Consider the following 57,671-nt stretch of genomic DNA (forward strand, 5'->3'; position numbering starts at 1 on the left):
CCGATATAAAAGCATTATAGGTGCGAAACTAAGATCTAGAAAATGGGACAATCAAGATGCAGAAACATTACTTGGTTGCCATATGCTTAACAAAATGACTAACCTGGGTATGCCTCAATCGGTTAAACTCACTTAAATAACAGGGGTATAGGGAAAATATACTTCAACTTTGATTTGAGCAACATGATCGAAAAAAGCTGCAAATATTTTAGCAAATACAATAGGTTAGGGCGAAGATAAGAAGGTAGATAAAGTAATTACGAGAAAAACAGATAAAAAACAATATTTTACACGCTAAGCTATTGAAATATATGGTGCGCCCGAGAGGAGTCGAACCCCTAGCCTTTAGATCCGTAGTCTAACGGTTTAAGGATTTAAGTGCTTCCATGATATTTTACATTAACTCTGTAACTCTTATTTTATAGGGGTTGCATTATATAATTAACTATAATATTCTTTTAAAGAAATTGACATTATTTTCTACAGGGTGTAGAAAATATGTAGAAAGTAACTTAGATAAAAGATTAAGGCACATGACAAGTAAGATTAATTTCACTAAAACAGAAGTTATGAATTTACCCTTACCTGAAAAAGGAAAGATAAATTATTATTATGATAAACAGGTGAATGGCCTTGGTCTTATGTTATTTGCTAGTGGTACAAGAACATTTTTTTTATATAAACGCATAAATGGCAGGCCTGACAAAGTGAAATTAGGTAGATTTCCTGAAATCTCTGTTGAGCAGGCAAGAAAAGCTGCTTATTCCGCTATTACAGATATTGCCAAGGGTATTAACCCAAAAGATGAGAAAATATTTGCCAAGAAAGTTCTTTTATTTTCTGAGCTTTTTAATGAATATATGGATAAGCATGCTCGTTTGCATAAAAAATGTTGGAGAGAAGATAATAACGCTTATAGGGTACATCTCACACGCTTTTATAACAAAAAAATTAATAATATTTTTAAAGGTGATATTATAGAACTTCAAGCTAATTTGCTTAAAAATAGTGGGCTTTACTCTGCTAATAGAGTTTTAGCATTGCTTACAACAATATTTAATAAGGCTATTGAATGGGGATTCTTGGATAATAACCCATGTATAGGAATAAAAAAATTTAGAGAGAAAAGCCGGGATAGATTTATTCAAGATGATGAAATACCAAGATTTTTTGAAGCATTGAATAATGAGCCGAATGAAACGTTTAAAGATTTTTTTTATATATGTTTACTAACTGGTGCTAGGCGGAGTAACGTGCAGGCAATGAATTGGCAGGATATAAATCTAGAAAGAGCTGAATGGTATATCAGAGAAACTAAAAATGGAGAATCGCAAATTATACCTTTAATCCCACAAGCGGTGGAACTGTTATACTCCAGATTGAAAAATAAAATTAATGATTGGGTATTTTTAAGTGAAACTAGTAAGAGCGGGCATATTGAAGAGCCAAAAAATGTATGGAAAAGAATATTAAAGAATGCAGGTATTGAAAACTTACGTATTCATGACTTACGCAGAACCTTAGGCAGCTGGCAAGCTGCCACAGGAGCTAATAGCTATATTATAGGAAAGTCTCTTGGTCATAAAACCCAATCAGCCACAGCTGTATATGCCAGGTTAAACCTTGATCCAGTCAGAACTTCTGTAGGCCGTGCAGTTGATGCTATGTTCAATACCACTTTGAAAAAAGGTTAAACTAACTAGCTATATTCTGCTTAGTTGTAATTTAACCCAATTATTCTAAATTAACCAAAAATAAAATTTGCTTCACTAATATGATCAATGCTAATTCCACATAAGGCTGCTATTTCTGTATTTTCACCATTTAGATTTATTGAAAGCAAAACTGAAGGCCTATCAAGAATAGTGGTATTTACTAAATTCACCTCACTGTAAGACTTAATTAGTTTAAACTCAGATAAATCGATTTTCTCTGCTGGATTACATCTTGAAAAATCCATTATTATTAAATGGTGCTTTCTCAACTCTTCTATTGGTGTTTTTTTACTCTCCAATTGTTCAAAAGCCGCAAGGATATTATTGTAAGTATAATGAATCTTAAATATATCATTTCCACCTAATCCCCAGTAATAACCTGGCTTCACTAAACTAATAACATCATTTCCATTAGTTGCCGGTGGCACTATTAGGTCAATCTTCCTAGCCTTATTCAAAAAAATATTTTCTTCATCTATATAACCATATAACGTAGTTAAACTAATTATTGAATCTTTAAGTTTTTCCCTATATGAAAAACAAGGGTCATCACCCTTATAACATCTGACCCGAAATTCCATTTCCTCAATAATATGATTAGGGTTACCACCAAACTGGAATAAAACTTCTAAAAAACTTACAATATCAGCAATTGGTATTTCTTTTAGATCATAGCTCCCTATATGAGGTAAATCCTTAATATTAGGATAAGCTCCATAACTAATAAGTTTAGTTATTATATCTTTGTCTAGACTCTTAATTGCTGAATAAAGTATGGAATATCTAGGAGCATCAGGTGAATTTGGATCAGCGCCTACTTCAAGAAAAAACTCCACCATTTTATGATCTTTATGTTTTATTGCTAATTGTAGTGCTGAGTTCCCATAAGTATTAGTCAGCCCATTATACTTTCCATGTTTATTAACATCGAATCCTTTATTAATTAATAACTTAATTAAGCTTAGGTTTTCTTCAATAAATGCATTGTATTCTACTATCACCTTATCAATAGGGTTTTTATTAAAATATTCAGCATATATTGCTGGAATTTCACCCGTTTTAAATATTGGCTCCCAAAAAGCAAATGCATCTTTTACTTCTTTTATACCCTGTAAAATTAATTGAGGTAGAGTAACTCCATAATATTCAGAGTTAGGGTCTGCCCTATATTGTATTAACAATTTTGCAATATTATAATTGGGTTTTCTTTGTTGATCACACCAAGTTCTAAAAATAGATTCTATTATTGGCAACCATCCATATGCACTTTTTTGATTTACATCCGCACCATAACTTAATAAAAGCTTTGCCATTTCATAATTATCATTATATACTGCTATTTGTAATAATCCATATTGATCATCTTTTCTAAAACACTTACGAATTTCTCCAGATGGAGTTCTCCCATCTTGAGGATTAATTATAATATAATTTGGGTCAGCATCATTTTTTAATAACAATTCTGCTGTATTATAAAAAGAATTTTTGACTGCTATACTTAATGGAGTATCGCCAAAATAATCTATAATATTAACTTTAGCCCCCTTTAAAATTAATAGCTCAACTATTTCAATATTATCTTGCTTTACAGCCTCTTGGAGAGCGAATCTCTTCTCATTGTTATTTCTATTATTTTCTGCATCTATAATTTTAACAATGTTTTCCGGATTTAAAAGATCTCTACGCCATAATATATCATAATTGCAACCAATATTAATATTTACTTTGTTGTCAATTAAACAATTTATTATCTCAAGGTTACTTTTATTCCAAGCCGCCTCAACTAGCAAACAACTACCAACTTCATTATCCAAATAGATATTATAATATGAGGAAAAAATTAATTTTATAATATTGATCGAATTATAGTCTATTGCATGAGCAATAGCATTTAGTAAATTTTTCTTTGTAAGTGCAAGATTTCTTTCTTTTTGAAATTTGGAACTATAGCTTATTATTAGCTTAGCTATTTCAATATTATTTTTAAAGGCATATCTTATTGGATTAGGGTGGCGTGAGTTACCATTAGGATCACCCCCATGCTCTAATAATAATCTAACTAGCTCAATATTTTTTGAATATATTGCTTCATATAAAAGGTTAAAACTATCTTCTTTATATTGCGGGTAAGCCGACGAGATATTTGGGTCAGCTTTATAAGCTAGTAAAGTTTTAGTTAAAGTGATATTATTATTTTTTATTGCACGTTGTAAGGGATATAGGTTATATTCCTCAAAACAATATTTTCCCCAATCGCTTGATCCTGCAGAGGGAATATTTGGATTAGCCCTGTATTTTAGTAATAATTCAACAATCCTATAATCTCCTGCATCAATTGCTTTATCTAATACGGTATCAAAGCAAGAAACCTTTTTTCTAAAGAAATCAATTTCTCTATCAGGTTTTAAATTAAGTTGAATATTCGGGTCAGCTCCTGCTTCAAGTAATAAATTTATAATATCATAGCTTCCCATTGATACGGCTATGTATAAAGGGTTATCTTCTTTTTTTAAATTTAAGAAAATATTTTTATCTCCTAGTAGTACTCTTATTATTTCTATCCTTTCATATCTTACTGCCCTACTAATTATTGGCTCATATTTAATAGCATTAACATTTGCTCCATTTTCAAGAAGCAATTTAATAATTTCTATTTTATAATCCTTTTGCTCTACTGCTACAGCTAATGAATTATAGAATCTATCTTCTGAGTTGTTTATTGCTACCTTATATTTTGTTAGTAAAAGCTTAACAGTATAAATACACCCTGTTTTTATTGCGGATTCTAGTTCACTCTCAAGCATTCTATTAGCTTCAGAAATAAAATATTCTTCTTCTGGTTGCTTATTGAGTATTATAGTAAGCGGGTCATTTAAGAGCTTATCTAAACCAACATATTTGCTTAACTCTGATTTCAATAACTCAATTATCTTTACTTCATTTTTACATCTATCTTCCTGCTTATCGAAGAAGCTAGTATCTAACGCTAACTCTGTATCTCTGGTTACATTAATAGAATTTATACTAGAAATGTTATGATCATTTATACCCATATTATCCAATTCAATTATAGAGGAGTTTTGAGGCCTATGTACTTCAATAACTTTTGGCACTACCTTATCTCTTAATAAATCAGCTATTACTTCTTTAGCCGATTTATTATCTTCATGCTCACCAAAAAATTTCGCTTCTTCAAATATTGTTATAGCTACTGAACCCACAACTATTACACCTGCAAAACAAGCAGCAGGAGCAGCACCTAAAAGCCCTAAAGCAGTACCAGTTACTCCTCCAGCAATACCACTAGTTAGCCATGAAGCAATTGTTTGAGCAGCTGCAATTTGTTCAGCTTTCCATCCTTGGTTGCCACTTATTTCTCTTTCATCTTTAAGATAATCTAGATAGCTATAAGCGATTCCAACTGTAGCTATCTGACCATGAGTAATCCATTTTTTCCATCCCTTAACGCCTTGCACTTTAAAGACCTCATTAACACTCTCGGAAATCATATCAAATAAATGATCAACGTAGTCCTTAGCCTTTTTTCTTTTAAAAACATCCTTAATTTCATCAAATATTTTTCTATTTTTAGTTTCTAGTTGGCCAGTCTGGTTAAATTCACCTGCTATTATCAGGAAATCCTTATTACTCATTTTTCTTCTCAAATAATTCAATTTAGTGCAACCATGTTGGTTGTATACTAATATTACACTTATTTAAAAGAGATTTTTGAGCTTTAGACAATTGATGTGTCAACAGTTAAGCGGACATAATGCTAAGCAGATTTTTGTATATATTCAAACTTTGTAGGTGATAAATAATCATTAGCAGAATGAATTCTAATACGGTAGTAAAATACCTCAATATATTCAAATATCGTTTGTTTTGCTTTCTTCTTGATTTTAAATTTACATTGGTGATAATTCAGTTTTCAAGGTATGGAAAAAGCTCTCTGCAACGGCGTTATCAAAGCAATTATCTTTACGGCTCATACTTTGAATAATATGACAGGATAAGCTTTGGGAGATAAATTAATAATAACACAATTTTTTGGAAACTCCCAGAAAATATGATAAAGCAATCTATAAGTTACGTCACCTTGTTGAAAATGCATTCCTGCATCTTAAACGATGGAGAGGCATTGCCACCAGGTATGCTAAAAACTCCGCCTCTTTCCTTGCTGCCGTTCAAATCAGGTGTTTAATACTATGGGCTAATATCTCATGACGACACTATCTAGATAATTTATCTTCTAATGCTCAATATTATCTACAAAATACCTAATCAACTTCTCAGTCCTATGATGAAGTAATCCGAATTTAGCTTTATGCAAATTAAGATATTGGTTGAATTGGAATGAGTCTTTTGATTTTGCTCCGACAATACCTAACCTATAGTATAAGTAGCTAATATCATCAGTTCTCGAATCTTCAAAAAGTTGTTTAAAAGTTAGTTCGGCCATTACGTAATATTCATTCGCTTCAGTATATCTATGCTGTTTTTCATTTACCTCACCCAGAATAACTAAAGTGTTCGCCATATCAATATCTATGGCATCATCACCCAGTATTTTTCTTAGTATATACAAAGCTTTCTCAATATAGTTTTTAGCTAACTCTAATTTACTTAGTTTTATTGCTGAAGCGGAAAGAACTATTAATATTCTAGCTATTAATTCGTGATCCATATCTTTGTAATACTTATTAGCCAGTTCATATAATTTATTACTTAGGTCAAAAGCTTCACTATATCTGCCTGCTTTAAGAAAAACTTCAGCTTGCAATAAAAATAACGGCCATTCTCCCGGCACTTCTCTAATATCTTTTACTTCTTCATAATCAATTGCTTTAGTAACTAAGTTTAATGCATCCAGGTAATTACCTTTATCCATCTCTACCTTAGCTTTTACGGCATTAAACAATCCTGCTTTTATATCACGATTGCTCCTAATTATTACTTCTGCTAAGTTTACGTATTTATCTGCATTATCTATATCACCTTGATAAATATAAAACTGAGCAAGCTGGTTATATAGATTCAAGTGATCAGAAACCCTTTCAGGGTATTGCTTAAGCAGCATTAAAGCTTTATTAGCTTCTTGAATAGATAATTCTGAATTTGCAAACCTCCAGTTGTGATATATAGCTTTGATATGATGGAATTGTGCTAATAATAATCCGTTTATCTTTATATCGTAATTAATTAAATTATTTATCTCGTCTATCAATCTGCTACAAGAATCATAATCTAAGGTAACCAGTAAATCGTATTCAAGCTGCCTAATATACATGGCAGCAAGGTCTTCAGTATATACTAACAATTCCTTTGATTTAGTTGCAATAGTTCCTAAGTGATCAAAAATATATGGCCTACTTAAGATCAGCGGAGCTAGCTCCTCAATTTGATCAGGTAGTTTGTTACTGATAATTTGCTGAGCTAGCTTGATATTATTTATCTTAACATCTTTGCTTAGCATTTCTTGTACTACGTGCTGTACAATTGCATGCATTGAGTATGTTGTAATCGACTCTTCTGCATTCGCTAATTTATTTTTCTCAATCAGCATATAATTATTTAGCCTGGCTAGTGCATCAGTAAATTCCAGCCGGCTTTCTTTCATTTTATCTTCTACTAAACTTTGTAAAAAATCTTCAGGTATCTTTTCATTATTAAGAGTGGAACAAAATGCCAGAATATCAAATGCTAAAGGGCACTTCTTTTTAAGGTCGTTTATGGAAATGGAGAGTGAAGTAAACACATTGCCTGAGTAACTGTCCAAATCAGGTAATCCGCTATTTTCTTCATGTAATTTTTGCTCTTTATCCCATAAGGAGGTTTTAGCGGATTTAAATATTTCAATGTAGTCATTTAAACCAATCGAATGATTAGCTTTAAGATATGCAACCGACTGAGATAAGGCGAGCGGATAATCATCTAAAATTTCAGCTAACTTATCCAAGCTCTTCAAATCATCCGAAGGAAGTAACTTAATTAAATACTCTTTTGATTCTTCTCTACTAAATTTTCCAAGTTTCATAGCTCCTTTCCATGAAATTAAGTTTTTTGATGTGATGACTATGTCGCCGCCGATATTGTTGTATCTTTGAGGAATTAAATTTTTTATTTTAGCTTCATTCGGGCTATCATCAAATATTAATAACCATTTTAAAGTAGTAAGCCTTAAGTAGTTCTTAACGCCTTCAACTATGCTTTCAGGTGTGGTGTTGACAGGTATTTTTTCTTCCTGCTTAATATAAGTGTTATTAATCATTTCAGCAAGTATCCTGAACTGGTCAAATAAATCTTTATCCGCGTCAAACCACCAAATAATATCATATTTTTCATTATTTATAACGGCATACTTCTTTGCAACTTGAGTTTTACCTATGCCTGAAATGCCCGCAATAATTGCAACATTCCCTTTTTTTAATGTTTGGGTAACTTGTTTCAATATTTCTTTTCTACCCGTAAAGTATTCATTATGGATAGGTACGTTCCATACTTTAGGTGGGTTTTTTCCTATAAGCTGCTTTGAAAAGCATTTATTAACAGGTATAAATAAAAATGTTACAGCAATTATGCACTTAATTAGGTAATACAAGCGTTTCATAACGGTTGTCTACTACGATTAGAATGTAAAAATACAATTTTTGAATTAGAGTATATGTTCTCTTCTTCTTGAGTACTTGGCATGGTTAAAGTAACCTTGTTCCCTTGGCGGTGTGAGTGTGTTGTAGATAATTTACCCTGCAAAGATTCCTGCGCTACATAAGGAAGATGAGTATAATCGATCATTAAATTTCCAACTAACTGCTCTATTTCGTCTTGACCCTTAAACTGTAAGCTATTTAAAAAGTTATCTGTAAGACCAAAGCCGTTATCTTCGAAGCAAAATATAATATTTTGCTTTTCTTTCCTTGAACTTATTTCAATTTTACTCCCTTCAGGCAATGATCTTATAGCACGAGCTAATAAACTAACCAGGACTTGTTTTAAAATCAATTCATTAGCTTTGATTTTTACCGAACCTTTAATAATATTATTAATTGTAATTTTCTGCTTGATTGCGATCGGTGAAAACAAGCTTATTATTTCATCTGTTAAAGCTTTTAGGCTTATCGTGTTATAATTCTCGTTATCAACTATATTATTTAAAAGTTGAGTAGTAATACTTTCAATTTTCTGCATAACATTTTTAAGCTTTTCATAATTTACTTCAATATCAAGTTCATTATTAAGAAGCTTAGCAAGTGTATTATTAGATTCTCTAATTATTTCAATCGATAAGCTTTTTTGCTTACTAAGCTCTAAATTAAAACAACCAGTAGAATTTAGGGAGCTCTTATAAGCCTCAATTAAGGCATTATTCTTCTCTAATTTATTTACAGAGACCTTAAGTGAATCTATTTCCTGCTTAAATATATCTTTGTAATCTTTAATGATCTGCTTCTTTTGCTGTAAGGTATATATAACTAATAACGTAATACCGACTACAAATGTTAACATGCATCTGACTAGACATAATCTGAATATGGATAATAAGAAATATTTTTTATTATATCCTATAGAAACTCTATAAGGTAAGTTTTCTATTTTAGGTATATGCCTTATGAGTATATTTGTTCGACTATTTTGAGGTGTATTGGTTGTGTCAATATCAAATGTAAAAGGTAAGTTTATATGTGATGTCGATTCGGTAATAATATTTGATAAATTTATAGGAAGATCAAGATAACCTATTAAGTTGTTTTTTATATCACTTAGTCCAATAGATAGATTCATTACTTTTAGATTGCTATCTTGCTTAGATAATTTTGTAACTATAGGCTTATCAGAATTATATTTAAATTTTTCTTCAAACTCATTTGTTGCCGAAGAAGTAGTAATTGCACCATATATACCTATGTTATCAGCTAAGTCTTTACTATGCCAAGTTATGCTCTCAATATCTAATTTCGGGTTTAATGAATTTACTCTTCTAAATATTTGTTTAACTTTACTTTCATCTTTATAGTTTTGGTTATTAATTAGTAGTTTACCTGCTAATAACAAAGATTCATTGTAGCGAAGCATAGTGGAGGCTAAAGATTCATGTATTTGTTCAGCTCTAAGCTTAACGGATTTTCGGATTGTATAATACTCTACATAGAATGTACCTAGTATAATTACTATACATATTAAGCATAAAGCTAATATAGATGATTTGTAGATCGGCTTTAATTGCAGTTGATATACTTTGTTAAATAGAGAGTTTTCATAGTTAAGTCTATAATTCCATCTTAATATATTTATAAAATTTTTATAATTCATGTTGATATATATTAATGCTTGCTATATAAGTATATATACCAACTATATTGACATAAGTACACTTAACTACCTTGATATTAAAAAATAGTTAAATTAATTTATAAAGTCAAATAAAAAGGTTAATTAATATACTAAATATTATTGTATTAAACTAAAATATTACTGTATTAGTGCAAAAGGAGTGAAATGTGAATAAAAATATAAAGAAGATTACTTGGTATGAACTTATAGAAGCTATGGATTATAACCAAGAGCTTCCTATTTCACAACAGGTAGAAGAGCACCTTAATAGTTTGGGATATAAGACAATAGAAATAGATAATATTATTTTTAATGTGGATAACCTTATCAACAAATTATCTAAAGTAGAGCTTACTTATATAAAGAGAGGAGAGGCTGAAGCTTTGAAAAGGTGGTATGAGCTTGGCCTTCCTAAGCTCGAGGGTTAAATATAAAATAATTATTCGGAGTATTATTATGAAAGAAACCAGACAAATAAATTATGAAAATAAATTACTTTCCAGAAAAGAAGCAGCTGAATTCTTAGGACTTAAAGAAAACACGCTAGCTGTTTGGGCATGCAATAAAACTTATTATATACCGATGTTTAAGATAGGTAAGTATGTTAAGTATAAGTTAACCGATTTAATTAAGTTTATTGAAGATCAGGAAATGGGCAAAATGCACCTTTAGTTTATACTTATAAAAAGTATAATATTATTAAAACTTTATATTAAGCTCCTTTATATTCTAATAAAAGAGCTTAATATTTCATTATTAAAAAAGTTATTCTTTATTAATACATTCCAAGCTATGCAAAACCATACCTAATGCAAGTATTTTTCTATCATGATAGGAAAGCACAAGGTTGTGATAAGAATACAATAAATTTGCTATTTTCTCAAATTGGTGCAAGCTTATTATTATATTAAATTCCCTTATAACCTCCTTTAAGCAATTAACCACTTTTATATATTCTTCAGGATTAACCTCTTCGTCTTTTTTTATAATAGCTATAGTAGCTTTTGTGGATTTATTAAGCTCTTCAATCGCTGTAAGGCTGTCTTGTAATAAATCTTCCAGCGTTATTCCAAGTATATTTGTAATTTTATATAGCACATCCAGATTTTGAGAACGGCCGTTAATTATATTATACATTTGATGCTTAGGTATATTAGCTCTTTGTGCAAGTTCAGAAATATTAATCTTTCTGCCACCTATAAGCGACCTTAAGTTTTTAGATATATTTTTCACTTTTGTTTTGCAGCATTGTATGCCTTGACAGGCTAAACACAAAGGTTAGCTATATATTAAATTATTGTAAATTACATTTTGTCGCTTATGTAAAATTAGTAATATATAGTAGATAATACAAATAAATATTGTAAAACTTGCATACTAAGTATACTTTAACAATAAAGAAAAATTAGTATATATTGAGGGCTATTATGCAAAACGGTGCTTATGTTGATTTATACGGAAGATTATACCGGGACATTCAAATTAGGTATTCTTTAACACAAAAACTTTATGGGATTGTTATAATTGCTGTAAAACAGAAAATAGGTTATCATCCTTACTCCAGGGATCCTATCCATGTTACAAAGCTTTTCCAGGCAGTAATTTGGAATGATGATTTAATTAATAAATTGAAAGATTTATTAACAAAAGGAAAGAGAATTTACTTAAAAGGAGAGCTGGATATAATACAAGCTAAAAACTTAGACCCTGATGCTCAGCTTGTAATCACTGTAAGAAGTGAAGCAGGAATCACCATCCTTTCCAATAGTACGTTTGCTGAAACGGAGGATGAAATTTCTCCGGATTGCTTCGATATAATTCCTAAAGATATATATCATTAACCTATAAGTTTTGTGGTGTTCTATATAAGAAATATAAACATTATTTTTTAACTACCTTCTTTTTCTTCTTCTTCTTAAGTGCTGGAAAGGTTAAGATAAATTCGGTATATTTGCCTATTCTTGATTTACATTCAATATATCCGCCCATATCATGCATTATCATTTTACAGAAGGCGAGACCGATACCGGTACCGCTTTTGCTTTTGGTATAAAACTTATCAAATATATATGGTATATCATCTTCTGATATGCCTTTACCGTTATCTCTAAAATATAGCTTATTACTCTCTGCTCTAATCTCTATTTTTACGTTTCTGCCGCCATATTTATATGCATTATTAAGCAAATTAGACAGCAAGCGTTTAATATAATGCATTGAGCCGTAAAATAAAAAGTTTTCTACAATATTAATATTGACCCCGTCTTTCTCGGGGTTTAGAAGTTTGTATTCCAATATGCTTGCGGTAACGCATTCTTCAATGGTAATATTCTTCTTATCATCGGCAATTACGGTGCTTTTAAGCGAGGCAAGAAGACCGTCTACGGTACTTATACCCTGAGAACTAACTTTAGTAAGCATTTGAGTAAATTCTAATAAAGTATCCCCTTCTTCCTTATCCAATGTAAAAGTATAAGTATTATCTTTTACTTTTTTATTATCAAAAGCTCCCTGAAATAAATTATTTATGGTCACTGCACACATGTTAAGTGTAGCAAGAGGGCTTTTCACCTCATGTGCCATAGCACCGCCAAACACGTGCATGGTTTCTACTCTCTCTTCCTGCTCTTTCTCACGCTTGCGGAAAAAGAAAAGGGTCGCGAATAAGAAAAAAAGATAAATGTAAGCTATACTGCTTGCAGTAGTAATTTCTTTAAATGAATTTATATTATGCCCAGTTTTGCTAAATAAAAAAATTCCACAGATAAGCCCTACTGTATACATTAGTAAAAACCTTCTCGCATCAACAAATAGATAGAGCGCAAAAGCAGATAATATACCATTCATTATCCAAAAATCATCCCCATTACTAACAAACAGCATATAGTTTGAGACAAATGGTAAACAAAATGTTAGCAAGAAATACCAATAATAATGTAAATAGTTATTTAAAAACTTTTTACTAAATATAAATTCTCTAGATAACATTATCATACAAAAAAAGTAGCCTGATATCAGGAGCCAAGCGACCACCTGATGGTCAGGATTTGAGGTTACATCTAAACTATATAAGAAATAATAAGAAAGTGTAAATGTACAAAACTTTTTAATTTCAAAATTACGATGACCTGGGTTTTCTTTAATCAATCTAATAGTAGAATTAATAAATTTAGCTACTTCTTTAAAGAGATCTAAAGTTTTGTTAATAACTAAAATAGCTACCTTTTCTGTAGGAGGTTGTATTTTTAGCGGAAGTTTACCAATATAAATTTGATAATAATGCATGCTAAATAAACCAGTGGTACTTCCAAGGATACCAAAACTCCAGCTGATAATTGCAAATTCTCCGGCAATAAATCTACCAATTATGGTAAATATCATTGCAGTAATAACACTTGCAACGAAAGAACTACTATTAGTTTTAAAGCCTAAAAATCCACATAAAGCAGGAATTGATATTATAGGCCCCCAGAAATTAGCTATTGACCATACGAGGTTTAAGATATTTGTAGCAGAATGAATAAGAACTATAGATGAAATAGAAAGAATTATGGTAACTGATCTAATAGCAACAAGCTCTAAAGTATTATTAATATTACGGTATAGTACTTTAATTATATCATTTACTAAAATAATGCTTGTAGCATTAATCTCGGATTCAGCCATTGACATAATAATTGCTATTAAACCAGTAACCATCAAGCCTCTTAACCCTTCTGGTAAAATAGCTATAAAATACAATAATGCTTCATTAGGAACTATATCTGGATAATTAGCTTTCATCTTATATGCAATTACACAAAATGCTGCTGACACAGGTAAAGAAATTAAAGCTGTCATCTTTAAAGCACGCTTAAGCTTTCCTGGGTGCTGGGCAATTAAACACCGTTGGACGAATCCAGGGTAAAATCCTGGTAATAAGGTATAAAGTGCAAAACTGGTTAATAAACTTAAAGTATGGTCTGACATTTTTATATTCAAATGTGATTCTGGAAGGCTTTGAAAAAAGCTTTCAATACCACCAGTGTTAGTAAATACAACTATATAAGAAATTGGAATGATAAAAAGAAATATATTAGACTTAAAGATTTCTGTATAAATAACTGCTCTAATACCTCCAAGTGCAGCATATACAGTTATAATACTATATCCGATTAAAATTCCATAATTAGGGTCAATTCCCAAAAAAAAATAAAAAACAGATCCCATAGCTACAGCTTGTGCAGCTATAATACCTAAGCTTCTAATTATAGATACAAAGGCTGTTATACATCTTCCAGGAGCACCATAAAGCTTATACATTATTTCACCTAATGAAACACACCCTTTAAACCGAGTTATATTAGGAGCAATGACAAATGCAGCGACCAACCAAAACAGTGGTTCAAGGAGCTGTCTAATAACAAATATAGTTCCAAACTCATATATTTTACCTGTCACTCCTATTGTACTTCCGGCACCTGTCGATGCAGCAAACATAGAGCAAACTAATGCAGTTAAAGAAATATTTTTATAACCTAATGCAAATTCTTTTAAAGTTTTTATCTGCACGGATTTAACAATACCTATTACTAGGCATGTTGCTAAAAAAGCAATCAATATTGTGATATCAAGAAAATTTAATCTTAACATTTAAACCTTTATTATAGTAATATTAAATATAATAATTTATTTGTTAAGATTTAGCAAAAGATATATAAAACTATGATATTAAAATTTATTAATAGCCTTATAATTAAGAAAATCTGAAAATTAAATTGTTACGTATAATGGTGTGCTAATTTAAATTTATAACATAAATTTAAATCGAATACTTAATACTAATGGGCTAACTACTTATAATAAATTGGTTTTAATTAAAGAAATTAAATTTATCCATCTCCGCCTGTACCACAATGTAAAGGAGTTAATGTATTATTGATTTCAAGGTGGATTTGTGATTGCAATTTGTTGATAGAGGTATCTTTCTTAATATTTTCAAAACGCGAAGATGCAACCATAGCAACTGCTATAATACTTAATATTAAAACTTTTTTAAAAATAGCCATTTAAACCCTCTTTATTCATTTAACAAATTTCAGCTTAAACTAATAAAAGCCTAGTATTATTACAATATCTTTTTTATTAATATATTGCTAACGAATAATTATGATTTGCTAAAAATTATAGTAAAGTATAAATACTTTTTATATTTTAGACTTCCTAACTTAATTTTTTAATATTTAAACTTAATTATATTGAGCTTTTTTAATAAAGTTCAAGTTTTATGTTATATAATTGCTTTGTTTTGAATTTAAGAAATCAGGGGGAATACACACTGTATACAAGATGCTTTAAGACTGTAGTACTTATTTTTTATATAACACACCTGAATTCTTAAAAATTATATTTTATACTGTTTTCTATATTACATCATAATGCAACAGCCTTTTTCATTTGTATTTTTATATTGTAATTCTTTTACTTTTCCAGTTTCTTTCCAATTATTGTATGCTTCTTTCATAGTTTTTTCATCAATCTTTATATCTTTAGGTATAACTTGCATTATAAGCTCTAAAGCAGTGGTATTATCATGGTTATGAATATTAATATCAGCACCATTTACTATCATCCAACCTAAGAAAGGCATACTACTTTTTACTGCCGACCATTTTATTTCTGCAACAATTTTAATAGGGACATCTTCACTACCTCGAGTTGCTTTATCATAATTATAAGCCCATGTATGTAATGGGGTGTTCCCTTCTTTATCTTGTGCATTTAAATCTGCGCCTTGCTTGTATAAATATTCACCATTAACAATATTTTTGGGATTATGAGCATTAAATCCTGAAAAAACATGCATAGGTGTGAAGCCATGCTCATCTTCCCTATTAAAAAATTCATGCTTATTATCAATTTCATTTTTTATTGAATCGTATATGCGTTCTACGTACTCACTTCCTTGCTGGCGCAACCAATAATGTAATGGATAAGCTAGTTGCCTTTCTTCAGATGAATAATCAAATGTCTTCATATAATATCTCAAATTAAATTAATTCACTTTTTAACAAAAGTTTAATAATTATATTATAATTAAGTACGTTTTATCAATAAAGATTAAACTATAATTAATATTTAATTAATATAACTGTTATATTAAATTATTTAATAATAAAGTTATAAATATATTTAGTATTAACTTTTACAATGATCCTTGCCTTTGCCTCTACCATTATCTTCTTCTACAATCTTTTTAGTAAAGTCTCCTAATACATGTGCACTTTAAAAATTTAATACTTTCTTTTAATTCTAAGTTTTTAAATTTTATATAAGTTCTTGGGTATGTATATTCTCCACCATCCAGTTAGCGAATCTGGTGTCTACTTTCGGGTTTTCTTCATTTAAGGAATAAATATAAACTTCCTGTATAAGGTGCAACATCTGCTCCAAGGTAAGAGTTAAGTGTTTTTGGGCTATTATTTTCTCTACTGCCTGCAAGGTGCCATTATATAGTTTAAAGTTCCAAATGTGCTTTTCGGAAGATCTCGTAATCTGATTTTTAGTGCTTGCATATACAGAGCTTGCCGATTGATTACCCAATAAAGCATCTACCGAGCACTCCAGGGTTTTTGCTATAGCAACTAAGGTCTCCATCCCGGGATTAGTGGATTTATTATTTAAGATATTTCTTACCGCACTAATCTTAAGTCCTGATTTCTTTTCAACCGAGCTTGCAGTTAAGTTCCTTTCGCTCATCCTTTGTTTTATCTGCTCTTTTAAATTCTCTAAAACATATTTCGTATTTATCATATCCGTCTCATTTATTTTTCTGCTTGTGAGTACAATCTCTATATGTTATTTGTATCTATGCTATAGTAACTATTATATATACTCAACATAAGTAGTTATATAATCATATTATATCAAATAAAACAAAAAGAGAAGCTATGAATATATATAGTAAAATTAATACTTATAATACCAGAGATGAGTTCAGCAAAATTATAAGGTTTTATATCGGCTCATGCGGAATGATTCCTTATAAAAAAGCAGCAAGAGAACTTAGGGTAGATGAACGAACTCTAGCAAGTTGGGTAAGAGGAGAAAAGCAGTTAACATTATCTTCTTTACTTAAATTAGCGCTATACCTACCACCAACCTTCATCAGAGATGTAATAAATATTCCACATAAAATTAGCTAAATAAAACCAATAGGTAAAATTGACATGCTTAAAATAAATGAAATAGACAACCTGTTTGCCGATGAACCGTTAACTGAAAGAGAAGCTTGGAGATGGTTAATCAATAATATAGCTATTGAACCTTGTTATAAAGTGCTGAATAAAAATCTGTACATAGTAAACAAGGGACAGATATTAACCTCCAACCGATCATTAGCTAAAGTATGGCAGTGGAATGAAGTGAGGGTAAGAAGGTTCTTATCCCGCCTAAAATGTCTTGGATTAATTGACTCAGAGGTAAGCGCTAAAGGAACCGTGCTAACCATAGATAGCTCCTATATCTCAGGTGAGATAAATAAAGTTGCCAACTCAACAACTGACTCGGAAGTGACTAATACTCAACGCAAGGATAGCTCTCCTGTACTTCAGGAAAAACCTGTGTTTACTAACCATATCCTTGTAGCAATGACGCAGAGTAAGGGTTGGGTAAAAAAGAAAGACGAAAAAGAAAAGAACCAAAAGAAAAAGAAGAAAGAAAAAAAACCTTTAAAAGAAAAAAATATTCCCTTAGGGAATACAAAAAAAGAAAAAGTTTCCTATGAATTTGAGGTAATTGAGGAAGGAAACGTACCGCTAGCTGAAGTGGAAAATGCAAAGCCGACTAAAGGCAAAGATGCGAAACCTCGAAAGAAGCCAAAACAACTGAATGACTGGCTGGAAGAGTTGAGAGTAGATCAGGTAGAGGACTGGGCAAGGGAGAACATGCTTGATGAGCTGGATCTGACTTGGGAATTGGAAAAGTTTAAGGATTACTTCAGAGCATATCGCAGTAAACCGCCTAGAGACGGAGTAGCTGCGCTTAGGAACTGGCTACGCAACAGCATTGAATTCAATAGGAACATGAGGAAAGGATATGGAAAAAATACAATCACAAAACCAAACGCCCGCGATTTATTTACTACCGCAAGTGCTAACATCCTTGCTAAGCTCAACGGAGTACAACTGGATAGGGATAAAGAACCAATGGGGCATACACTACAGCAAGCCGATACCTGTCATCTCAAAGACCTCCGTCATTTACGAACAGTTAGTTGAAGCTAAAATTGTATTTGAAAAGTTAATGCAACCTGCAACCTCACAAGAAATTTTGGAAGAATTGGATAAGTTGAATCGTCATTACCCGATAATCGGCTTGAATGAATATCAGTTACAGGAACTAATGACAGATTACATTGAAGACTTAAGCCCATACCCGATTGATCTGATTAGAGATGCTTGCACTGCATATAGACGAAACGGCAAACATCTTTATTTCCCGAAGATAGGACAATTACTTGAGATGATTGCAGAACCCCGTAAACAAAGGAGTTGGCAATATAAAAAGATTAATATGTTGCTGGAAAAGGCTAAGTAAATAAAGAGCTATATCCATACAAATTTGCTTTATGTCCCTATCTTTCCCGATTTCTTTCTTTTCCTTTAGCTTGAGAGCTAAATAGGGATGAATTTAAAGCCTTATTTATGACCTCATTTGTAATGCCATATGATTCTAATATGGAATATTGCTCTGTAGCTTCCAAATTATTGCCTTCCTCTTTAGAAAGATGAGTTTGTAACCAAGTAATCGCACCACTAATTGCAAAGCATTTAATTTTATTGGTTAAGTTAGAAATATTTGTTATGGCTAATAAGGCTTTGAAATCTCCATAATATCCGCATAATTTTGCTAAAATTTCAATTTGTTCTATTGGTTGCTTGGAATCAAATTTATTTATTAAGTCTACTACAGTGTTATCTTCAGTGTCTTCTCTAGCTTTATTAAAGAGGGTTTTTAAAAATTTATTTTTTTGAATTTCTTCAAGTATTTTATCTATTTCACTACGGGATAGTTGCTCATTATTGGACTTTCTGCTCTTTGTTCGTTGTTCTTCAAAGTTTAGCAAGCTATCTTCAAGTTCTTTATCTCCGATTTCTCTAGCCAAGTCAAAAGGGGTTTTATTAGAATTATCAGGAATGCGATTGTTAGCTCCATGCTTCACTAGGCAGTCTATAATTTTTATATCCTTGTTAATTACAGCTAAATGTAATGGTGTCTTACCTTCACTATCCCTTACATCCAGAAAAGCTCTGTTTTGCAAAAGATATTCTACAATTAGCAAGTTTTGTTTATTTACTGCTATATGAAGTGCAGTGGTTAGTTTATTGCTATATAAGCATGAAGTCCAATAATAACAACTTGGAAAAATACTGCTTCGAAGTTCGCTTAATTTATTGTTTTCTACTAACCTAATAAATTGCTCATATGTATAAGCTCCTTTTTGTTCAAAATTTCCTTCTCTATCAGATATCTCTCTAATTACTTTTTCTCTTATTTCTCTACCATTATGAGATGCTGAATTTCCTCTAACCATTCTAGCTGCTTCTGTTTTATTTTTCATATCTGAAGCTTTGCGCATTGGGGTATCACTAGGTAATTGCATGGTAAATAAACCGTCTAGCCCCCTATATATAAGTACGCCATATAGCTCTTCAGCTTTCTTTCTGGCCAGTTCAACCATCTTAACTTCATGGTAAGAACATAACCATTCTCCTAATATTTGCTTAAATCTTTCCATGCCAGGAGTATGAGGTTTGAGGGTTTTGAATTTATCTCTTAATTCTCTATACATTGTTCTAGTTAAACCATATTTTTCCAGATAAAAATCTTTGTATCCTCTATGGAAAGAAGGATATTTAGCTATATGAATCTCAATTATTCTTTCGGCTGGGATTGAAGCTGGGAAGCTGGCTTCCCTTTCTGATACTATTATATTATTTATATTAACTCTACCCTGTGCATTTAGGCTCACAACATGTAAAGCTCCGTTTTCCGAGTAATCTTCTAAGGGGTGTAATGAGAGATAAACCTTACCTGAATACGGTCTTTCTGCTTTTCCGTTTTTACGCCATCTAGGTCTTAATCTCTCATCTTTATGAACTTCATAAATTTTAATACCATATGCATATTTTAGTGCATGATAAGGCACATCTCCTGTAGACACAAATGGGTTGTGATTATTTAATAAATACTGCTTAAGTATAAGATTATTGGTTGCAAGGCTAGTAAAATTATCATAGTCTTTAGTATATAAGTCTTGCAACAATTCGGCTAAATTATTATAGATATAACAATTATAAGCATACTTCCCTGTCTTTCTTGCTGCTAATAATTTATCTTTTAAGGCATTATTCCATATTTCAAATGCACGGCTTAGTTTTATTGTTTCTTCAGGCGTTAAAGTAGATTTACATTTGTATAGTTCAGCAAAGTTATTGGTTTGGCTAGCACCGAATAATATTGAAGCACTATAATAAGGCCTGCCTACTTCATCTTCTTTCCTATGGGCTCCGCGAGCTGGTTTATTCCACTTGGTAGTGTTGTAATTAATTCCTCTATATTGAGCTATAAAGAACTTAATATTTTGTAACTTAAGGTTATTTTTTATTTCTTCTAGAGCTTGTTTAATAGTACTACCATTAGTAATAAGTTCGTTTATTTTATTTAAAACTTCTTGTATCTTATTTTTATCAATAATACTTGGATAGCTTATTTGCTGGCGATCTCTTACGGATTTTTTAAGATCATCAAATTTGAATTCAGCATTTGAATTATCTCTAATTTTTCTTAAAAAGCTCTCTTGGTATGCTTTTTTTAAAGCAGGAGTAATTTGTGTTCTTATATTATCATATTCGTTAACTTCATCCTCATGTTCTGAATCTGAATCATCTGAAAGATAAGAGCCATAAAAATCAGTATTCTTAGTTTCTTCATTAACTATGAATTTTTGCAGCTCTGATATAAAAGTAGAGTTAGATTTAGTAAACTCTCTTATTATCTTTCCATTCTGAATATAATGCTGCAAATTATATTCATTTAGAGTGAATCTTAATATATTTATTAGTGTTTTACATGGCTCGTCTTCAAGTTTATGCCTTTGGCTTTCATATAATAAAGATGTAATTATTTTATTCTTTTGGATACTCTCATTATCTCCTTCTTTTATTTCTACTAACTTTAGGTTACCTAAAATTACAGGTATCTTTTTTAATAAAATGTCCTTTATTTTGGAATTCGTATTTGCTTTATCAAAGATAGTTCTTCCTATACCGTCAGGCATAGAGATATCTGCCCCGTTTTCTAATAGCAATTCTAGAATTTTAAAATTATTCTCTATAGGATGGGGGCTTATTTTACTTAATATTATATGTAATGCTGTTGTAAAATTACCTATATTTCTAGTAGTATTTATATCTGCCCCAGCTTTAAGCAAGACTTTTGCAATCTCATACTCACCTTCTTCTACTGCTCTCATCAATGCAGTGTTACCTTCATTATCCTGAGTATTAACCTTAGCTCTTTTGTTTATAAGAGTTTGTACAATATGAATTTCTCTCCTGCATGTAGCCCACATTAATGCTGTGCTACCATCTTTACTTTTTGCTTCTATTTCTGCCCCCCTATTAATAAACGTTAATGCTATATCTTTATTTTGATTGATTGCAGCCCACATTAACGGAGTAGTGCCATTATTATCAGCTTTATTAATAGTATCATTATCGAGAAGTAAGGATATTATTCCTCTGCAATCATAAATTATTGCTGAAATTAAAGGAGTGGAGCCATTATCATCGGTTAAATGTATACTGGCACCATTCTCGACGAGTAATCTTACCATATCTTCATTTCTGCATGATATAGCATAAGTTAAAGCAGTATTACCGTCTTTACCCTTCGCATTTATTTCTGCACCATGTTTTATAAGGATTAATGCAGTACTTTTATGACCAGCCATAGCTGCACGCATTAGAGCAGTACAACCGTAATCATCTTTAGCCCTTGTATCTTCCCCCTTTCCTAGAAGGATTTCAACTTGACTATTATCGCCATCTCTTGCAGCAATTATTAATGAAGTTTGTCCATGCTCATTTCGGCTTTCTTTTAATATACGTTTCATATTTTTAACTATTTTAGATTTTAAAGCTAAGCTTACAATTTTACTTTATTCAAACAATTCAATTTGCATAAATTATATATTAATAAATAATAAATATTTATAGCTAAAGCTGGCTTTCCTTATAATTTATATAAAAAGCATGCTTCCAATCTGCAAGATAAAACTATTAACTTTCTAACAAACAATAATATTTCAACAAAAGGGTGTAAGGGTGTTGATAAGGTGAGGAGTGGAGGAGTATATATTAGTCTTTAAGGCAAGATAAAAGAGTTCTCCTCAACATATTGGGTACACGGCTACATGATATATTTTACCATACATAGATACGGAGGCAAAGAAAGTGATTGGAGATAGAAGTTCAACCAAGGTGAATTTACATGGAGAGATGCGTGAACTAATCAGTAGGGAAGCCAAGGACTTAGGAATTTCAATTTCAAGATTATTACGTGATTACTGTTTTGAACATATTAAATTAAAGGAAGAGTCAAGACTCGCCAAAGAAGGAAAAATTAAGGAAGGGTCAATACTTCATACTTTTATCTCTAATATGGAGGCAAGAATTGCAATATCCATAGAAAGTAATCAGAACGAGATCATAGCGCTAAGGAATGATGTACAAATTATTGCCGTAATAATTGATAACTATATTAAATTATATTTGAACCACACTAAAGAGGTGCCGCTATTGGAAAGAGAGCAGCGGATCAAAAGCTCATTAGTTAGGTACAATAATTTCCTAAACGCGATAAAAAGCAATCCGAGGAATGAAGGTGGCAATATTATAAGTGAAATAAGAGGGTTTATTTATAATAAATCAGAGACAGAAAAATGAGTAATATTTTAGCGAAAGAAGAACAAAACAGAAGACTTGAAGACAAGCTAAGGCGCGAACTTGGGGAAGAAATAATCAGTAAGCTCAATGATCCGAAAATTATAGAAATTATGTTAAATCCTGATGGAAAGGTTTGGTATGATGTAATTGGAGAAGGTTTGAGTGATAGCAGTTATAAAATAAGTAAACTGCAAGCTGAAAATCTTTTAAGTACTATTGCTTCCGTCTATAATACTGTAATCAATACCTCTTCTCCCATACTGGAAGTAGAGCTGCCGTTTTGGGGGAGCAGATTTACTGCAATTTCTGCTCCCGTAGTTTCATCTCCTTCGTTTACTATTCGAAAAAGGCCTGAAAAGATCTGGACGCTGCAAGATTATTTGAAGAGAAAGATAATAACCGCCCATGAGATAGAAATAATCAGACAAGCTATAGTTTCAAGGAAAAACATTTTAATAGTAGGAGGTACGGGGTCAGGTAAGACTACACTCGTAAATGCATTGCTGCATGAGTTATTCTTATCTGCACCAAAAGATAGAATATTAATTATTGAAGATACTATCGAGCTAAAATCTCAATTACCTAATACTATAGAACTCAGGACTTCACAAAACATTGATATTAACCGTTGCTTAAGAACTGCACTCAGGATGAGGCCTGATAGGATTATTGTCGGGGAAATAAGAGGTCAAGAAGCAAGTACACTGATTAAAGCATGGAATACAGGTCATCCCGGAGGTATATCAACCGTGCATGCCAATTCGGCGGCAGCAGGATTAATCAGAATTGAGCAACTTATTCAGGAAGCCAATATAAAACCTATCGGCGAGATCATAGCGGAAGCAATCAACTTAATAATCTTTATTGAGCGAATTAAAAGCTCACCATGGCGCAAGGTCAAGGAGATAAAAGAGGTTAAAGGATATGAGAATGGCAAATACATACTTAATTTTAAAGCAACAAGGATATAAACTATGAATAAAATAAACGGAAAAAAAATTATACAAAGGATCACTGCTAAATTTATCATTTTAAATATAATAAGCAATCAGGCATTAGCGGTCACAAGCACAAGTAACTTACCTTGGGAAGCGCCACTGGAAACAGTGAAAACAAGTATCACAGGACCAGTCGCGATTACAATTGCGGTACTTGCTATGTGTATAACAGGAGCTGCACTTGCGTTCGGCGAAGAATTATCAGGCTTTGTCAGAAGAATACTGATGCTTGTGTTAGCTATCTCAATTTTAGTATCAAGTTCAAGCATAATAACTACCCTGTTCGGTGTAGCAGGAGCAGTTATCTAATGAGAAATGAATTACGCCGTGTTCCGATACGCAGGTCTTTAACACGCAGGCAAATGATCTTAGGAGGAGAGAGAAGTTTAGTACTTCTTGCTGCCTTAAGCTCGAGCGTTATCGGTTTAAGTATAGCTTTAGGATATAACTTTACACTCGGTATAGCAATCGCAAGCATTCTTTGGAGCCTTGAGTTATTTCTGCTTAGACTCATGGGAAAAGCGGATGCTTTAATGAGTTTAGTGTTTATGAGGTCAGTAAAGTTTAAGAGTTATTATCCGTCAAAAGGAAAATATTCAGGGTAGATAAATGTATTTAAAAGAATGGAAAAGACAGCCTACAGGATTTTCGGATTTACTAAATTTTGCCGTTCTTGTTGATGACGGAATCATGCAAGGTAAAGACGGTAGCCTTAGCTCAAGCCGATACTTTAAGGGGCAGGATATGGATTCTAATACAAATGAGGAACTGGAAGGAATCTCAGCGAGATTAAATGCGGCACTACAAAAGTTCGGGAGCGGCTGGATGATGCAAATAGATTGTATAAGAAAAAAAGCAAATAGCTACCCTGACACAAAAGATATGGCATTCCCCGATAGAACTACCGCTTTAATTGATTACGAAAGAGAATTGCAATTTACAAGTTACAGCAATAACTATGAAAACCTTTATGCACTTACGCTTACCTATACGCCGCCGCTTAAAGCAGAAGGGAAAATATTAGATATATTATACTCAAATGATAACTTTGAGAGTGAAGCAACAGGAGATAAAAACCTAAATTATTTTAAAAAAGTTACTAAGGAATTTGAGCTATCTTTATCTTCTATTCTTGAGATAAAACAAATGCGCGGCATTAATTATAAAGATGAATATCAAAAAACTCATACCCGTGATCAGTTGTTAGAGTTTTTAGCTTATACCGTTACAGGTAAATTTCAAAAGATTAATTTACCGAGCATACCTATGTATTTGGATGCAATAATCGGTAATCAGGATTTTATCGGCGGTAATTTTCCTAAAATAGGAGATAAATACATTAAGTGTATATCAATTGAAGGGTTTCCTGCCGAATCTTATCCAGGGATTTTAGATAATTTAAATTATTTGGCAGTAGAATATCGCTTTAGTTCAAGGTTTATATTCTTTGATAACGTAGAAGCAAAAAGCATAATTAACCGACATCGTAGGAAATGGAAGCAAAAAATTCTAGGTTTTAAAGACCAGTTATTTAACACAAGAAGCGGAGCAGTAAACTTCGATGCAATAAATATGGCATCGGATGCGGAAGTAGCCATATCGGAAGTAGAAAGCGGGTTGGTTAAGTATGGAGATTATACAAATACTATAATTTTAATGCATGAAGGTCAATCTTTGCTCAACGAATCGGTTGAAAAGATAATTAAAACCATAGAGAATTTAGGGTTTGTTGCACGCATTGAAAGTGTGAATGCAGTGGAAGCGTATTTAGGCTCTATTCCTGGCCATGGTTACTTGAATGTAAGAAAATCATTTGTAAATACTTTGAACCTTAGCGATTTACTGCCGATTACATCTGTATGGTCTGGTTTAGAATATAATCCTAATAGATTATATCCCGCAAATAGTCCCGTATTATTTTACAGCACCACCGCAGGTTGTACTCCGTTTAGAGTTTCCTTGCATGTTGAAGATGTCGGGCATACGCTTATATTAGGTGCTACGGGAAGCGGAAAATCTACTCTATTATCATTTATTATTGCACAGCATTTCAGATACAAAAATGCCAAAGTTTTTTGCTTTGATAAAGGGTATAGTTCTTTTGTATTAGCTAAAGCATGCGGAGGGGAGCATTATGATATTGCAGGAGACGAAAGTGATTTAGCCTTTTATCCTCTAGCTGAGATAGATCAAGCAACAGAAAGATTTTGGGCACAGGATTGGCTGGAAAGTTTAGTAGAGTTACAGGGGGTTAAGATCACTCCTCAGTTAAGACAAAGTATTCATATAGCTTTAGATTTGTTAGCAAACACGAAATCGAGAACTATTACCGATTTTATAAATACCATACAAAGCTTAGAAATAAGAGAAGCACTCACTACTTATAGTTTAGCGGGAAGTATGGGAAGGCTGCTTGATGCAAATAATGAGGGGTTAAATAAGGAAAGGTTTCAAGTATTTGAAATGGAGCATCTGATGGCACTGGGTGAAAAAAATGTTGCTCCTGTTTTAACTTATTTATTCCATAAGGTGGAAAAGAATTTAGACGGTTCACCGACTCTGATTGTTTTAGATGAATCCTGGATGTTTATCTCTCATCCCTTATTTAGGGATAGGATAAAAGAATGGTTAAAAGTTATGAGGAAAAATAATGTAGCAGTAATTTTTGCTACGCAATCTTTATCGGATATAGCAAACAGTGTTATTAAAGATGTTATATATGAATCATGTCCGATTAAAATACTGCTTCCTAACCCTGAAGCGGGTAATGAGATTTCAAAAACAGAGTATGAAAAAATAGGGCTTAATTCACGTGAAATTGATATAATTAAAACGGCAATTCCTAAACGGCATTATTATTATACTTCACCTTACGGCAAGAGGTTATTTGAACTGGGATTAGGAGGAGTTGCAAAAGCATTTGTCGCCTCATCAGGCAAGGAGGATGTAAAGAAGGCAAAATTATTAATTAAGCAGTATGGTAATGAATGGCCTGTGCAGTGGCTAAGAGAGCATAGGCTGGATGATTGGGCTCAAGGCTGGCTAACTCTTATGAACAAATAGGTAAAGCATGAAGCTACTATTAACTATTATTTGTGTACTACCCTTAACTGCATTAGCAGGAGGAGATGATGTATATGTTCAGGCACCTACCGGCAATGCAACGGAAACTACTCAAATAGCTAATAATGTATTGCTTAAAGAAAACTCTATGTATCAAAGCTCAATACTGGATCACCAGGTAAAGATGCTGATAACCCAGTCGGAAATGCTCACAAAGCAACTTGAACAGATAAATGATATGAATAAAAATACGAAATCAGTTTCAGATCCCGTATGGAGTAATACAGCTCAGTTGTTACAAACTTTAGGCAAAATTGTAAAAAGCGGGCAAGCTTTATCTTATAGTAGCCAAAACATTAATGAAGAGTTTACGAGCAAATACCCCGGGTACCGTACTTCTAATAACTACAGTAAAGATTATCAGGAATGGTCGAGTATAACCATGGACTCAATTAGGGGATCAATGAATGCAGCAAATCTACAAGCTAATGAATTTGTAACGGAAGATAAGTTAATAAGCCAATTACAAACTATGTCTAAAACCGCTGAAGGCAGAATGCAGGCAATCCAGGTCGGCAATATGATTGCGACTGAAAATGTACAGCAGTTAAGAAAGTTAAGGCAGCTACAAATGGCACAAATGCAGGCGCAAAATAATTACCTGGTTAGCCGAAATCAAAAAGAAATGACAAAACAAGCGGCTTTAGATAATTTTTTAAATGTAGATGACCCTACACTTAACCGTAAATACAAAACTTTTAAAGGAGGAAACATAAAATGATTAAAAAAACTATTTTACTGCTGGTAGTAGTACTAAACCTGCAAGGCTGTAGCAATGATGAGGATTTGGTAAAATACTATGCTCAGCATCATGAGGAAAGACAATCAGTACTTAAACGGTGTAAGGATGGATATTTCTTTAAAATGTTTAATAAAAACAAATGCAGAAGTGCAGAAGCAGCTGCTCAAAAAAGTTTTTGGGATATAGAAGAACCCGGAAAGAATAAAACTTATAAAACTTTCAAAGGCGGAAGCCAATAATGAAAAGAATTTTAAGTTATGCAATTTTTATAATCATGCTTAAATCATCTGATGCACTTGCGAGTGATATACTCGACAGTATTGCAGAGAATTATAAACAAGGAAGCTTAGAATGGTATACTTCCTTGTTTAATGTCGCTCAACAGCTGTTTACAATACTTGCTACAATTGAAATTGCGTGGACTGCAATAATTTGGGTTTTGGAAAAAGATGAATTTAGATCTTTAACCGCAGCACTGATTAAAAAAATTATGAGTATAGGATTTTTTTATGCCTTACTTATCAATGCTGATGTTTGGATTCCAAGTATAATTGATAGCTTTATTTTAGCGGGAGCATTAGCGGGTAAACAATCAATCACGGGTTTTAGCCCTTCACAAGTACTGGATACAGGGCTTAAAACCACGTATCTGATGATAAAAGAGATGCATATAAGCGGTATAACGGAAACCATAACCGTAGGGGTGACGGTTATGATAGCAAGTGTAATTGTTATCTTTGCGTTTGCGGTAATTGCCGCTCAGCTTCTGATTGCCTTAATTGAATCATATATTGTAATAAGCGGAGGAGTAATTTTTCTTGGCTTTGGAGGCTCCCGCTGGACTACGGATTTTGCGCAAAGATATATATCTTATGCTTTCGCAATAGGAGTCAAATTATTTGTCATGTACTTATTGATCGGGATCGGACAAGCACAGGTAAACCAGTGGCCGGAAAGCTTAAAGCCGATAAACGTAAACACGGTATTAACCGTAATGGGATCAAGTCTGGTTTATATGTTTTTAGTATGGCAAATTCCTTCCATGGCGGCTTCAATTCTTTCAGGCTCGCCTAATATCACCGCAGGTAATGCTGCATCTACAATTGCTTCATCGGGCGCAATGATGATAGGTGGAGCTTCAGCTATCGGGGCAATGGGGAGTGGAAGTATAAAAAGCATGGGAGGTTTAGCAAGCGCTGCAAATTCAGCTTGGGAAACGGCTCGGTTTGATAACTTTTCTAACTCTCCGTTTGGAGGAGATAAAAGTAGCATGAGTCACGGAGTGAAACAATTCGGTAGTGCATTCAAGCATTTTGCAAGTGCCGGCATGGAAGATAGTATTGCTCCTGTAAATAATCCGTCTAAAACTAAAGGGGAGCGGATGAGCTCAATATTAAATGAACGAACAGGAAAATTTAAAGAAGACATTGCAGCTAATACTCCGTTCACACCGACCCGAAGCGTAAGTGAAAATAATAATATACCTGCTAATCTAAGTAGCAATACGGAAACAAGTTCGCTTAACCAACCGAATATCAGTAATAAAGTCACTACCCCGATTAATGATATGCCTAACCGCGCAAATCAATCGTCATCAACAGTGAAAGATAATATTGCAAACTTACAACCGAGTGCACCTAAAGGTTTAGGAAGTGCTATAAAAAATATAGCAAAATCTCCTATACCGCATGATTCTGCACCAAATACAAATATTAGCATAAAATTTAATCATACGGAGAGCTGATATGAAGAGTGAAAATACTAATTACGAGTTAAACCCTTATATTAATGCGAGAAGAGAATGGACGGAAAGATACGGAGATTATATAACAAGAGCACGAAACTGGAGAGTTGCTGCCGCCATGTCTTTCTTAACGACATTAATACTTGCCGTCGGGCTTAGTATCACTGCTACCCAAAGTAAGATTATTCCATATATCATAGAAGTCGATAAACTGGGTAAAGTAGCAGCTTTAGCCCCTGCTGAAGAACTAAAGCAAATTGATACAAAAATTATAAAATCCATATTAGCAAATTTTATAATAGAAAGCAGATCGATTAGTACCGATCGTATTATACAAAAGAGAGCATTAGAAAAAATATATGCTTATCTGCCGAGGGGAAGCAGTGCAGCTACATATATAAAGGACTATATAAGCCACAATAATCCTTTTGTTTTAGCTGAAACTAAAACGGTTACGGTAGAAGTATCAACCGTATTGCCCTTAAGTGAAAAATCCTGGCAAGCGGAGTGGCAGGAAACGTCTCATGACCTGCAAGGTTCATTAATTAACCGAAAAAAATGGAAGGCTATAATTTCTATTGAGTTCAGTTCTCCGACTACTGAAGCGGCAATTATAGCTAATCCGTTAGGGTTATTTATTACCCAAATAAGTTGGGCACAACAACTGTAAAATTTATATTTATTTAGGAGATTTAAAAATATGAAAATACTTAGCGCTATTGCTTTATCTTTTTCTGCTCTCATGCTTGTAAATACATGCTTAGCAAAAGATATAGAAAACAATATACATAATGATAAAATAAACACTGCAACGAAGTCCTGGCAGAAGACAGGTCATGCTGCTCTAATTAAAAACGGTAACGGAAGAATTACCTATCCGTTTGATGAGAAGCTGCCTATGCTTACCTGTTCTCCGCTCCACGTATGTGATATAGAATTAGAGGCGGGGGAAAAAATACAGAATGTTGCAATCGGGGATCAAGTGCGTTGGATTTTATCACCTGCTACTTCAGGCAAGAGCAGCAATTCTACCCCTCATGTAATCATAAAACCTACCGATGAAAATATTGCAACCAATATGATAATTACTACTGATCTTCGTACTTATTACCTTTACTTAATTTCTAAAAAAACCGGCTACGTAACAAGAGTTAATTTTTACTATCCGCATGATCTTGTCCAAAAATGGAGTGATAATGAAGAAATAGAAAAAGAAACCCGATTAAACAGGATAGCGGAATTTCCGTCTATAACTGCGGTTAACCTGGATTTTAATTATACTATTAAAGGCAACGGTAAGCATATTACTCCTGAGAAAATATTTAATGACGGCAAGCACGTTTATATAAAAATGAAAGAGGATATTTCCTCTAAAGAAATGCCCGTACTCATGATTATAGGCCAAAACAATCAAGCTGAATTAGTCAATTATAGAGTAAAAAACGGCTATTATGTAGTAGATAGGTTATTCGACAAAGCGGAACTAATCTTAGGAGTCGGTAGAAATCAGGAAAAAATCATTATCAGCCGTAAATCCACAAAGAATTGTTTTTTTAACTGTAAGTAGAGAGGCGAAATAATATGATAACTTCTCCCGATAAATTGGAAATAGTCGGCAAACCGCAAAAGGCTGTTAGGATTAGTAGGAAAATACAAGTCTTAATTGTTATTTTAATAGGAATAATAGTACTCTTACTTTTTTACGGATTAACTTTAGGGCAAAGGAAAAATTTGCCGCAGAATAAAGTATCGGCCTCAAATATAAAACTTGAGCCGGCAAGTGAGATAGCAAATTCCATCAATCAAAATATACCTGATTTTCCTAATCCTAAAGCAATAGAAAATAATGAATCAAGCAGTACTGAACCCGAAGTTTTAAGTAGGGCACCACAATCTCCAACCCAAGCAATATTAACTCCCGAACAGGAGTTGACAAAAAGAATAGGAGAGCAAAGGATCCAGGATAATCTAAAAGCAAGAAATGCACCGCTTAACCATAACTTATTTGATAAAAAGTACGGTTATACCTCCTCGGATAGTTCCTCAAATAAAGTTGCAGAAAGCAGCAAAGTCTTTACACCTGATAACTATAGCCGGCTTGCCGAGTACCAAATGGCAAAGGATGACCATAACAAGCAAATCAGAAAAGAAAACTTTTTGCACTCGGCAGCAGCACAAAATGAAGATAACTATTTAAAATCACTTCGTAAGCAGCCGATATCACCGTATCAAGTTACAGCAGGACAATTAATTCCTGCCGTAATGGACGGAGGGATTAACTCGGATTTACCCGGCCAGATTAGAGCGCTAGTGAGGGAAAATGTATATGACGGCAAATCAGGAGAACATTTATTAATTCCTCAAGGAACCAAGATAATCGGAACATATGACAGCCAAATCGCTTACGGCCAGGAAAGAGTGTTGGTGGTATGGCATAGGCTAATATTCCCGGACAGCTCTACCATTGATCTAAAGGGAATGGCGGGAACCGATGTTTCAGGGTATTCGGGGTTGAAAGATGAAGTAGATCATCATTATTTCCGTATATTCGGCAATGCTATGCTGATGAGTCTAATGTCTACAGGCGCTAATATCTCAGCACAAAATAGCATGAGTGGAAACCAGCCGGCGACTCAAATGGCAGTTGCAGGTATAGGTTCCCAACTAAATCAGACGGGTAGCCGACTAATCAATAAAAACTTGAATATACAACCGACTTTAAAGATAAGGCCGGGATATAAATTTAACATCACTGCCACGAAAGATATAGTCTTTACCGAAGCATATTAAATTTTCTTACCAGTAATAAAGGGTATTATATGAGCAAAAATGAAGAACAAAATATTGAGCTAAATGCAAAAATTCAAAAAAGAGATAAAGATGCCGACTTTGCTTATCTAGGTGTAAAGAAACTTGGTGACGTTATTGACACGGTATCTAATAACGGCTTTACGGAATCGACTAACAAGGGTTGGTTTGCTAAAAGCAATGCAAGAGGAAACTCGGCAATTGTAGATTTTACTCCGAAACTGCAAAACAGTACGGTTATCGTTAGATATTCGGAGAATAAAACTAACGGCCTATGGCGTGCACACGGAAATTATCTGGCAAGAGAAAATAGTCAAAAAGATAATGAAAAGGGGCTTGGCTTTAATAATGAAAGTAATACGGTAAATATAGCAAACTGCCTTGATTCCTGGCAAAAAGCTAATGACCCCAGGATATGGAAGATAATAATTAGCCCTGAACTGGGTGACAAGCTGGATTTAAAAGAACATACCAAGTTATTTATAAGTAAACTGGAGCAGGACTTGGACACTTCTCTTTCTTGGGTAGCAATTGATCACTATAATACCGATAATCCTCATGTTCATCTGTTAATAAGAGGAATAGACATAGAAGGAAAAAAACTGGATATTAACCCTGCTTATCTTAAGCAGGGAATGAGATTACGCTCAAAAGAGGTTGCCACCCAGCAGTTGGGATATAGGACTGAAGCTCATGCAAGCCTGGTTAGAGAAAGGCAAATCGCTTCCGAACGCTTTACCTCGTTAGATAGCGCTATACTTAAGCGCTCAACTGAAACGGACGGTTATAAGGTGTTCAGCTTAGAAACAAGAATACCTAACTCGGATTCTGCCAAAGAATATAGGTTACATTTAATAAGGAGACTAAAAAAGCTTGAAGAACTGGGAGCGGTTATGAAACTGTCAGGGAATGCTTGGAGGCTGGAACCTGATTTTAAAGAGATACTCGGAGATAGAGGAAAATTATCAGCCGGGCTTAAAATATTAGATCGAAAGAGAGACAAAATGAGCACTCCTAATCAGGATTTAGCTTATACCATACTTAAGAACGAGGGAGACGGTATAATAGGCAGAGTTTTAGGTGCAGGATTAGATCCTGATACTGATAAACCTTATTTACTTCTAGAAGCTATAGACGGTAAAGCACATTATATAACTCAAGCGGATAGAGTCCATGCCGGCAGATTACAATCCGATTTAGTAGAAGGCTGTTTTGTCAAACTTGAAGTTAAAACATTTGAGTCTTCCAAAAAAGACTTAGTAAAATATATAAACGTAAAAGATTACGGGCATACTAAGGTAATACCTAATAAGCTAATTGATGACTATTTGGTTGATACTCTGAAGTCAGGCAATAATTTAATTAAAGAACCGAAAGAAGAAGGAGGATTTGCAGCAGAGTTCTATGCACAACTCAATGAACGAACAGAGTTTTTGAAAACACAGGAAGTTATTTTAAACTCGGGAGAAAACTTACATCCTAACTGGAAAGAAAACCTTGATAAGGCCAATGTATCAGAGGTCACTAAAGACAAAGTAGTTAAAGAGTGGAATCACGAACGGAAAGAACAGACTATAGTAGGTAGAATAATATACTGCTCACAAGCCTCAGCTTTAATTGAAGATTATAAAGATAATATTTATAAAGTTAACCTTACGGAATTAAATACTAAACGCTTAGAGGTCGGAAGTGAGATATGTATTCAGTCCAATATCTCAATCGGACAGGATATCAGCCGTACCGATTTAAACTTAATCGATATAATAAACAAGCAAGGTTATTACTCGCAACAGCATTATAATGAAGAGTTAAAACTTCAAAAACAAAACGCAGAACGAGAGCAACAGAAATTCTTTCTGCAATCCGAAAAAGATATCGAACGATTTACATTAGCTCATTCCAGACGTGCAGACACTTGGGTAAGACTGGGATTACTTGAAAAGAATGAATTAAAGCAATACTGCTTAGCTGATAAGGATATCATATTAACTGAAGATATAATGAAAGAAAAGCTTAACGCTTTAAGTGAGCAAAAGACTAAAGAAGTACAATATCATAAGTTCGATCAGGAGTTTATTACAAAAGAAAGTAATTCTCAAAATTTTACAAAGCTCGATAAGATACTTATATCTCTTAAAGATAATGCAGATATTCAAGAAGCAGTAAAAGATTTTGCTTCTGCTAAAGTTTTAGTTGAAAGAAATGAGCTATGGAATCTGCGTGATATAAACTTACTTTCAAAAGAAGGTGAGCAGAATGCCAGAAGCTGGCTTGAAAAACACGGCACTATTGAACTTATAAAGGCTTTATCTGATAAACCTATCGAGATCTTAAGCACTACTTCTCCTGATGAAACAAAATCTTACGTAGGAGAGATTTTAAGTATAGCGACTGAAGACAAGCAGCAAAATAAGTACTTAGTAATCGATGTAGGAAGAGAGATCAAAGCTTTGCCTATTACTCAAAACCCGCAAATGTTAAAAGTAGGGCAACAGGTAAATTTGAGGGTAATAAATAACCGTTGGCAGGCTGTAAAGCATGAACTTAATAAAAGCTTGGACTTAAGCCGCTAATGGATAAGTCACTATACCATCTGCCTGATAAAATGCCTTTCTTAAATATATCATGGGTTGCAATATTTGCCGGGGTTATAGCATTGCTTATTACCTCACAGGCTGCAACCCAATACTTAGCTTATATATTTAAATACAGTGAAGCTTTGGGGGGCAGAATATGGGGTAATATTTATCATCCGCTCGCATGGCTCACATGGAGCTGGAAGTTTAAGAGCTATAAAACCGTTCATTATCACTTCGTTATTGCTTATTTTATAATCATCCTAGGGAGTATGATTTCTTTAAGCCTTGCTCTATCAATATTATATTTTAAAAGTAAAAGTATAACAAGTAACTATGACTTCCATGGTTCGGCAAGGTGGGCAAGTAGAGAAGAGGTTAATCAAACGGAGTTGCTGGGGAGTAATGATAATTACCGTGAAGGAGTATATGTCGGAGCCTGGGAAGACGGAGAGGAACATTTATACCTACGCCATAACGGTGCAGAGCATGTTTTAGCTTTTGCTCCTACTCGTAGCGGCAAAGGAGTAGGACTAGTCATTCCGACTCTGCTTTCCTGGCCTGGTAGTGTTGTCGTGCATGATATTAAAGGAGAAAATTGGGCTTTAACCGCAGGATGGAGAAAGGAAAAGCTCGGGTCTATCTGTTTAAAATTCGATCCTACCGATTATAGCGGTAAAAGCATTAAATTTAATCCGCTTGAAGAGATTAGGTTAGGTAGCGCGCATGAAGTAAAAGATGTGCAAAACATTGCAGCCATGATAGTCGACCCTGACGGTAAAGGCTTAAATGACCACTGGGCTAAAACAGGATTTTCTTTATTGGTCGGGACAATCCTGCATGTATTATATGCTGAAAAAGATAAAACACTAAGGGGAGTAGCTGCTTACCTATCCGACCCTAACTTTAAAACGGTTGAGCAGATTTTTCTAAATATGATTAATACTTGTCATGACCATGATAATAAGCTTCATTGGCGGGATATGAGCGGTAAGCTTACTCGAAACCATCCCGTAGTTGCCGCTTGTGCTAAGGATATGCTTAATAAATCGGATAATGAACGCTCAGGGGTGCTTTCTACCGCGATGAGCTTCTTGAATATTTATCGCGATCCTATTGTGGCTCAAAACACTGAAAAATCCGAGTTTAAAATAAAAGACTTAATGGATCATGAAAAGTCGGTCAGTTTATATATAATCTCTCCACCTTCTGATAAGGATCGGCTCAAACCTTTATTCAGGCTATTAATTAATCAGATAATACGAATTCTTACCGAATCGATGGATTTTACCTCAGGGAAAGGAGAATCCTGCTTTAAACATAGGTTGTTATTAATGCTTGATGAGTTCCCGAGTCTCGGTAAACTTGAGATATTTGCCGAATCCTTAAGCTTTATAGCAGGATACGGTTTAAAAGCATATTTAATTGCTCAGGATTTAAGCCAGCTTTATGCGGCTTACGGCAAAGATGAAGCTATAATTTCTAACTGCCAAGTAAGAGTAGCCTTTACTCCTAATAAAATTGAAACTGCAAATCTGCTTTCTTCGATGATCGGCTCAACTACCGTAACCGTATACAATCGTTCTTTCTCGGGAGGCAGGCTATCTCTCCTGCTAACCAATGTAGTTAATTCCGAAACCGAGCAGAAACGGCCGTTGCTTACACCTGATGAGATAATGAGATTACCGCCCTCAGATGCTTTAATATTTGTTGCAGGACATAGGCCGATTTACGGAAAGAAAATCAAATATTATAAAGATCCTACCTTCCTTAAACGATCGAACATAAGCCCGCCTGAGCGCTCTGATATTATCAGAAGCTCAAAAGAGGATGAAGACCTTAATATCTCAAAGCTTGAAGAGCAAGAGATAGTTAATACGAACGAAAAGACTACTCCTCAAGAAGATAACCCTCTAAATAATCTTTTTTAGCTTTTATATGACTAAAAACTTGAAATACTTAGCTTACCCCATATCTGTAGCAATGGTTATTATATTGCCCGTATTCATTTTAGGGTTGCTCGGATACAGGTTTAACTTTTCTCCGTCTATGCCGATAGGGATTTGGAAGACTGATTCAACCTCACAAAGTATTCTTAAAGGCAAAGTAGTACTGACTTGCTTACCTCATCAGGCTGATATTTATAATCTGGTTTTGAAACATAACCTATTACCTAAAGGATTATGTGATGACGGCACTGCTCCCTTATTAAAACCTGTAGCTGCAATTGGCAGCGATATAGTGGTCATAGATAACCAATTTATTTCAGTTAATGACCAAGTAATTATAAATAGCACTGCCTTAGAACCAAATAAGTTTAAAGTTAATCTACCGTTACTAAGTGAAGGAAAATACATAGTAAATGAAGATGAGGTTTGGTTAATATCAAAGCACCATACTCATAGTTTAGATAGCCGTTACTTCGGAGCTATCGGTAAAGAAAATATAATTGCCGTTATGCAACCTGTTTGGGTGTGGGGGAAGTAATGGATAGTATAAACTTAGATTATCTGATTACCTCCTGTGCCGTAGATAGGGATATTATATCCGCTATTATTAAAGTTGAATCAAACGGTTATCCATGGGTGATTAATGATAATACTACTAAAAAAATACTAAGATTCAACACACAAGATGAAGTTACCGAAAAAGCAAACGAGCTACTGAGTAAAGGACATAATTTGGATTTAGGCTTGAGCCAAATAAACTCGGGTAATTTAAAGAAATTAAATTTATCCGTAGAACAAGTTATCGAGCCATGTACTAACCTTAAAGCTGCTGCATCCATTTTTAATAATTTTTACAAAATTGCTGCGCTTAAGTTTAAAGGTAAAGACCAAGTATTATTCCATACCTTATCCGCCTATAACACAGGCTCATTCTATAAAGGATATAAATATGCGAAAAAAGTATTTAAGCTAATCAATATAGAAAGTAAGGATATTAAATATAATGTTATAACTCCCTTTAATGCGCCTATAATGGTGGAGTGGTAAATAGATGATAAGAAAGCCGTTTATCATCCAATTGGTATTTTCTGCACTTATCGGATATTTTGCATGGGGTGGAAGTGAAATGTGGCTAGCTTTAGCCCCTTGCTTTGTTGTAGTATGGGCATTTTCTAGAAACAAAATCCATGCTTACTTTTGTGCTCTTTCATATTACCTTGCGGCAAGCCATGGTTTAATAAAAGGAGCCGGTGTATTCTTCGGTAGCCCCGGCAAAGAGGAAGTATCTATCGTTTCAGGAATAGCTATCTGGGTTTTACCTAACATTATTTTAGCGCTTCCTTGGGCATTACTTTGGGGTAAAAAATATTATTATCTGAGAGTATCGCTTATTATATTAAGTGTATCTATTCCGCCTATAGGGTTGTTCGGTTGGGCTAACCCGATTACAGCTGCCGGAGTGATATTTCCCGGCTTAGGTTGGCCGGGGTTAATTGCTACTTTCATACTACTGATATTACTTTGTTACATGTTTCAAGCTTCTAAGAGCTTAAATATAAGTATAGGCTTTCTTTTAATTCTCTCGGTATTTTGCCGAATCAATTATAAGGAGCAGTCTCATATCTCTGGTATTGTAGGGATTAATACTAAGCTTTGTTGGATTAAATCTTCAGAAGATGAATATGAGCATAATAAATTACTAATTGAAACAGTAGATGAAGTTCTTGCAGCTCATAAAGCACTAAAGCTTATTTTACTACCCGAATTAGTGATAGGAACTTGGAATAATGCAAATAAGCACTTATGGGAGAAGATAAACCGTAAATGTAAAGACTTAGGAATTACGGTTTTTCTGGGTGGGAGAATTAATCTTAACCAAAGAGAATATATAAGCGGAATGATAGCAATAGGTAAAGAAGAAGGTGCAATACTGTTTGATCGAGTGCCTGTGCCGATAAGCATGTGGCGCCCATGGGCAAAAGGTAAATCAACAGCTATCAGCTACTGGTCTCATCCCGGGGTTTATAGTATCCAAGGTAAAAGAGTCGCGAGCATTATATGTTATGAGCAGCTGCTCATTTGGCCTATATTGCATTCAATGGTATATAACCCTGAGATATTACTTGCTTCCTCCAATACTTGGTGGGCAAAGAATACCAATATCCCTTCCATCCAGCAACAAGTAACCAAAGCATGGGCTAAGTTGTTCAATATTCAATTAGTGAGAGCGGTGAATAAGTGAAGAAGACAATATTCTAAGAAAATTCCCTCAGCTATACTTATTATATCAAGCAGAGATGAGGGAAGAATATAAAATATCCTTAACTACTCATAGCCTTAGGCATAAGAGCTATTCCTAAGCGGGTATCTACTTTGATAACGACTTGAGCATGTGAGTCATCCATACCGGCCTGTATGATATCCAGTTCACCTATAAAAATAGCTTTTCTGTCTTTAAGCAGTAATGGTTTGTAAAAGTTTGATAAGCTTTCATCGGTAATATGAATTTTAAACCATCTGGGCTCAAATATCTCTTCTCCTGTGGTAGTATCATATCCTATAGCTTTATTTACGGTTACGGTAGCAATGCCGTATGCTTTTCTGTTTAAATCATGATGAATTTCCAGGTCTCTTGCCATTGTGCCGTAGACTTGTGCTTGTGCTGAATCTTTCTTAAACGCTCCATTAAATGTTTAATAATTGTTAGTTGTAATTATCGGTTAAACCACTTGAAGTTTGATGGAGGAATGATAGAATATGCATCAAACAATTTTATAATTACTAAAAAAGTAACTAATCATAGTTTCAGGTTTAGAAGGAAATATACTTGTAGAATACTGCGTTCATACAACATAGTTAACCTCAGAATCTCTTTTGCCTTGCTCAACTCGTTTTATATGGTATTGCAAGTTTTAATATTACAGGAATTTATTAAGCTAACTGTGAGCCTAAAGTTGTTTCTTACGCAAAATTCAGGTTAAGGAATAAACATATGCAAAAAAGACTGTTTTTATAAATCTAAAAAACAGTCCTGATCTTTTTATTAATAACATTTATTAAGCCTAAGTAACTACCCCACCGGCAAGACATTTATAGAGCAATATCCTTAAGACCCTCTAACGATTGATTGTCCGTTTCCTCTATCAGATAAATTTCTAGCATCTTTGCTATATTTAATTTTTTCAACTTTAGAATCAACTTTACATTTTTTCTCTTTATTAGTTTTTTCAGGTGAAGAGTCATCCGCTCCTTTTCCAAGTGCGGAGTTTCTAGAATCGTTTACAATTTGTTCAAAACTACGTTTTTTAGAGCTCTCTGCAGCTTTCTCCTTTTCTAGGGGTTTATGGTCTTGTTCTTTTACCTCATTACACACTGTTTGTGACTTAGCAATTTGCCTTGCAAACTGATCAGTGAATGGTTCATTGGTAAGCTCATTGAGAGGAATTGCACTATCTAGAGTATATTGTATGGAAGGAAAGCCGGGATCTATCAACCATTTTTTAAGATCTGAGTAATAACATAAAGTAATATATTCATTCTCCAATAATTCCTGTAAAAATTTTTTAAAAGAAAAATATCTTTCCTTGGGTGGGTAAGTACTGTTAAAATCTACCATAAACTTAAAAGGCTCTTCTTCAAGCTCTTCTTTAGCTGTAATACAAACATTAACGAAGCCATATTTTTTTGCCTCCTCTTGAATTCTATCCCTGCAGCTTATTAGCTTTTCTACACTTAACATATTCTTTCTCTTTATAAATTATTAATTTGAATAATATCAATTTAGAGCATTTATCTCAATATAATTGATATTAATATTTTAGTTTCTTATGTGTAAAAAGTTTACACTCTAAACATCAAGCAGTTTTTTTAACTTCCAATGCTATTATCCCCTGCCTTTATCCTGTTTTTCATCTTTTTTACCAAAAACAAAAGGTTTGATTTTTTCTCTCGGTTTTATTGAGAAACTCATTAAACCCGTTTGAGTTTGCTGTGGTTCCTGCTTATCTTCTTTTTGCTTTTTAGCTTTTTCTTGGCTGGATATGCTACTACTTGTACGAAAAGTGGTGGTTTGCTTATCAACTTCTGTTTTAGTTTTAGTAACTTGATCTACTTTGCGTTTTTGCGGGGTACCGGTGTCAGATAAAGATAATGAAAATTTACTTTCCGCTAATGTGCGGCTTTGGATCTCTTTAAGTTCTTTTGTAGTATAGGCTTCTTTCTCACCGATATCTTCACTTCTTCCTATTTGAGAGTCTGCAATGCTTATATGTTTGCTTTCATCTTCTTTTGGGACACTGGGTGTTTGAGTGACATTAATCTTAGAAGAACCCAAGGTAATTTTATGGCTAGAATGATCATAGGTAGATATGGTTTCTATCATTTGACTAAAATCTTTGTTATCTACTTCAGCAGCATGGAAAATTTTATCACGCCAATGTTTACTCATTCCTAATGAAGTATCTACTTGTCCTTTAGCTACTAATGGTTCTGATATTTGGTTACAAGCTTCTCCAAAACATCCTAAGCAATATAATATTGCTTCTTTATTTTTGTATTTTGAACTTAAAAAGTTATCAACTTTCATGCGCTGTAATTGCATATCAGAATAATATGCTTGGTAAAGTTCGGTTGTTGAAGGGATAGTTCCCTGGTTAGTTTGTTGAAAGTGAAAATGTAGATTCTCCCACCGTTCATTTGTAGCTTGCGATGAATACTTGGAATTATTTTTGTATATAGCGTAATTTCTTAGCTTAACTAGTAATATACCATTATTTTGAGCTAAGTTATCTGCCTCAGCATTTACAAAATCAACTATACTTTGTTTGTCAATATCAAAATATCCATGCACTAAACCATTCCGCAATATATTCAAATTAGGATATTTTTTACTGCTCGGATCTTTAGATTTATCTTCCTGGACTCTTGTTTCTAAAATTCTTATTAAATGGTACATTGCAGCATTATATTGTTGAGAGAGAGGATTATTTTTAAATTCATCCGTATTCACTAATTCTTTAAGTATTTTGCATCGCTTTTCAATGCTCATAGTTTTTTTTGGCATATTGCTATATTATTGTTTTTATAATTAATATTACAAATGTTAACATATTTTTTTATAAAAATCCAGTTTGACTAAAAAATTTTAAATAACTTAATTAATAATGCTACTTAGAAGTATTCTTTAGTTAATTTTAGTTGATATATAGGAGGTAACACATTTTTATGAAAGAGAATTTAAGTGGGCATATTCATAAGCTTTTTTAATAAGATACAGATAATCTATGTTCAATATAAGGAAAAAAAAAAGACGGTTGAGAAGAGGGAGGCTGAGAATTAAGTTACACGCTATTGATATCTTACATCAAAAAATTAATGAAATTATTTCTAATAAAAAGAATAAATTTTATAACTTGTATAATATTAATTTATATAGAGTGTAGAAAATATGTAGAAAATAAAGAGTTAGTAAATATAAAATAAATATTGTAACCTAGGTATTGCCTGGTGCGCCCGAGAGGAGTCGAACCCCTAGCCTTTAGATCCGTAGTCTAACGCTCTATCCAGTTGAGCTACGGGCGCTTTGTAAGCTAAAGGGAGAATTTAATAATAAAACTCGGTTATGTCAAAGGAAATATAAAGTGATGTATAAATCTCTATATTATAAAGGGTGCTAAACTAATTTATAATTATAAAATTTTACCTTTTTCTGAAAATGTTCTGCTCTTGCTTCCCGCCTTTTTTGTTAGTTTAGGAGATGATAATAGGAGAATTCGGCTCTAAACCCTTTTTCCGTTTATATAGTATGGAAGAAGCATGCCGTTTTGTGAATGAATTCTCAACAGGTCTCTTGTAAGAAACTTGAGGTGGCGCCATATATCTGATTTCTTCAATTGTTGATATTATTACCTGATTTCTAAGTATGGTTGAGGTTTGCATACCACTACACATAACACTTGTAGGGGGCGGTTGGAAATTTTGAGTTATTGTGTTTTCTTTGCACGGTTCGGCTATTCCTAATTCTGCTTCTAAGGCATATACTCTTTCTTTTAATTTTTTAATTTCTTCCTTTTCAAGCTTATCACGTTTATATATTTCTCTTAATTCTGCTTCATAAGCAGCGGCGCCATCGGATAAGATTGCTCGTGTGGGCATGATATATTCCGGATAATTTAACCCTATTTTTGCAGCACTGGCCGTGTTTAAACCATTATTATGACTAATTATGAATAAATTTATCAAGTGTTTTTTTACTTCGTCAAAATCATACAGCTTAGCTAAATCTAAAGGGGTATTACCTTCATTATCTCTAATATTAATTTTTGCTTTTAAATCATATAAAAATTTTATCTCATCTTGACTGTGAATATTATATAATACGGCAATATGCAAAATAGTTTGGCCGTCTTCATTTTTTAAATTTATAAATTCAGGAGACGCTTTTAATATAACTTTTAACTTAATATAAATATTTGTATCGTTTTTAATATTACTTAAAAGATTTATATATTTTTTGATTGTTAAAAAATCACCTAGTCTTTTGCTGACATCTTGCGGGGTTTTACCTTTATTATCTTTAACATTAATGTCAGCACCTTTTTGTAATAAAATTTTTATTAATTTCGTTTCACCGTAAATAGCCGCTAAGTGCAATGCGGTATGCCCATTGTCATTTTTAAGGCTTATAAATTCAGGGTTACTTTCTAAAATTAAAATAGTTTTATTAAAAATATTATTTATATAAGTTATTCTATCTCTTATAAACATAATTTTTTCAACTATACATATTTTAATATTATTTAAGCAATCAACGTATTCTTTTGCCTTTTGAAGTAATTCAGCTATATCCTCAAATATAGGTTCTCTGCTAAAACTGCTCACTTTTCTGTTTTCCTTAATTAACTCAATTTGTCTTAAAGGGTAGGTTAAAGCCAGATCTAATGCAGTTCTATGTTCGCTGTCTCGAGCGCGAATATTTATATTTGGTATTTTAATAAGTAATCTCACTATAGAAAGACGTCCGTTCTTGGCAGCCAAATGCAAAGGAGTTTCTCCTCTGGAATTTCTCGTATTAACATTTGCTCCTTTTTTTATTAAAAATTTTGTAAAATCTTTATTTCCGTAAAGCGAGCTTAAATGTAGGGCTGAAAAATTATTACTATTTTTAATATTAATATAAGTGGTGTGACTCTCTAAAAATTCTTTAATTTTTTGTATCCCTTCAGTTAACATGCCATAGCGTTTGTTTACTACTCTATCTAATAAACTTATATAATATTGTATTGGAGTTAAAGGCACGGAAGTTTCAGCAGTATTTCTAACAGAGTTATAATTTTTCATTTCACCCTTGAACTAATATAGTAAGAAAATTGCCATAAACATTACTATATTAAGTGAAAATTTAATATAACTTTATTAATTAAGAAGACCGAAAAATAAAAAAAGCCGGAGGAAAGCTCCGGCTCTTGAAATAAAAGTATAATATTAAATATTATTTCTTTTCATCGTCTTTAACTTCTTCAAATTCGGCATCTACAACTTTTTCATCATTTGTATTATTTGAAGAAGCATTATCCGCTCCCGGTGCATTTTGAGCCTGGGACTCCTGATACATAGCCTCGCCGATCTTCATTGAAGCTTGGCTTAAAGTATCCGTTTTAGCTTTAATGTCTTCGGCATCTTCACCCTCTAAGGCTTTTTTCAAGGCTTCGATTGCAGATTCAACTTCAGATTTGGTTTCAGCTGCAACCTTATCACCATGGTCTTTAAGGCTTTTTTCAATAGAGTAGATTAAACTATCCCCATGATTTTTAGCTTCAATCAACTCTTTGCGTCTGGCATCTTCGGTGGCATTTTCTTCAGCATCTTTAACCATTTTTTTTATTTCCTCATCGGATAAGCCGCCGGAAGCTTGGATAGTTATCTTCTGCTCTTTACCTGTTGCTTTGTCGGTTGCTGAAACGTGTAATATACCGTTCGCATCAACATCAAATGTTACTTCAATTTGAGGCATTCCACGCGGAGCAGGAGCTATCCCTTCTAAGTTAAATTGGCCTAAGAATTTATTAGCTGCCGCCATTTTTCTTTCACCTTGGAACACTCTAATGGTTACTGCGCCTTGATTATCTTCAGCAGTAGAGAACACCTGGCTCTTCTTAGTCGGAATGGTAGAGTTCCTTTCAATAAGCGGGGTAAACACTCCACCCAAAGTTTCAATCCCGATTGATAGTGGGGTAACATCAAGTAATACAACATCTTTAACTTCGCCGGTTAATACCGCGCCTTGAATCGCAGCCCCGATTGCAACTACTTCATCAGGGTTCACACCTTTATGAGGCTCTTTACCAAAGAATTGCTTAACGGTTTCTATAACTTTCGGCATTCTGGTCATGCCGCCTACTAACACAACTTCATCAATTTTGCTTGCATCAATGCCGGCATCTTGAAGAGCTGCTTTACAAGGATCAATAGTGCGCTTGATTAAATCATCGACTAATCCTTCGTATTTAGCTCTGGAAAGTTTTATATTCAGGTGTTTAGGCCCTGTGCTGTCCGCTGTGATATAAGGAAGATTTATATCGGTTTCAACTGTATTGGAAAGTTCAATTTTAGCTTTTTCAGCCGCTTCTTTTAAACGCTGAAGTGCTAACGGATCTTTACTTAAATCAATACCGCTGTCCTTTTTGAATTCTTCAATTAAGAAGTTAAGTATTCTTAAGTCGAAGTCTTCACCGCCTAAGAAAGTATCTCCGTTGGTAGATTTAACTTCAAATACACCTTCGCCGATTTCAAGGATGGATACATCAAATGTACCGCCACCTAAATCATATACAGCGATAGTTTTAGTGCCTTCTTTATCTAAACCGTATGCAAGCGCGGCAGCAGTCGGTTCATTAATGATTCTAAGTACGTCAAGCCCTGCGATTTTACCTGCGTCTTTAGTTGCTTGCCTTTGTGAATCGTTAAAATAAGCAGGAACGGTAATTACAGCTTTAGTTACTTTTTCACCTAAATAGCTTTCCGCAGTTTCCTTCATTTTTTGTAAAATAAATGCACTGATTTGGCTAGGTGCATATTTTTCACCCTTGGCTTCCACCCATGCGTCTCCGTTTGTAGCTTTTACAACTTTATAAGGTACTTTGCTTGCCAACTCTTTAGTTTTCGGATCATCAAAATTACGTCCGATCAACCTTTTTACCGCAAAAATCGTGTTATGCGGGTTAGTTACCGCTTGGCGTTTTGCCGGTTGACCGACTAAACGCTCACCTTTATCTGTGAATGCAACTATTGAAGGTGTGGTATTTGCGCCTTCGCTATTATGAATTACTTTAGGGTTGCCGCCATCCATAATTGCTACGCATGAGTTGGTGGTACCTAAATCTATACCAATAACTTTACTCATATTTTCCTCAAAAATTATTAAATAATATTTTATGAAGTGTATATAGTTCGTACATTTTTGATTACAAGGGTAGGACGAATAAAATTTTAAACTAAAAATATTTATTCTAACTTTAGAAAAGTAATATGAGATAATATTTTACTCATTCATATACTTCAGGTAGAAAAGTAATATTATTATTAAACTTTAATATTATTTTGGAGTTCAGCTTGTTATAAGAATAGTTTTATAGTATAATTTTTATCAATAGCGGTGAAATATCAAAGATTAAATATTATGACCAAAAAAAATAAAAAAACATTGTCTTTGAGTAAAGAATTATATAAGGCGATAGATTCAGCTGCATATCTTATTTCTAAGATTACAGGTCAGGATATCTCCCTAATTAAATCTAAAAATGAAACCGAGATCCTTCAGTACTTAAACTTTCTTTTAGAGTCTGAAAAAAAAGAAGAGAAGTTTTTAAATTGGCGAAATGATAAATCTTCAAGTCATGATGTGAATACTGATAGCCATGGTTATCAAATGGTAGCTAAGGGAATATATAATACTAAGTATAAAGCATACGGCACAAATAAATCTTTACATGATTTCATAAAGTTTTTTTTCGGCTCGTCTTGGAGAAATGGCCTTTCAAAGAGCAGTGAATAGCCGGTTTTCCGCTAATCTCTCAAACCCTTATGCAAGTATTGCTCAGCCCATTGAAACCAATGTTTCCAGAGTTAATTTAAGCGGATTGAACTTACAAAATTTGTTATCACAAATTCCGATACTTAGAACTAATGATAATATTCCCTCCAGAGGAATTTAAATCTAATGATTCGTTAATAAAAAAAAGGGGCTTTAAAGCCCCTTTTTAAAGACATCGGTCATATGACTAAAACTTAATCATAATTTCTTTTCCTGTCTAATTTTCTTCTTCTTCTAAAGGCTTCTTGTCCTTTACGAACTCGAACTTCGGAAGGTTTTTCGTAGAAACGACCCATCTTCATAACTTTAAAAACGCCTTCTCTTTGCATTTTTTTCTTTAAAGTTTTAAGTGCCATATCCACGTTATTGAAGCGAACTAGTACCTGTACCAATGTAACAACCCCCTTTCAGAAGGAATATAAGTTATAAAAAAGATGCATAAAGCATCCCATAATACTTATTATTATACATGAAATAAGCTTTAAATCCATATAATTAATCCTAAGTTAAAAAAGAAATTTCTCTAGCTTTTTGGATGAGTTATATTATAAATGCTGCAAAAGTTGATTTAATTGAATTTTGTAAAACTATGACTCAAATTGATTCGCTTGTTGAGAATAAGCAAAAAAACCTAACCTACTTACTTGGAGTGCTTTGGTTTATAATGAATTTAGTCGCCAGTGTTTTTAACGATGTGATTGTTAAGTTCGTGGGTCTAAGGTTACCTTTCGCCGAAGTTGCCTTTTTTAGATTCTTTTTCGGCACTTTAAGCTTAGTTCCATTGATTTTATATTACGGTAAAAGTTCTCTTAAAACTTCCAGAATAAATGTACATATAATAAGGGGTGTTATTTTATTTTTTGCAATAAGTATGTGGTCATGGGGGGTTAATACCGTGCCTATTACGGTTGTGACTATTATGGGGTTTACTATCCCTATGTTTGTATTAGTGCTTGCTCCGCTGTTTTTAAAAGAAAAAGTGAGTCAGGAGTTATGGCTAGCCACTCTTATCGGGTTTGTCGGAGTATATGTTACTTTAAATCCCCATCATGTTTCATTTAATCCGTATAGCTTAGTGTTGGTGCTTGCTGCTCTTATGTTTGCTTCGCTCGATATTATAAACAAGAAGTTTGTAGTGCAGGAAACCATGATAGGAATGTTATTTTATTCTGCGCTTGTCACTACTCTGCTCGGTGCATATCCGGCATATAAAGTTTGGGTTGAACCTACTGCTAAAGAAGTGCTGCTCTTAGCTTTGCTCGGGGTAGGGAGTAACTTAATTCTTTATTTTATATTGAAAGCCTTTACCTTGGTTAATGCTTCGAGTTTATCTCCATATCGTTATCTTGAACTGGTGTTTTCCGCTTCAATCGGTTATTTGCTGTTTGCCGAAGTGCCGCATGCTACTACGCTTATCGGCTGTGCAATAATTGTGCCGGCTAATTTTTATATTGCTTATTGTAATATAAAAGCCAGAAAATAGTATTTATTATACTTATATAGTAGGAAGTTTGTTAATAAACTGTATACAATACAACAGCTGAAGCTTAATATTATAATACTTTAAATATTGTTTGCTCTGATGTTATTATAAGTTAGATTTAAATATTACTTATAAATAAATTAATAAAGCATATATGGTAAATATATATAATACTGCCCAGCCCAGTAAAGTCTCCGGCATTTCTGACGACAATAAATGCATAACCGATATAGAGTTACAAAACTGTTATATAGACAGTTTTGCCATTCTTGTCATACCTATCATACTTTTATCTTCATCTTTCTGCGGGAGAGTTAGTATTACAATAACCGCAGTAACTTCGGTATTTGCGGTTACCAAAGCGGGAGGTTGCTACCTTAAAGAAGTATGTGCTGAAATTAACGAAGGAAGCTATGAGCTAATGCAGCCTCAAATTCAGCATATAAGAGATTTTGAATTGCCTTATTCTGAAGATGATATGAATATATCCGACAATAATACTTATATATCGTTATATATCGGAATCGAGTGAATATTATTAGGCTTAAGGCTTAATTTATTTAAACATACTATCTCAATGTCAATGAGTACCTTAATAAAATTTTAAACACTAGAACTAGAACATTTTAACTTATACATGAATTTTAACTATCTTTAATGTATTAAATTAGTTAAACACTTATTAGGTTAGCGATATAACTTAATATACTACTTCATCTAATTTAAGTTTAGGAGGTTCATTATGATCAAATATTCGCGTAAATATACTCATAAATACGATAAACAAACTAAAGCCCCGGGAGATTATGCATTTAAGATTGCAGAGAAAATTGCTCCTGAGTCGGATGTTTTAAAAGCATCATTTGTAACACTCAGTACGCTTGCTCAAGGAGCGGTTATAGGAGGGATGGTTTCAATATTTACTACTCCGTTAATAGGTGTGCCGGTAGGTTTGTTATATGGTTCATATATAGCTAACAGTGATAAATTATTTAACCTTTATGAAAAAGCCGTTGCCAAATCCAGCGTTGAGGATTCAACAATTAATACTTTTGTAGGACTTGATGCAGTTAACTCCGGAAATCTTGAATGTGCAGAAGCTTCTGTCCCTAAGATTGATGGATCTGTAACTAATGCAAATACATATTTTGCTCCGTCAGTTATAAATGATACTTACACTGCTGAACCTATGCATTACATTGATTTAGCTAAGGTAGGGCAGTTTTTGAATGCTGATGCTGATTTAAAACCTGTTGAGTTATTTTTAGGTTATACTATTGAAGTAACATTATAATATAAACATATTATAAGATTGCGAAATAGTTATGAAATAGGCTTAAGTATAATTTTCTCTTGAGCTTATTTTAAAAATCGTTTTTTTAAAGTACTGTTTATTAAAAGCCGAAATGATACTGAGCTTGCAAGAAATATCTTAAAGGATTCCGTCATAATTTCTAAAGATGGCTTGGATGAATTCAGGAAGCCCGATTTTACAACCGAAAATACAACAAACTTCATCTGAAAATTTAATAGCATCAAGAAAAGAAGAAAAGGGTAAAGAAAAAGAAGACTTAGGCACTGATACTGAAGATGAAATAGATAATAGAAAAGATATAGTAGTAATATCTCATGTAGGCTTAATAAAAAGAAAGTGGGTAGATAAGGTTGTAAACAAGAATGCTGATACTGCTGAAAAGTCTTCCAAAAAGCCTAAAAGCTATGTTGCAGAAGAAACAAAGCCTTCAGGTTCTACTGGTTAAAGGGAATCATTAAAAAGAAGCAAACAATCAAATGATTTATCCAGAACATAAGAATTAAATTACTTTCATTTTTTAATATTTTTTTAGTCAAGAATATAATATTTATCTTTACTCAACAAGCAATTCCGTAAGTGATACGAGCGGTGAAATATCGGATAATTTTTATAAATAACATAATTTTAGATAACAAACTCTATTTTAATGAATAAAAGTCATTAATAAATATTTAATAGCTTTATCCTAGTCTTTTTATTAAATTTAGTTAAAATGCTCGAATTATTAAATATTTAATGTTTACTATGAGAGTTGATAGAAATACCTGTGATAATTTAATTGTAATCAATACAATTGACTCGCCTTTATTTAAACATATTGAAATTGCTGCCGAGTTTATTAAAAGTCTTGAGGAGCAGGGTTTTAAAAATATTGCATTAATAGTCCAAAATCGAAGTGTTTCAAAAGAATATACAAACTATTTTCCTAAGCAAAAAATAATTATCGGAAATCAACGTAAAGTTGAGGTTGCAAAGAATATTTTAAAAGAAAATATGGTTAACGATATTCCTAAACCTGCTATTAATATACTTACACCCTATATTATATCGATTGATCAAGCTAAGAAATTTTTTGATGTTAAGGATTTAAATAAAGCTTTGCTTATTAATTCAAATATAACATTTAAGGAAATTTTGACACAGTTATTATTTAGATCTTTTTGCGGAGTTATGACCTGCTTTGAAAATCACGATGTCTCTATTAATCAAAGTGCTTTATCTGCAACGGCCGAAGCTATAAAAACTAATTTTACGGATATAAATGATAGATTTGTTGTTACTTTAATAAGGCCTCAGCATTTAAATAATTCTAATAACTATCCTCCTATTTTCCCGCCTTCTCCTGCTATAAAAACTAAGATTCCTACTTATACGGTTTTTAGAAGCACACCCTTTGTTTTTGCTTCGGCAAGTGATATTTCGGTTATTAGTCAATCTTATAAGAAAGCTTTTACGGAAGAGCAGAGCCGTAATGATCGTTTTTATTCCATTAATAAAATAACTCCTGAATTCCAGGCGAAGCTTTGGGAGTATATTGAAAGATACTCAATAATTTTAGGTAATATAGCTAAAGTTTCCGCTATGCATAAAATATTACTAGGCTTACCTAATAAAGCGGATTTTCAAAATGTTACCAAAAAATACATTACAGCCATAGTTCCGGTTATAAAATCTTCTTTGTTGAAAATTGAAGAGGAAAAAAACTTACCATATATGGCAGAAGCTAAATTATATCTATATTTACAAGATGGTCTTAATAAATTTTATGACTTAATATACTATTTAGATCGAGAGATTCATCACCTTATAAATAATTATACTTATAATTTTGCAGAAAATTTCATTAATTTGCTATCCTCAACATTAGTTGAATTTGAAAAATTTTCAACCATCCCATCTGCCGAAATGCTTGTTAATAATATGAATTTAATAAACTTAAGTTCACGCTTGAATGCAGGGCAAACTTCCTTGGAGAATCCGATTTTGTTGACGGAAGAAGAAAAGGAGAGAGGAATAGAAGATTTAGGTACCGATACTGAAGATGAGTTGGATGAAAAAGATGAGGACGTAATAATAACCGGTGTTATCACAAATAAAAGAAAATATAATATAGATGATTCTGAAAATAAAAGGATAGAAGAAAGGCCTTTGAAAAGACCTGTAAAATATACTTTTCATAAAGAAGTAAACTCTGCCGGCTCGGCTGCTCTTAGGGAGTTATCAAGAAGAAATGAAAAATTAGTGAGTGGTGAGTTACGCGGAGTTTAAAAAATTGTAATATAAGTTGGGTTTCTTTTTTGGGTACTTGCATAGGCGAGTATACTTATTATTATGTGAAAAATTATTAACCTTAAATAATGTTTTACTGGCTTCTCATTTAATAAATAATTAATATATACCTAGGAAATATATAATTGGTGTTATTATGAGAGCAGGCAAAGAAACTCAAGGTGCTTTAATTATTGTGAATTCAACTTTATTTAAAGATATCAGCAATGTGAGTACTTTTGTTAAGAGTTTAAATCGTTTCGGTTTTACCAATGTTTCCGTAATAGAGCATGAAACTACCATAGAGCAATATAAAGCACAATTTCCGGAGCAGACTTTCTTTGCGGAATACAGTAATAATGTTGAGCTTGCAAAAAATATTTTGAAAGGGGCGGTTAATTGTTTTTCAGTAGAAGAGCTAAACAAGGCAACACCGTATATCACGGCAATTGACAGAGCAAAAAAGCATTTTAAAATTTCTGATTCGAAAAAAATTTTACTTGTTAATTCGGATTGGAATGATGAATTTTTTATAAAAATATTACGGGATATTCACATGTGTGAAACCACAACACGCTTTTCAAATTATGATTTTTTCATTACCGAGAAAATAATAAAGCAAGTTGCAGGAGATATAAAAAATAAATTTATAAAAAAAGATTTTGAATTTTCCAGAGCCTGTAAAACTAAGAGTAACTCTATAAGTCCGCATCATCAGCCTGAAACGCTTCAACATCATCAACCTGCTATGCCTTATGGTTATTGGCTTACAATGAATCCGAGCTATCGGTATGCAATGTCGCAATACACGCAACCTATGATACCTCAATACAGTAATCAACAGCCGCAAATTTTCCCCTCTTATCCTAATATTGTCCCTAAGCCGGTAGTGCCCTTACCGCATCCTGCCTCTGGCGTATCGGTAAATCCTTATATTCAACCTGCTTCAACTTCTATGTCCTTTTGGATCAACCCTACCGCTTATATTCCTATAGAGTTGACAATTCCGGAGAAGGTTGTTCCAAAACAGTCTTCGGTAGCACGGGAAAGTTATAAATTACCGAATTTTACTACAGAAAGTCAATTGCTTCACTATATAGCAGGGTACCATTCAGACTTTTGTGAAATATATAATAAGCTAAAATCATACAAAGATTCGAATAAAATATCGGATGAAGAAGCAATTAAAACACTTATTAATAGTGCTTTAAAACCTTTGTCGGAAAAAATAAAACAATGCAAAGGTAAATATATTGTGGAGACATATGCCGATACTAAGTTAAAATCTTTTATCTTAAAGTTTCATAGAATTATATACGGAATAGATTATAGGATAAATTACGTTAAAAATTATTATACTACCGAATTAAAGGAAAAATTGGTGTTGGAGCTATTGCATTTGGTGGAAGAGGGGTTAGCCTGTTTTCAGGTAACCCTTTTAAAAGTAACTGAACTATTGCATGAAAAAACAAAGCTTTCAGCTCTAAGTGAGCTAAGTTATCCGCTCGAAAAAAATGTTAGAGAGGAGGAAAAGAAAAGCGAGAAAGGGGAGCTGGGAGAGGAGATGAAAGATGAGCTTGATAAAAAACGAAAAGAAGATGAAGTTTTAGAAAGCGGAAAAATACCTGTCATTACAGACAAAGGGAAGAGAACATGGCGTGAGATTGTCGGGATTGATAGCATTGCCGATGTTGATACACCTCAAGAAACTTTTAAAAAACCTAGAATTTATAGTTCAAAGGATGATCGGTCTTTAAATTCAGCTGTTGCACAAGAATTATTAAGACGAAATAAAAAATCAGGTGACAAAATAATTGAGAGAGTTTAAAGGTTGAGAAAGAAAAGTAACTTTTTCACATTTTATGGTATTAAGCTTTACTTTAAAAATTATTAATAAACTATATACGATGCTTAAAATTTATAAGATGTAATTGAGATGAAAATACTGATTTTTCTAAATAAAAATATTAAATAACTTGCTCAATTATATTAAAAAATTTTAAATTCGTAATTTTATTAGTTGTATTTTTTTTAAAAATGTGAAACACTTGAAATGTAAAATGTCAATGTATGAATGAGGTTTCAATGAAGAATAATTACTCTACTTTAATAAAAAGTTTTCTGTTTGCTTTACTACTTGCACCTTTCTCTATGAACTTAGCGCATGCATACTCCACTCAGGACGTAGTTGTAAGCGGAAATGGAGATAAAGTTCGTACCGGATCCGGTGATTGCTTAAGAAGCAAATGGGATGTAGGTAATGACAGATGTATCGATGAACAAGAATCACAACCGCAAATTAAAGTTGTGAGAAAAGTTATCGGAATGGATGAAAGAACAGTTTACTTTAACTTCGACAGTTCTGTAATTACTGAAGATGAAAAATATAAACTTAATGCTCTTGCGCACACTTTAAAGGAGCACAACATTAAAGCAGTTAAGATTTTAGGCTTTACTGATAGGATTGGTTCTGATGCTTATAACTATGCATTATCTAAAAAGCGTGCTGATGCCGTTAAGAACTACTTAGATTCTAAAGTAGCTATTGATAGTAGCATTCTTATTGAAAGAGGCTTAGGTAAACAGCAACAAATTAAACCATGCGACGGTGTTAAGGGTAAAGAGCTTATTAATTGCTTGAAACCAAACCGTAGAGTAGTAGTTGAAGTAGATTATTTGGACAAAGTTTCTAACTAATAATCTATTCTAAATTATACTGTTTTTATTAAAAAGCTCCTGTATACATATGGGAGCTTTTTTAATAAGTATATGTATAACATTCAATAGAAATTTAATTATCTTACTTTATATATAAGTATAATGGATTTAATTTTTTAAATAGCTAAACTATTAAAGTATAATATTGACAATAGTATTTAAAACTTAGATTATAGTTTTTGTCAAAAAACTATAATGAATTATATAAGATATAAATATATTATGCCTGACTCAAGATTTTTTAAAAATAAGGGTTCTTTTAGTGTAATGGAAATTGCACAAAGATTTAATTGTGAAGTTATTGGCGATAAGAACCGAATAATAAAAGATATTGCAACCCTTGAAAATGCAAAAGAGGGGGATATAAGCTTTTTATACAACCCTAAATATATAGAACAAATTAAAACTACTAAAGCTTCCGCTTGTATTATTGATGAAAAGAATATTCCGGTTGCACCTCCGCATCTTACTCTTTTGGTTACCGACAGTTCTTATGTGCTGTATGCAAAGATCACCTCATTATTTTACGGTGCAGCAAACTTAATAGCTAATATTTCTTCAACTGCTGTAATTGCAAAGAGTGCCAAAATAGGAGAAAACGTTACTATTGAAGACTTCGCCTTTGTGGGAGAAAATGCGGAGATCGGAGATAATGCTTATATCGGTGCACACACATATATCGGAAATGGGGTAAAGATAGGCGATAATTCAACCATACACCCACAGGCCTATTTAACTTATTGCACAATAGGCAGCAATTGTATTATCCATTCGGGAGTAAAAATCGGGCAGGACGGTTTTGGTTTTGCAGTAGGTAAAGAGGGTGCTGAAAAAGTTTTACAGTTAGGTTCGGTAATAGTCGGTAACAATGTTGAAATAGGTGCTAATACATGTATTGACCGTGGTACGATTGAAGATACCGTAATAGGTGATAATACTAAAATAGATAACCTTGTGCAATTAGGCCATAATGTGGTAATAGGGAAAAATTGTTTTGTGGTTGCTCAAGTTGGTATTGCAGGCAGCACAAAAATCGGCGACGGGGTAATGATAGGCGGGCAGGCGGGAATAGCAGGGCATTTAAATATCGGAGACGGCGCCAAAATTGCGGCTAAATCCGGAGTGATGCAGGATGTTGAGCGGGAACAAATGGTTGGTGGTGCTCCTGCAATGAATATAAGAGATTGGCATAGGATAACCGCGATGTTAAAGAAAATGATTAAGGGTGGTGGCAGTAAGAATGACTGATTTACAGCTTCAAAATATAAATATAGAAAAAATAATGGATATTATTCCGCATAGATATCCGCTGCTGCTGGTTGATAGAATTATAGAAATGCATCCTGATGAAGGAGCTATAGCTCTTAAGAATGTAACTATTAATGAAAATTTCTTTAATGGGCATTTCCCCGGTAAGCCTATCATGCCCGGTGTGCTGATAGTAGAGGCTATGGCGCAAGCATCTGCTGTTTTTGTTGTGATAAACATGGGAGTATGCACTAAGCAAAAGCTAGTCTATTTCATGTCAATTGAAGAAGCCCATTTTAGAAAACCCGTCGTTCCGGGTGATTCTCTTTACTTACATGTCCAAAAGATAAAAAGCAGAGGAAATGTTTGGAAAATGAAAGGGGAAGCAAAAGTAGACGGAGTCAGGGTTGCGGATGCAATATTTACAGCCATGATTGTAGACAAAGAAAATGATAAGTAAAAAAGAGAGTAAAATGATTCATCCCACAGCGGTTATTTATGATGGTGCTAAGGTTGCATCAAGCGCAGAAATAGGCCCATATTGTGTAATCGGGTCTAATGTTGAAATAAAAGATGGGGTCATTCTTAAATCTCATGTTTGTGTAGACGGGTATACTGTAATTGATGAGGGAACGACGGTTTTTCCTTTTGCTTCTCTTGGTTTAGTACCGCAGGATTTAAAATATAGTGGAGAAAAATCTACGGTTTATATTGGTAAAAATAATACAATCAGGGAATATGTAACTATCCATCCCGGTACGGAGCAGGGCGGGATGAAGACCGAAATAGGAGATAACTGCCTGCTTATGATAGGGGTGCATGTAGCACATGACTGTAAAATCGGCAATAATGTTATTATGGCTAATAATGTTACGCTTGCAGGGCATGTTAATGTTGCGGATTTTGCTATAATCGGAGGTATGTCTGCCGTTCATCAGTTCGTGAGGATCGGAGCGCATTCGATTATCGGTGGAGGTAGCATTGTTGTTGAAGATGTAATTCCTTTCGGCAATGTAGTCGGGGAAAGAGCAGGGCTTGCCGGGCTTAATATCGTAGGAATGAAGCGGAGAAATTTTGATAGAGAGACTATCAAACAATTGCAAATTGCATTCAAAAGGTTGTTTGTTGATAATGATAATACTTTTGAAAGCCGTGTAAGTGACGTAGAAGAAAATTTCGGCGGTAATGAGAAAGTAAAAGAAATTGTTCAATTTCTTAAGGCGGATAGTTCAAGATCAATATGTATGCCGAAAATAAGGGATGAATCTTAATGGAAAATATAGAAATTAAAAAATTAGGAATAATAGCAGGAAGCGAATCTTTACCAAGGCATGTAGTTGACGCTGCAAAAAAGCAAAATATTGAATTTGTACTAATCGGGCTTACTGGCCAAACCAGCGAAGAGCTGTATAAAGATATTGAATACCAAACCTTCCAATTGCATTCGATAAGCAAAATAATTAAGAAGCTCAATGATGAAGGAGTTTCTCATGTAGTTTTTGCCGGAAGAGTAAAAAGGACTAGTATTTCAAAACTTCTTTTGGATGTTAAAGGGGCAAAATTATTTGCAAGCA

51 protein-coding genes, 1 tRNA gene and 3 pseudogenes (1 of these 55 running past the window's edge) are annotated in these 57,671 nt (G+C 33.3%); 38 read left to right on the top strand and 17 right to left on the bottom strand.

The window, feature by feature from the left end:
- Positions 1 to 136, top strand: a pseudogene (locus NF27_RS13005) (IS5-like element ISParac1 family transposase); the annotation flags it as partial.
- A 397-nt stretch (positions 137 to 533) separates the two neighbouring features.
- A complete protein-coding gene (locus NF27_RS04245; RefSeq protein WP_039456218.1) occupies positions 534 to 1,694 on the top strand; it encodes a tyrosine-type recombinase/integrase in 1,161 nt (386 codons plus the stop codon).
- A gap of 50 nt (positions 1,695 to 1,744) precedes the next feature.
- On the opposite strand, the gene NF27_RS04250 is transcribed toward NF27_RS04245, so the two are convergent.
- Positions 1,745 to 5,368, bottom strand: coding sequence for an ankyrin repeat domain-containing protein (locus tag NF27_RS04250; protein WP_039456221.1), 3,624 nt, complete (start codon positions 5,366 to 5,368; stop codon positions 1,745 to 1,747).
- A gap of 122 nt (positions 5,369 to 5,490) precedes the next feature.
- Positions 5,491 to 5,713 (bottom strand): annotated as a pseudogene (locus NF27_RS11770) (IS3 family transposase); the annotation flags it as partial.
- Positions 5,714 to 5,774: 61 nt separating this feature from the next.
- Between NF27_RS11770 and NF27_RS11775 the strand changes: the two are divergent.
- Positions 5,775 to 5,942 (top strand): annotated as a pseudogene (locus NF27_RS11775) (IS5/IS1182 family transposase); the annotation flags it as partial.
- A 25-nt stretch (positions 5,943 to 5,967) separates the two neighbouring features.
- Here the strand turns inward: NF27_RS11775 and NF27_RS04255 are convergent.
- Positions 5,968 to 8,325: a tetratricopeptide repeat protein gene (locus NF27_RS04255; RefSeq protein WP_039456223.1), complete on the bottom strand. Its 2,358-nt coding sequence runs from the start codon at positions 8,323 to 8,325 to the stop codon at positions 5,968 to 5,970.
- The gene (locus NF27_RS04260) at positions 8,322 to 10,025 is read right to left on the bottom strand and encodes a sensor histidine kinase (RefSeq protein ID WP_039456226.1); all 1,704 of its coding nucleotides are present in this window, start codon (positions 10,023 to 10,025) and stop codon (positions 8,322 to 8,324) included. Before NF27_RS04260 ends, NF27_RS04255 begins: the two co-directional genes overlap by 4 nt.
- 188 nt (positions 10,026 to 10,213) lie before the next feature.
- Here NF27_RS04260 and NF27_RS04265 point away from each other — a divergent pair, with 188 nt between their 5' ends.
- Positions 10,214 to 10,474: a hypothetical protein gene (locus NF27_RS04265; RefSeq protein WP_039456227.1), complete on the top strand. Its 261-nt coding sequence runs from the start codon at positions 10,214 to 10,216 to the stop codon at positions 10,472 to 10,474.
- 28 nt (positions 10,475 to 10,502) lie between these two features.
- Positions 10,503 to 10,718 carry a helix-turn-helix domain-containing protein gene (locus NF27_RS04270; protein WP_053332567.1) on the top strand — a complete coding sequence of 72 codons (216 nt, stop codon included), beginning with the start codon at positions 10,503 to 10,505 and terminating at the stop codon, positions 10,716 to 10,718.
- A gap of 93 nt (positions 10,719 to 10,811) precedes the next feature.
- Here NF27_RS04270 and NF27_RS04275 read toward each other — a convergent pair whose 3' ends face one another.
- Positions 10,812 to 11,279 (bottom strand): helix-turn-helix domain-containing protein, encoded by a 468-nt coding sequence (locus NF27_RS04275; RefSeq protein ID WP_039456230.1) that lies wholly within the window; start codon positions 11,277 to 11,279, stop codon positions 10,812 to 10,814.
- A 194-nt stretch (positions 11,280 to 11,473) separates the two neighbouring features.
- Here NF27_RS04275 and NF27_RS04280 point away from each other — a divergent pair, with 194 nt between their 5' ends.
- On the top strand, positions 11,474 to 11,887 hold the full coding sequence (locus NF27_RS04280) for a single-stranded DNA-binding protein (protein WP_039456233.1): 414 nt from the start codon (positions 11,474 to 11,476) through the stop codon (positions 11,885 to 11,887).
- Positions 11,888 to 11,927: 40 nt separating this feature from the next.
- On the opposite strand, the gene NF27_RS04285 is transcribed toward NF27_RS04280, so the two are convergent.
- From NF27_RS04285 to NF27_RS04295, 4 genes are all read right to left on the bottom strand, one after another.
- Complete coding sequence (locus NF27_RS04285) at positions 11,928 to 14,678, bottom strand: sodium:solute symporter family transporter (protein WP_039456235.1); 2,751 nt, start codon at positions 14,676 to 14,678, stop codon at positions 11,928 to 11,930.
- A 239-nt stretch (positions 14,679 to 14,917) separates the two neighbouring features.
- Entirely contained in the window at positions 14,918 to 15,094 is a 177-nt protein-coding gene (locus NF27_RS12380) for a hypothetical protein (protein WP_161791799.1), read from the bottom strand.
- Between the two features lie 359 nt (positions 15,095 to 15,453).
- Positions 15,454 to 16,062, bottom strand: coding sequence for a hypothetical protein (locus tag NF27_RS04290; protein WP_039456238.1), 609 nt, complete (start codon positions 16,060 to 16,062; stop codon positions 15,454 to 15,456).
- Between the two features lie 290 nt (positions 16,063 to 16,352).
- Positions 16,353 to 16,838 (bottom strand): helix-turn-helix domain-containing protein, encoded by a 486-nt coding sequence (locus NF27_RS04295; protein WP_039456241.1) that lies wholly within the window; start codon positions 16,836 to 16,838, stop codon positions 16,353 to 16,355.
- A 137-nt stretch (positions 16,839 to 16,975) separates the two neighbouring features.
- Here NF27_RS04295 and NF27_RS04300 point away from each other — a divergent pair, with 137 nt between their 5' ends.
- The 3 genes from NF27_RS04300 to NF27_RS04310 are packed head-to-tail and all read left to right on the top strand — an operon-like array spanning position 16,976 to position 18,623.
- Entirely contained in the window at positions 16,976 to 17,230 is a 255-nt protein-coding gene (locus NF27_RS04300; RefSeq protein WP_039456244.1) for a hypothetical protein, read from the top strand.
- 24 nt (positions 17,231 to 17,254) lie between these two features.
- On the top strand, positions 17,255 to 18,304 hold the full coding sequence (locus NF27_RS04305) for a hypothetical protein (RefSeq protein ID WP_039456246.1): 1,050 nt from the start codon (positions 17,255 to 17,257) through the stop codon (positions 18,302 to 18,304).
- Between the two features lie 25 nt (positions 18,305 to 18,329).
- Entirely contained in the window at positions 18,330 to 18,623 is a 294-nt protein-coding gene (locus NF27_RS04310; protein WP_039456250.1) for a hypothetical protein, read from the top strand.
- A 37-nt stretch (positions 18,624 to 18,660) separates the two neighbouring features.
- Here the strand turns inward: NF27_RS04310 and NF27_RS04315 are convergent, their stop codons facing one another.
- Entirely contained in the window at positions 18,661 to 22,203 is a 3,543-nt protein-coding gene (locus tag NF27_RS04315) for an ankyrin repeat domain-containing protein (protein WP_039456253.1), read from the bottom strand.
- 340 nt (positions 22,204 to 22,543) lie between these two features.
- Between NF27_RS04315 and NF27_RS04320 the strand changes: the two genes are divergently transcribed.
- From NF27_RS04320 to NF27_RS04395, 16 genes are read left to right on the top strand one after another with little or no spacing between them, the layout of a single operon-like run.
- A complete protein-coding gene (locus tag NF27_RS04320) occupies positions 22,544 to 23,035 on the top strand; it encodes a hypothetical protein (protein ID WP_039456256.1) in 492 nt (163 codons plus the stop codon).
- Positions 23,032 to 24,006 carry a P-type conjugative transfer ATPase TrbB gene (gene trbB, locus NF27_RS04325; protein ID WP_039456260.1) on the top strand — a complete coding sequence of 325 codons (975 nt, stop codon included), beginning with the start codon at positions 23,032 to 23,034 and terminating at the stop codon, positions 24,004 to 24,006. Before NF27_RS04320 ends, trbB begins: the two co-directional genes overlap by 4 nt.
- Before the next feature lie 3 nt (positions 24,007 to 24,009).
- Positions 24,010 to 24,342 (top strand): TrbC/VirB2 family protein, encoded by a 333-nt coding sequence (locus NF27_RS04330; protein WP_053332568.1) that lies wholly within the window; start codon positions 24,010 to 24,012, stop codon positions 24,340 to 24,342.
- Positions 24,342 to 24,638, top strand: coding sequence for a conjugal transfer protein TrbD (gene trbD, locus NF27_RS04335; RefSeq protein ID WP_039456263.1), 297 nt, complete (start codon positions 24,342 to 24,344; stop codon positions 24,636 to 24,638). Before NF27_RS04330 ends, trbD begins: the two co-directional genes overlap by 1 nt.
- A 4-nt stretch (positions 24,639 to 24,642) precedes the next feature.
- Entirely contained in the window at positions 24,643 to 27,096 is a 2,454-nt protein-coding gene (locus NF27_RS04340) for a VirB4 family type IV secretion/conjugal transfer ATPase (protein WP_039456266.1), read from the top strand.
- Between the two features lie 7 nt (positions 27,097 to 27,103).
- On the top strand, positions 27,104 to 27,877 hold the full coding sequence (trbJ, locus tag NF27_RS04345) for a P-type conjugative transfer protein TrbJ (protein WP_039456268.1): 774 nt from the start codon (positions 27,104 to 27,106) through the stop codon (positions 27,875 to 27,877).
- A complete protein-coding gene (locus NF27_RS04350; RefSeq protein ID WP_039456271.1) occupies positions 27,874 to 28,137 on the top strand; it encodes an EexN family lipoprotein in 264 nt (87 codons plus the stop codon). The genes trbJ and NF27_RS04350 overlap by 4 nt, the downstream gene beginning before the upstream one ends.
- Positions 28,137 to 29,642, top strand: a complete 1,506-nt coding sequence (gene trbL / locus NF27_RS04355) for a P-type conjugative transfer protein TrbL (RefSeq protein ID WP_039456274.1) — start codon at positions 28,137 to 28,139, stop codon at positions 29,640 to 29,642. The genes NF27_RS04350 and trbL overlap by 1 nt, the downstream gene beginning before the upstream one ends.
- Before the next feature lies 1 nt (position 29,643).
- Positions 29,644 to 30,312: a conjugal transfer protein TrbF gene (gene trbF / locus NF27_RS04360; protein WP_039456277.1), complete on the top strand. Its 669-nt coding sequence runs from the start codon at positions 29,644 to 29,646 to the stop codon at positions 30,310 to 30,312.
- Positions 30,313 to 30,342: 30 nt separating this feature from the next.
- Entirely contained in the window at positions 30,343 to 31,209 is an 867-nt protein-coding gene (gene trbG / locus NF27_RS04365) for a P-type conjugative transfer protein TrbG (RefSeq protein ID WP_053332569.1), read from the top strand.
- A gap of 14 nt (positions 31,210 to 31,223) precedes the next feature.
- Positions 31,224 to 32,432 (top strand): TraB/TrbI/VirB10 family type IV secretion system protein, encoded by a 1,209-nt coding sequence (locus NF27_RS11125; RefSeq protein WP_053332570.1) that lies wholly within the window; start codon positions 31,224 to 31,226, stop codon positions 32,430 to 32,432.
- A gap of 29 nt (positions 32,433 to 32,461) precedes the next feature.
- Positions 32,462 to 35,023 carry a DUF3363 domain-containing protein gene (locus tag NF27_RS04375; protein WP_039456280.1) on the top strand — a complete coding sequence of 854 codons (2,562 nt, stop codon included), beginning with the start codon at positions 32,462 to 32,464 and terminating at the stop codon, positions 35,021 to 35,023.
- Complete coding sequence (locus NF27_RS04380; RefSeq protein WP_053332571.1) at positions 35,023 to 36,957, top strand: type IV secretory system conjugative DNA transfer family protein; 1,935 nt, start codon at positions 35,023 to 35,025, stop codon at positions 36,955 to 36,957. Before NF27_RS04375 ends, NF27_RS04380 begins: the two co-directional genes overlap by 1 nt.
- A gap of 7 nt (positions 36,958 to 36,964) precedes the next feature.
- On the top strand, positions 36,965 to 37,513 hold the full coding sequence (traF, locus tag NF27_RS04385; RefSeq protein WP_039456283.1) for a conjugative transfer signal peptidase TraF: 549 nt from the start codon (positions 36,965 to 36,967) through the stop codon (positions 37,511 to 37,513).
- A complete protein-coding gene (locus tag NF27_RS04390; protein WP_053332572.1) occupies positions 37,513 to 38,022 on the top strand; it encodes a lytic transglycosylase domain-containing protein in 510 nt (169 codons plus the stop codon). Before traF ends, NF27_RS04390 begins: the two co-directional genes overlap by 1 nt.
- Before the next feature lie 4 nt (positions 38,023 to 38,026).
- The gene (locus NF27_RS04395) at positions 38,027 to 39,217 is read left to right on the top strand and encodes a nitrilase-related carbon-nitrogen hydrolase (protein WP_039456285.1); all 1,191 of its coding nucleotides are present in this window, start codon (positions 38,027 to 38,029) and stop codon (positions 39,215 to 39,217) included.
- Positions 39,218 to 39,296: 79 nt separating this feature from the next.
- Here the strand turns inward: NF27_RS04395 and NF27_RS04400 are convergent, their stop codons facing one another.
- The 6 genes from NF27_RS04400 to dnaK form a co-directional block, all read right to left on the bottom strand.
- A complete protein-coding gene (locus NF27_RS04400; RefSeq protein ID WP_039456286.1) occupies positions 39,297 to 39,614 on the bottom strand; it encodes a hypothetical protein in 318 nt (105 codons plus the stop codon).
- A gap of 467 nt (positions 39,615 to 40,081) precedes the next feature.
- Positions 40,082 to 40,714, bottom strand: coding sequence for a hypothetical protein (locus tag NF27_RS04405; RefSeq protein ID WP_039456287.1), 633 nt, complete (start codon positions 40,712 to 40,714; stop codon positions 40,082 to 40,084).
- Positions 40,715 to 40,858: 144 nt separating this feature from the next.
- A complete protein-coding gene (locus tag NF27_RS04410; protein WP_161791800.1) occupies positions 40,859 to 42,037 on the bottom strand; it encodes a hypothetical protein in 1,179 nt (392 codons plus the stop codon).
- A gap of 441 nt (positions 42,038 to 42,478) precedes the next feature.
- A tRNA-Arg gene (locus NF27_RS04415) sits at positions 42,479 to 42,555 on the bottom strand.
- A gap of 168 nt (positions 42,556 to 42,723) precedes the next feature.
- Entirely contained in the window at positions 42,724 to 44,313 is a 1,590-nt protein-coding gene (locus tag NF27_RS04420) for an ankyrin repeat domain-containing protein (protein ID WP_039456289.1), read from the bottom strand.
- Positions 44,314 to 44,464: 151 nt separating this feature from the next.
- Positions 44,465 to 46,375 (bottom strand): molecular chaperone DnaK, encoded by a 1,911-nt coding sequence (gene dnaK / locus NF27_RS04425; protein ID WP_039456290.1) that lies wholly within the window; start codon positions 46,373 to 46,375, stop codon positions 44,465 to 44,467.
- A 276-nt stretch (positions 46,376 to 46,651) separates the two neighbouring features.
- On the opposite strand from dnaK, the gene NF27_RS04430 reads away from it, so the two are divergent.
- Positions 46,652 to 47,026 carry a hypothetical protein gene (locus tag NF27_RS04430; RefSeq protein WP_039456291.1) on the top strand — a complete coding sequence of 125 codons (375 nt, stop codon included), beginning with the start codon at positions 46,652 to 46,654 and terminating at the stop codon, positions 47,024 to 47,026.
- The gene (locus tag NF27_RS04435) at positions 47,001 to 47,186 is read left to right on the top strand and encodes a hypothetical protein (protein ID WP_039456292.1); all 186 of its coding nucleotides are present in this window, start codon (positions 47,001 to 47,003) and stop codon (positions 47,184 to 47,186) included. The genes NF27_RS04430 and NF27_RS04435 overlap by 26 nt, the downstream gene beginning before the upstream one ends.
- Positions 47,187 to 47,259: 73 nt before the next feature.
- On the opposite strand, the gene rpsU is transcribed toward NF27_RS04435, so the two are convergent.
- Positions 47,260 to 47,457: a 30S ribosomal protein S21 gene (gene rpsU, locus NF27_RS04440; RefSeq protein WP_204367865.1), complete on the bottom strand. Its 198-nt coding sequence runs from the start codon at positions 47,455 to 47,457 to the stop codon at positions 47,260 to 47,262.
- A gap of 197 nt (positions 47,458 to 47,654) precedes the next feature.
- On the opposite strand from rpsU, the gene NF27_RS04445 reads away from it, so the two are divergent.
- The 11 genes from NF27_RS04445 to NF27_RS04495 all read left to right on the top strand — a co-directional run.
- Entirely contained in the window at positions 47,655 to 48,548 is an 894-nt protein-coding gene (locus NF27_RS04445) for a DMT family transporter (RefSeq protein WP_053332606.1), read from the top strand.
- 154 nt (positions 48,549 to 48,702) lie between these two features.
- Complete coding sequence (locus NF27_RS04450) at positions 48,703 to 49,080, top strand: hypothetical protein (protein ID WP_039456293.1); 378 nt, start codon at positions 48,703 to 48,705, stop codon at positions 49,078 to 49,080.
- A gap of 210 nt (positions 49,081 to 49,290) precedes the next feature.
- Positions 49,291 to 49,842: a hypothetical protein gene (locus NF27_RS04455; RefSeq protein ID WP_039456294.1), complete on the top strand. Its 552-nt coding sequence runs from the start codon at positions 49,291 to 49,293 to the stop codon at positions 49,840 to 49,842.
- A 175-nt stretch (positions 49,843 to 50,017) separates the two neighbouring features.
- A complete protein-coding gene (locus NF27_RS04460; protein ID WP_152606842.1) occupies positions 50,018 to 50,308 on the top strand; it encodes a hypothetical protein in 291 nt (96 codons plus the stop codon).
- A 299-nt stretch (positions 50,309 to 50,607) separates the two neighbouring features.
- Positions 50,608 to 52,131, top strand: coding sequence for a hypothetical protein (locus tag NF27_RS04465; protein WP_039456298.1), 1,524 nt, complete (start codon positions 50,608 to 50,610; stop codon positions 52,129 to 52,131).
- Positions 52,132 to 52,288: 157 nt separating this feature from the next.
- Positions 52,289 to 53,959, top strand: coding sequence for a hypothetical protein (locus NF27_RS04470; protein ID WP_039456299.1), 1,671 nt, complete (start codon positions 52,289 to 52,291; stop codon positions 53,957 to 53,959).
- A gap of 257 nt (positions 53,960 to 54,216) precedes the next feature.
- Positions 54,217 to 54,828 carry an OmpA family protein gene (locus NF27_RS11130; protein ID WP_053332573.1) on the top strand — a complete coding sequence of 204 codons (612 nt, stop codon included), beginning with the start codon at positions 54,217 to 54,219 and terminating at the stop codon, positions 54,826 to 54,828.
- Between the two features lie 243 nt (positions 54,829 to 55,071).
- Complete coding sequence (lpxD, locus tag NF27_RS04480) at positions 55,072 to 56,097, top strand: UDP-3-O-(3-hydroxymyristoyl)glucosamine N-acyltransferase (RefSeq protein WP_039456560.1); 1,026 nt, start codon at positions 55,072 to 55,074, stop codon at positions 56,095 to 56,097.
- A complete protein-coding gene (gene fabZ / locus NF27_RS04485) occupies positions 56,090 to 56,557 on the top strand; it encodes a 3-hydroxyacyl-ACP dehydratase FabZ (protein WP_039456301.1) in 468 nt (155 codons plus the stop codon). Before lpxD ends, fabZ begins: the two co-directional genes overlap by 8 nt.
- Positions 56,547 to 57,368, top strand: coding sequence for an acyl-ACP--UDP-N-acetylglucosamine O-acyltransferase (gene lpxA, locus NF27_RS04490; protein WP_239647819.1), 822 nt, complete (start codon positions 56,547 to 56,549; stop codon positions 57,366 to 57,368). The genes fabZ and lpxA overlap by 11 nt, the downstream gene beginning before the upstream one ends.
- A protein-coding gene (locus NF27_RS04495; RefSeq protein WP_039456303.1) for an LpxI family protein crosses the window boundary here: on the top strand, positions 57,368 to 57,671 show its start. 521 nt of this gene lie beyond the right edge of the window; the window shows 304 of its 825 coding nt (coding positions 1-304); its start codon is at positions 57,368 to 57,370; its stop codon lies beyond the right edge, outside the window. The genes lpxA and NF27_RS04495 overlap by 1 nt, the downstream gene beginning before the upstream one ends.

Source organism: Candidatus Jidaibacter acanthamoeba (assembly GCF_000815465.1).
In the GTDB taxonomy this organism is placed as follows: Bacteria; Pseudomonadota; Alphaproteobacteria; order Rickettsiales; family Midichloriaceae; genus Jidaibacter; species Jidaibacter acanthamoebae.

What these genes read in the sequence shown, in the direction of transcription:
- NF27_RS04435 (WP_039456292.1), top strand. Translation starts at nt 47,001, where the DNA reads ATGGCCTTTCAAAGAGCAGTGAATAGCCGGTTTTCCGCTAATCTCTCA.
- NF27_RS04315 (WP_039456253.1), bottom strand. Translation starts at nt 22,203, where the DNA reads ATGAAACGTATATTAAAAGAAAGCCGAAATGAGCATGGACAAACTTCA.
- NF27_RS04390 (WP_053332572.1), top strand. Translation starts at nt 37,513, where the DNA reads ATGGATAGTATAAACTTAGATTATCTGATTACCTCCTGTGCCGTAGAT.
- NF27_RS04260 (WP_039456226.1), bottom strand. Translation starts at nt 10,025, where the DNA reads ATGAATTATAAAAATTTTATAAATATATTAAGATGGAATTATAGACTT.
- NF27_RS04290 (WP_039456238.1), bottom strand. Translation starts at nt 16,062, where the DNA reads ATGAAGACATTTGATTATTCATCTGAAGAAAGGCAACTAGCTTATCCA.
- dnaK (WP_039456290.1), bottom strand. Translation starts at nt 46,375, where the DNA reads ATGAGTAAAGTTATTGGTATAGATTTAGGTACCACCAACTCATGCGTA.
- NF27_RS04400 (WP_039456286.1), bottom strand. Translation starts at nt 39,614, where the DNA reads ATGGCAAGAGACCTGGAAATTCATCATGATTTAAACAGAAAAGCATAC.
- NF27_RS04470 (WP_039456299.1), top strand. Translation starts at nt 52,289, where the DNA reads ATGAGAGCAGGCAAAGAAACTCAAGGTGCTTTAATTATTGTGAATTCA.
- NF27_RS11125 (WP_053332570.1), top strand. Translation starts at nt 31,224, where the DNA reads ATGATAACTTCTCCCGATAAATTGGAAATAGTCGGCAAACCGCAAAAG.
- NF27_RS04250 (WP_039456221.1), bottom strand. Translation starts at nt 5,368, where the DNA reads ATGAGTAATAAGGATTTCCTGATAATAGCAGGTGAATTTAACCAGACT.
- NF27_RS04455 (WP_039456294.1), top strand. Translation starts at nt 49,291, where the DNA reads ATGATCAAATATTCGCGTAAATATACTCATAAATACGATAAACAAACT.
- NF27_RS04395 (WP_039456285.1), top strand. Translation starts at nt 38,027, where the DNA reads ATGATAAGAAAGCCGTTTATCATCCAATTGGTATTTTCTGCACTTATC.
- NF27_RS04380 (WP_053332571.1), top strand. Translation starts at nt 35,023, where the DNA reads ATGGATAAGTCACTATACCATCTGCCTGATAAAATGCCTTTCTTAAAT.
- NF27_RS04305 (WP_039456246.1), top strand. Translation starts at nt 17,255, where the DNA reads ATGCTTAAAATAAATGAAATAGACAACCTGTTTGCCGATGAACCGTTA.
- trbG (WP_053332569.1), top strand. Translation starts at nt 30,343, where the DNA reads ATGAAAATACTTAGCGCTATTGCTTTATCTTTTTCTGCTCTCATGCTT.
- NF27_RS04465 (WP_039456298.1), top strand. Translation starts at nt 50,608, where the DNA reads ATGAGAGTTGATAGAAATACCTGTGATAATTTAATTGTAATCAATACA.
- NF27_RS04450 (WP_039456293.1), top strand. Translation starts at nt 48,703, where the DNA reads ATGGTAAATATATATAATACTGCCCAGCCCAGTAAAGTCTCCGGCATT.
- NF27_RS04375 (WP_039456280.1), top strand. Translation starts at nt 32,462, where the DNA reads ATGAGCAAAAATGAAGAACAAAATATTGAGCTAAATGCAAAAATTCAA.
- fabZ (WP_039456301.1), top strand. Translation starts at nt 56,090, where the DNA reads ATGACTGATTTACAGCTTCAAAATATAAATATAGAAAAAATAATGGAT.
- NF27_RS04300 (WP_039456244.1), top strand. Translation starts at nt 16,976, where the DNA reads ATGAATATATATAGTAAAATTAATACTTATAATACCAGAGATGAGTTC.
- traF (WP_039456283.1), top strand. Translation starts at nt 36,965, where the DNA reads ATGACTAAAAACTTGAAATACTTAGCTTACCCCATATCTGTAGCAATG.
- lpxA (WP_239647819.1), top strand. Translation starts at nt 56,547, where the DNA reads ATGATAAGTAAAAAAGAGAGTAAAATGATTCATCCCACAGCGGTTATT.
- NF27_RS04405 (WP_039456287.1), bottom strand. Translation starts at nt 40,714, where the DNA reads ATGTTAAGTGTAGAAAAGCTAATAAGCTGCAGGGATAGAATTCAAGAG.
- lpxD (WP_039456560.1), top strand. Translation starts at nt 55,072, where the DNA reads ATGCCTGACTCAAGATTTTTTAAAAATAAGGGTTCTTTTAGTGTAATG.
- NF27_RS04255 (WP_039456223.1), bottom strand. Translation starts at nt 8,325, where the DNA reads ATGAAACGCTTGTATTACCTAATTAAGTGCATAATTGCTGTAACATTT.
- trbB (WP_039456260.1), top strand. Translation starts at nt 23,032, where the DNA reads ATGAGTAATATTTTAGCGAAAGAAGAACAAAACAGAAGACTTGAAGAC.
- trbF (WP_039456277.1), top strand. Translation starts at nt 29,644, where the DNA reads ATGAAGAGTGAAAATACTAATTACGAGTTAAACCCTTATATTAATGCG.
- trbD (WP_039456263.1), top strand. Translation starts at nt 24,342, where the DNA reads ATGAGAAATGAATTACGCCGTGTTCCGATACGCAGGTCTTTAACACGC.
- trbJ (WP_039456268.1), top strand. Translation starts at nt 27,104, where the DNA reads ATGAAGCTACTATTAACTATTATTTGTGTACTACCCTTAACTGCATTA.
- NF27_RS04270 (WP_053332567.1), top strand. Translation starts at nt 10,503, where the DNA reads ATGAAAGAAACCAGACAAATAAATTATGAAAATAAATTACTTTCCAGA.
- NF27_RS04420 (WP_039456289.1), bottom strand. Translation starts at nt 44,313, where the DNA reads ATGAAAAATTATAACTCTGTTAGAAATACTGCTGAAACTTCCGTGCCT.
- NF27_RS04460 (WP_152606842.1), top strand. Translation starts at nt 50,018, where the DNA reads ATGAATTCAGGAAGCCCGATTTTACAACCGAAAATACAACAAACTTCA.
- NF27_RS04330 (WP_053332568.1), top strand. Translation starts at nt 24,010, where the DNA reads ATGAATAAAATAAACGGAAAAAAAATTATACAAAGGATCACTGCTAAA.
- NF27_RS04295 (WP_039456241.1), bottom strand. Translation starts at nt 16,838, where the DNA reads ATGATAAATACGAAATATGTTTTAGAGAATTTAAAAGAGCAGATAAAA.
- NF27_RS11130 (WP_053332573.1), top strand. Translation starts at nt 54,217, where the DNA reads ATGAAGAATAATTACTCTACTTTAATAAAAAGTTTTCTGTTTGCTTTA.
- trbL (WP_039456274.1), top strand. Translation starts at nt 28,137, where the DNA reads ATGAAAAGAATTTTAAGTTATGCAATTTTTATAATCATGCTTAAATCA.
- NF27_RS04410 (WP_161791800.1), bottom strand. Translation starts at nt 42,037, where the DNA reads ATGCCAAAAAAAACTATGAGCATTGAAAAGCGATGCAAAATACTTAAA.
- NF27_RS04445 (WP_053332606.1), top strand. Translation starts at nt 47,655, where the DNA reads ATGACTCAAATTGATTCGCTTGTTGAGAATAAGCAAAAAAACCTAACC.
- NF27_RS04430 (WP_039456291.1), top strand. Translation starts at nt 46,652, where the DNA reads ATGACCAAAAAAAATAAAAAAACATTGTCTTTGAGTAAAGAATTATAT.
- NF27_RS04350 (WP_039456271.1), top strand. Translation starts at nt 27,874, where the DNA reads ATGATTAAAAAAACTATTTTACTGCTGGTAGTAGTACTAAACCTGCAA.
- NF27_RS04285 (WP_039456235.1), bottom strand. Translation starts at nt 14,678, where the DNA reads ATGTTAAGATTAAATTTTCTTGATATCACAATATTGATTGCTTTTTTA.
- NF27_RS04280 (WP_039456233.1), top strand. Translation starts at nt 11,474, where the DNA reads ATGCAAAACGGTGCTTATGTTGATTTATACGGAAGATTATACCGGGAC.
- NF27_RS04310 (WP_039456250.1), top strand. Translation starts at nt 18,330, where the DNA reads ATGCAACCTGCAACCTCACAAGAAATTTTGGAAGAATTGGATAAGTTG.
- NF27_RS04245 (WP_039456218.1), top strand. Translation starts at nt 534, where the DNA reads ATGACAAGTAAGATTAATTTCACTAAAACAGAAGTTATGAATTTACCC.
- NF27_RS12380 (WP_161791799.1), bottom strand. Translation starts at nt 15,094, where the DNA reads ATGGCTATTTTTAAAAAAGTTTTAATATTAAGTATTATAGCAGTTGCT.
- NF27_RS04340 (WP_039456266.1), top strand. Translation starts at nt 24,643, where the DNA reads ATGTATTTAAAAGAATGGAAAAGACAGCCTACAGGATTTTCGGATTTA.